General features: G+C 72.3%; 58 protein-coding genes and 1 pseudogene (2 of these 59 running past the window's edge). 11 read left to right on the top strand and 48 right to left on the bottom strand.

Annotated features, from left to right (window positions below):
* The 10 genes from rpsC to fusA all read right to left on the bottom strand — a co-directional run.
* Window positions 1–727, bottom strand: partial view of a 30S ribosomal protein S3 gene (gene rpsC / locus AC1UE5_RS08165; protein ID WP_482921981.1) — the 5' portion only. Its footprint begins 179 nt before the window's first position; 727 of the gene's 906 nt are visible here — the first part of the coding sequence; its start codon is at window positions 725–727; its stop codon lies off the left edge, out of view.
* Entirely contained in the window at window positions 727–1,065 is a 339-nt protein-coding gene (gene rplV, locus AC1UE5_RS08160) for a 50S ribosomal protein L22 (protein ID WP_482922437.1), read from the bottom strand. The genes rpsC and rplV overlap by 1 nt, the downstream gene beginning before the upstream one ends.
* A 429-nt stretch (window positions 1,066–1,494) precedes the next feature.
* The gene (gene rpsS / locus AC1UE5_RS08155) at window positions 1,495–1,767 is read right to left on the bottom strand and encodes a 30S ribosomal protein S19 (RefSeq protein ID WP_482921979.1); all 273 of its coding nucleotides are present in this window, start codon (window positions 1,765–1,767) and stop codon (window positions 1,495–1,497) included.
* A 3-nt stretch (window positions 1,768–1,770) separates the two neighbouring features.
* Window positions 1,771–2,613, bottom strand: coding sequence for a 50S ribosomal protein L2 (rplB, locus tag AC1UE5_RS08150; RefSeq protein WP_482921977.1), 843 nt, complete (start codon window positions 2,611–2,613; stop codon window positions 1,771–1,773).
* Between the two features lie 4 nt (window positions 2,614–2,617).
* Entirely contained in the window at window positions 2,618–2,920 is a 303-nt protein-coding gene (gene rplW, locus AC1UE5_RS08145; protein ID WP_482921975.1) for a 50S ribosomal protein L23, read from the bottom strand.
* Entirely contained in the window at window positions 2,920–3,537 is a 618-nt protein-coding gene (gene rplD, locus AC1UE5_RS08140) for a 50S ribosomal protein L4 (RefSeq protein ID WP_482921973.1), read from the bottom strand. The genes rplW and rplD overlap by 1 nt, the downstream gene beginning before the upstream one ends.
* Window positions 3,530–4,147, bottom strand: a complete 618-nt coding sequence (gene rplC, locus AC1UE5_RS08135) for a 50S ribosomal protein L3 (RefSeq protein WP_482921971.1) — start codon at window positions 4,145–4,147, stop codon at window positions 3,530–3,532. Before rplC ends, rplD begins: the two co-directional genes overlap by 8 nt.
* Before the next feature lie 4 nt (window positions 4,148–4,151).
* Window positions 4,152–4,466, bottom strand: coding sequence for a 30S ribosomal protein S10 (gene rpsJ / locus AC1UE5_RS08130; protein WP_482922435.1), 315 nt, complete (start codon window positions 4,464–4,466; stop codon window positions 4,152–4,154).
* A gap of 88 nt (window positions 4,467–4,554) precedes the next feature.
* Complete coding sequence (gene tuf, locus AC1UE5_RS08125; RefSeq protein WP_482921969.1) at window positions 4,555–5,742, bottom strand: elongation factor Tu; 1,188 nt, start codon at window positions 5,740–5,742, stop codon at window positions 4,555–4,557.
* A gap of 47 nt (window positions 5,743–5,789) precedes the next feature.
* The gene (gene fusA, locus AC1UE5_RS08120; RefSeq protein ID WP_482921967.1) at window positions 5,790–7,889 is read right to left on the bottom strand and encodes an elongation factor G; all 2,100 of its coding nucleotides are present in this window, start codon (window positions 7,887–7,889) and stop codon (window positions 5,790–5,792) included.
* A 264-nt stretch (window positions 7,890–8,153) separates the two neighbouring features.
* Here fusA and AC1UE5_RS08115 point away from each other — a divergent pair, with 264 nt between their 5' ends.
* On the top strand, window positions 8,154–8,597 hold the full coding sequence (locus tag AC1UE5_RS08115) for a hypothetical protein (RefSeq protein WP_482921965.1): 444 nt from the start codon (window positions 8,154–8,156) through the stop codon (window positions 8,595–8,597).
* On the opposite strand, the gene AC1UE5_RS08110 is transcribed toward AC1UE5_RS08115, so the two are convergent.
* The 10 genes from AC1UE5_RS08110 to AC1UE5_RS08065 all read right to left on the bottom strand — a co-directional run bounded on the left by AC1UE5_RS08110 (window position 8,530) and on the right by AC1UE5_RS08065 (window position 18,117).
* Window positions 8,530–9,147 (bottom strand): hypothetical protein, encoded by a 618-nt coding sequence (locus tag AC1UE5_RS08110; RefSeq protein ID WP_482921963.1) that lies wholly within the window; start codon window positions 9,145–9,147, stop codon window positions 8,530–8,532. The genes AC1UE5_RS08115 and AC1UE5_RS08110 overlap by 68 nt on opposite strands.
* Window positions 9,144–10,268, bottom strand: coding sequence for a hypothetical protein (locus AC1UE5_RS08105; RefSeq protein ID WP_482921961.1), 1,125 nt, complete (start codon window positions 10,266–10,268; stop codon window positions 9,144–9,146). The genes AC1UE5_RS08110 and AC1UE5_RS08105 overlap by 4 nt, the downstream gene beginning before the upstream one ends.
* On the bottom strand, window positions 10,265–11,212 hold the full coding sequence (locus tag AC1UE5_RS08100) for a LysM peptidoglycan-binding domain-containing protein (RefSeq protein ID WP_482921959.1): 948 nt from the start codon (window positions 11,210–11,212) through the stop codon (window positions 10,265–10,267). The genes AC1UE5_RS08105 and AC1UE5_RS08100 overlap by 4 nt, the downstream gene beginning before the upstream one ends.
* 348 nt (window positions 11,213–11,560) lie before the next feature.
* Window positions 11,561–12,031, bottom strand: coding sequence for a 30S ribosomal protein S7 (gene rpsG / locus AC1UE5_RS08095; protein ID WP_482921957.1), 471 nt, complete (start codon window positions 12,029–12,031; stop codon window positions 11,561–11,563).
* A 10-nt stretch (window positions 12,032–12,041) separates the two neighbouring features.
* Window positions 12,042–12,437 (bottom strand): 30S ribosomal protein S12, encoded by a 396-nt coding sequence (gene rpsL, locus AC1UE5_RS08090; RefSeq protein WP_482921955.1) that lies wholly within the window; start codon window positions 12,435–12,437, stop codon window positions 12,042–12,044.
* A gap of 60 nt (window positions 12,438–12,497) precedes the next feature.
* Window positions 12,498–13,010 (bottom strand): GNAT family N-acetyltransferase, encoded by a 513-nt coding sequence (locus AC1UE5_RS08085; protein ID WP_482921953.1) that lies wholly within the window; start codon window positions 13,008–13,010, stop codon window positions 12,498–12,500.
* Entirely contained in the window at window positions 13,011–14,138 is a 1,128-nt protein-coding gene (gene ald / locus AC1UE5_RS08080; RefSeq protein ID WP_482921951.1) for an alanine dehydrogenase, read from the bottom strand.
* Complete coding sequence (locus AC1UE5_RS08075; protein WP_482921949.1) at window positions 14,135–15,700, bottom strand: PucR family transcriptional regulator; 1,566 nt, start codon at window positions 15,698–15,700, stop codon at window positions 14,135–14,137. The genes ald and AC1UE5_RS08075 overlap by 4 nt, the downstream gene beginning before the upstream one ends.
* Window positions 15,701–15,727: 27 nt before the next feature.
* On the bottom strand, window positions 15,728–17,101 hold the full coding sequence (locus AC1UE5_RS08070) for an aspartate aminotransferase family protein (protein ID WP_482921947.1): 1,374 nt from the start codon (window positions 17,099–17,101) through the stop codon (window positions 15,728–15,730).
* A 113-nt stretch (window positions 17,102–17,214) separates the two neighbouring features.
* Window positions 17,215–18,117 carry a hypothetical protein gene (locus AC1UE5_RS08065; protein WP_482921945.1) on the bottom strand — a complete coding sequence of 301 codons (903 nt, stop codon included), beginning with the start codon at window positions 18,115–18,117 and terminating at the stop codon, window positions 17,215–17,217.
* 176 nt (window positions 18,118–18,293) lie between these two features.
* Between AC1UE5_RS08065 and AC1UE5_RS08060 the strand changes: the two genes are divergently transcribed.
* The 4 genes from AC1UE5_RS08060 to AC1UE5_RS08045 are packed head-to-tail and all read left to right on the top strand — an operon-like array spanning window position 18,294 to window position 21,306.
* The gene (locus AC1UE5_RS08060; RefSeq protein ID WP_482921943.1) at window positions 18,294–18,797 is read left to right on the top strand and encodes a hypothetical protein; all 504 of its coding nucleotides are present in this window, start codon (window positions 18,294–18,296) and stop codon (window positions 18,795–18,797) included.
* Between the two features lie 41 nt (window positions 18,798–18,838).
* Window positions 18,839–19,732, top strand: a complete 894-nt coding sequence (locus tag AC1UE5_RS08055; protein WP_482921941.1) for an RNA polymerase sigma-70 factor — start codon at window positions 18,839–18,841, stop codon at window positions 19,730–19,732.
* Between the two features lies 1 nt (window position 19,733).
* Complete coding sequence (locus AC1UE5_RS08050; protein ID WP_482921939.1) at window positions 19,734–20,231, top strand: cupin domain-containing protein; 498 nt, start codon at window positions 19,734–19,736, stop codon at window positions 20,229–20,231.
* A 31-nt stretch (window positions 20,232–20,262) separates the two neighbouring features.
* Window positions 20,263–21,306, top strand: a complete 1,044-nt coding sequence (locus tag AC1UE5_RS08045) for an LLM class flavin-dependent oxidoreductase (RefSeq protein ID WP_482921937.1) — start codon at window positions 20,263–20,265, stop codon at window positions 21,304–21,306.
* Here AC1UE5_RS08045 and AC1UE5_RS08040 read toward each other — a convergent pair.
* A complete protein-coding gene (locus AC1UE5_RS08040; protein ID WP_482921935.1) occupies window positions 21,296–22,939 on the bottom strand; it encodes a YncE family protein in 1,644 nt (547 codons plus the stop codon). The genes AC1UE5_RS08045 and AC1UE5_RS08040 overlap by 11 nt on opposite strands.
* Before the next feature lie 51 nt (window positions 22,940–22,990).
* Between AC1UE5_RS08040 and AC1UE5_RS08035 the strand changes: the two genes are divergently transcribed.
* A complete protein-coding gene (locus AC1UE5_RS08035; RefSeq protein ID WP_482921933.1) occupies window positions 22,991–23,311 on the top strand; it encodes a GNAT family N-acetyltransferase in 321 nt (106 codons plus the stop codon).
* Between the two features lie 20 nt (window positions 23,312–23,331).
* Window positions 23,332–23,778: a group III truncated hemoglobin gene (locus AC1UE5_RS08030; RefSeq protein ID WP_482921931.1), complete on the top strand. Its 447-nt coding sequence runs from the start codon at window positions 23,332–23,334 to the stop codon at window positions 23,776–23,778.
* A 12-nt stretch (window positions 23,779–23,790) separates the two neighbouring features.
* Here the strand turns inward: AC1UE5_RS08030 and AC1UE5_RS08025 are convergent, their stop codons facing one another.
* On the bottom strand, window positions 23,791–24,567 hold the full coding sequence (locus tag AC1UE5_RS08025) for a sporulation protein (protein WP_482921929.1): 777 nt from the start codon (window positions 24,565–24,567) through the stop codon (window positions 23,791–23,793).
* A 124-nt stretch (window positions 24,568–24,691) separates the two neighbouring features.
* On the opposite strand from AC1UE5_RS08025, the gene AC1UE5_RS08020 reads away from it, so the two are divergent.
* Window positions 24,692–25,810: an MFS transporter gene (locus tag AC1UE5_RS08020; protein ID WP_482921927.1), complete on the top strand. Its 1,119-nt coding sequence runs from the start codon at window positions 24,692–24,694 to the stop codon at window positions 25,808–25,810.
* Here the strand turns inward: AC1UE5_RS08020 and AC1UE5_RS08015 are convergent.
* The gene (locus AC1UE5_RS08015) at window positions 25,807–26,307 is read right to left on the bottom strand and encodes a MarR family winged helix-turn-helix transcriptional regulator (RefSeq protein WP_482921925.1); all 501 of its coding nucleotides are present in this window, start codon (window positions 26,305–26,307) and stop codon (window positions 25,807–25,809) included. The genes AC1UE5_RS08020 and AC1UE5_RS08015 overlap by 4 nt on opposite strands.
* A 271-nt stretch (window positions 26,308–26,578) precedes the next feature.
* Here AC1UE5_RS08015 and AC1UE5_RS08010 point away from each other — a divergent pair, with 271 nt between their 5' ends.
* Complete coding sequence (locus AC1UE5_RS08010) at window positions 26,579–27,502, top strand: hypothetical protein (protein WP_482921923.1); 924 nt, start codon at window positions 26,579–26,581, stop codon at window positions 27,500–27,502.
* Window positions 27,503–27,553: 51 nt separating this feature from the next.
* On the opposite strand, the gene AC1UE5_RS08005 is transcribed toward AC1UE5_RS08010, so the two are convergent.
* The 25 genes and pseudogenes from AC1UE5_RS08005 to AC1UE5_RS07885 form a co-directional block, all read right to left on the bottom strand.
* A complete protein-coding gene (locus AC1UE5_RS08005; RefSeq protein WP_482921921.1) occupies window positions 27,554–31,561 on the bottom strand; it encodes a DNA-directed RNA polymerase subunit beta' in 4,008 nt (1,335 codons plus the stop codon).
* 15 nt (window positions 31,562–31,576) lie between these two features.
* On the bottom strand, window positions 31,577–35,155 hold the full coding sequence (gene rpoB, locus AC1UE5_RS08000) for a DNA-directed RNA polymerase subunit beta (RefSeq protein ID WP_482921919.1): 3,579 nt from the start codon (window positions 35,153–35,155) through the stop codon (window positions 31,577–31,579).
* Window positions 35,156–35,524: 369 nt separating this feature from the next.
* A complete protein-coding gene (locus tag AC1UE5_RS07995) occupies window positions 35,525–35,917 on the bottom strand; it encodes a hypothetical protein (protein WP_482921917.1) in 393 nt (130 codons plus the stop codon).
* Entirely contained in the window at window positions 35,878–36,423 is a 546-nt protein-coding gene (locus AC1UE5_RS07990; RefSeq protein WP_482921915.1) for a hypothetical protein, read from the bottom strand. Before AC1UE5_RS07990 ends, AC1UE5_RS07995 begins: the two co-directional genes overlap by 40 nt.
* Window positions 36,420–37,430, bottom strand: a complete 1,011-nt coding sequence (locus tag AC1UE5_RS07985) for a hypothetical protein (protein ID WP_482921913.1) — start codon at window positions 37,428–37,430, stop codon at window positions 36,420–36,422. The genes AC1UE5_RS07990 and AC1UE5_RS07985 overlap by 4 nt, the downstream gene beginning before the upstream one ends.
* A complete protein-coding gene (locus AC1UE5_RS07980) occupies window positions 37,427–37,993 on the bottom strand; it encodes a signal peptidase I (protein WP_482921911.1) in 567 nt (188 codons plus the stop codon). Before AC1UE5_RS07980 ends, AC1UE5_RS07985 begins: the two co-directional genes overlap by 4 nt.
* On the bottom strand, window positions 37,993–38,577 hold the full coding sequence (locus AC1UE5_RS07975; RefSeq protein WP_482921909.1) for a hypothetical protein: 585 nt from the start codon (window positions 38,575–38,577) through the stop codon (window positions 37,993–37,995). Before AC1UE5_RS07975 ends, AC1UE5_RS07980 begins: the two co-directional genes overlap by 1 nt.
* Window positions 38,578–38,602: 25 nt before the next feature.
* On the bottom strand, window positions 38,603–39,457 hold the full coding sequence (locus AC1UE5_RS07970) for a hypothetical protein (protein WP_482921907.1): 855 nt from the start codon (window positions 39,455–39,457) through the stop codon (window positions 38,603–38,605).
* Between the two features lie 10 nt (window positions 39,458–39,467).
* Window positions 39,468–40,214, bottom strand: coding sequence for a hypothetical protein (locus AC1UE5_RS07965; RefSeq protein ID WP_482921905.1), 747 nt, complete (start codon window positions 40,212–40,214; stop codon window positions 39,468–39,470).
* A 410-nt stretch (window positions 40,215–40,624) separates the two neighbouring features.
* On the bottom strand, window positions 40,625–41,008 hold the full coding sequence (gene rplL, locus AC1UE5_RS07960) for a 50S ribosomal protein L7/L12 (protein WP_482921903.1): 384 nt from the start codon (window positions 41,006–41,008) through the stop codon (window positions 40,625–40,627).
* A gap of 26 nt (window positions 41,009–41,034) precedes the next feature.
* Window positions 41,035–41,736 (bottom strand): 50S ribosomal protein L10, encoded by a 702-nt coding sequence (gene rplJ, locus AC1UE5_RS07955; protein WP_482921901.1) that lies wholly within the window; start codon window positions 41,734–41,736, stop codon window positions 41,035–41,037.
* 86 nt (window positions 41,737–41,822) lie between these two features.
* Window positions 41,823–42,548, bottom strand: coding sequence for a 50S ribosomal protein L1 (gene rplA / locus AC1UE5_RS07950; protein WP_482921899.1), 726 nt, complete (start codon window positions 42,546–42,548; stop codon window positions 41,823–41,825).
* Complete coding sequence (rplK, locus tag AC1UE5_RS07945; protein ID WP_482921897.1) at window positions 42,548–42,973, bottom strand: 50S ribosomal protein L11; 426 nt, start codon at window positions 42,971–42,973, stop codon at window positions 42,548–42,550. Before rplK ends, rplA begins: the two co-directional genes overlap by 1 nt.
* Before the next feature lie 4 nt (window positions 42,974–42,977).
* Window positions 42,978–43,499, bottom strand: a complete 522-nt coding sequence (nusG, locus tag AC1UE5_RS07940) for a transcription termination/antitermination protein NusG (RefSeq protein ID WP_482921895.1) — start codon at window positions 43,497–43,499, stop codon at window positions 42,978–42,980.
* Between the two features lie 24 nt (window positions 43,500–43,523).
* Window positions 43,524–44,063 carry a preprotein translocase subunit SecE gene (gene secE, locus AC1UE5_RS07935; RefSeq protein ID WP_482921893.1) on the bottom strand — a complete coding sequence of 180 codons (540 nt, stop codon included), beginning with the start codon at window positions 44,061–44,063 and terminating at the stop codon, window positions 43,524–43,526.
* A 15-nt stretch (window positions 44,064–44,078) separates the two neighbouring features.
* Entirely contained in the window at window positions 44,079–44,243 is a 165-nt protein-coding gene (gene rpmG, locus AC1UE5_RS07930; RefSeq protein WP_482921891.1) for a 50S ribosomal protein L33, read from the bottom strand.
* A gap of 73 nt (window positions 44,244–44,316) precedes the next feature.
* Window positions 44,317–44,712 (bottom strand): FKBP-type peptidyl-prolyl cis-trans isomerase, encoded by a 396-nt coding sequence (locus AC1UE5_RS07925; protein ID WP_482922433.1) that lies wholly within the window; start codon window positions 44,710–44,712, stop codon window positions 44,317–44,319.
* A 249-nt stretch (window positions 44,713–44,961) separates the two neighbouring features.
* Window positions 44,962–45,519, bottom strand: coding sequence for a helix-turn-helix transcriptional regulator (locus AC1UE5_RS07920; protein ID WP_482921889.1), 558 nt, complete (start codon window positions 45,517–45,519; stop codon window positions 44,962–44,964).
* A gap of 1,777 nt (window positions 45,520–47,296) precedes the next feature.
* Window positions 47,297–47,701, bottom strand: a pseudogene (locus tag AC1UE5_RS07915) (ATP-binding protein); the annotation flags it as partial.
* 10 nt (window positions 47,702–47,711) lie between these two features.
* Complete coding sequence (locus AC1UE5_RS07910) at window positions 47,712–48,260, bottom strand: RES domain-containing protein (protein WP_482921887.1); 549 nt, start codon at window positions 48,258–48,260, stop codon at window positions 47,712–47,714.
* Window positions 48,257–49,054, bottom strand: a complete 798-nt coding sequence (locus AC1UE5_RS07905; RefSeq protein WP_482921885.1) for a hypothetical protein — start codon at window positions 49,052–49,054, stop codon at window positions 48,257–48,259. The genes AC1UE5_RS07910 and AC1UE5_RS07905 overlap by 4 nt, the downstream gene beginning before the upstream one ends.
* Before the next feature lie 49 nt (window positions 49,055–49,103).
* A complete protein-coding gene (locus tag AC1UE5_RS07900) occupies window positions 49,104–49,421 on the bottom strand; it encodes an Hpt domain-containing protein (protein ID WP_482921884.1) in 318 nt (105 codons plus the stop codon).
* Window positions 49,418–49,807: a response regulator gene (locus AC1UE5_RS07895; protein WP_482921883.1), complete on the bottom strand. Its 390-nt coding sequence runs from the start codon at window positions 49,805–49,807 to the stop codon at window positions 49,418–49,420. The genes AC1UE5_RS07900 and AC1UE5_RS07895 overlap by 4 nt, the downstream gene beginning before the upstream one ends.
* Window positions 49,804–52,425: a PAS domain S-box protein gene (locus tag AC1UE5_RS07890; protein WP_482921882.1), complete on the bottom strand. Its 2,622-nt coding sequence runs from the start codon at window positions 52,423–52,425 to the stop codon at window positions 49,804–49,806. Before AC1UE5_RS07890 ends, AC1UE5_RS07895 begins: the two co-directional genes overlap by 4 nt.
* Before the next feature lie 34 nt (window positions 52,426–52,459).
* The gene (locus AC1UE5_RS07885) at window positions 52,460–53,503 is read right to left on the bottom strand and encodes a helix-turn-helix transcriptional regulator (protein WP_482921880.1); all 1,044 of its coding nucleotides are present in this window, start codon (window positions 53,501–53,503) and stop codon (window positions 52,460–52,462) included.
* A gap of 126 nt (window positions 53,504–53,629) precedes the next feature.
* Here AC1UE5_RS07885 and AC1UE5_RS07880 point away from each other — a divergent pair, with 126 nt between their 5' ends.
* Entirely contained in the window at window positions 53,630–53,830 is a 201-nt protein-coding gene (locus tag AC1UE5_RS07880; RefSeq protein WP_482921878.1) for a hypothetical protein, read from the top strand.
* Between the two features lie 111 nt (window positions 53,831–53,941).
* Window positions 53,942–54,548, top strand: the 5' end (the start) of a protein-coding gene (locus AC1UE5_RS07875) for a calcium-binding protein (RefSeq protein WP_482921876.1). 833 nt of this gene lie beyond the right edge of the window; 607 of the gene's 1,440 nt are visible here — the first part of the coding sequence; its start codon is at window positions 53,942–53,944; the stop codon falls past the right edge of the window.

The raw sequence follows: 54,548 nt of genomic DNA, 5'->3' as shown, positions 1-54,548 counted from the left end.
CGCGCCCACGCCCGCGCCCGCGGCCACGGCCACGGTCGTCGCGGTCGTCGCGCTGCGGCGACGGGGAGTCGATCTCGGTGATGTCGACGCCGGTGAAGCCCTCGGGCATGATCTCGCCCTTGTTGATCCAGCACTTCACGCCGATGCGGCCGAACGTCGTGCGGGCCTCGTAGAAGCCGTAGTCGATGTCCGCGCGGAGCGTGTGGAGCGGGACGCGGCCGTCCGAGTACATCTCGGTGCGCGCCATCTCCGAGCCGCCGAGGCGACCGGAGACCTGGATCTTGCAGCCCTTGGCGCCGGAGCGCATCGCGCTGGTGAGCGCCCGCTTCATCGCGCGGCGGAAGGCCACGCGGTTGACGAGCTGCTCGGCGATCGACTGGGCCACGAGCTTCGAGTCGAGCTCGGGACGCTTGATCTCGAGGATGTTGACCTTGATGGCCTTGCCCGTGATCCGGTTGAGGTCGCGACGCAGCGCGTCGACCTCGGACCCGGACTTGCCGATCACGATGCCCGGGCGCGCGGTGTGGATGTTGATCTCCACCTCGTTCGCGTCCTTGCGGATCGTGATGTCGGACAGGCCGGCGTGGGCCAGCTTCCCGTTGATGTGGTCACGGATCGCGACGTCTTCGGCGAGGTAGTCGTCGAAGTTCCGCTCCGTGAACCAGTTGGACTTCCAATCGTGGATGTACCCGACGCGCATCGCCTCGGGGTGGACCTTCTGCCCCATCAGCTCTCCTTGGGCGTCAGCGTGATCGTCAGGTGGCTCGTGCGCTTGCGGATCCGCGTGGCGCGGCCCATCGCCCGGGGGCGGAAGCGCTTGAGCGTGGGACCCTCGTCCGCGGTCGCGTTGAGCACGCGGAGGTCGTCGCCCACGAGGTCGTGGTTGTGCTCCGCGTTCGCGACAGCCGAGTTGAGCAGCTTGCGCCAGTCCTCGGCGACGGAACGGGGGTGGAACGCCAGGACGGCCTGGGCCTCCTGGACGCTCTTGCCCTTGATGTGGTCGGTGACCAGGCGCGCCTTGCGGGCGGACGTGCGGACGTAGCGCGCGGTCGCGCTCACGGTCACGCGCTCGCCGGCCGGGCGGGCAGCGCGAGCCGGCGCGGCCTTGGGGGCCGCGGCCTTCTCCGCCTTCGCCTCGGGCTCCGCGTCGGCCTTGGCCTCCGGCTCCGCGTCTGCCTTGGCCTCGGTCTTCGCCGCGGCCTTGGCCTTCGGCGCAGCCTTCTTGGCCGGCTTCTTCGGGGCCTCGGCGCCCTCGGCACCGGCCTCGGCGGCGTCCTTGTCGACGTCCGTCTCGGCCGCTGCCGTGCCCTCCGCCTTCTTGGCGGCAGGCTTGCGCTTGGCCTTCGGCTTGGGCGCCTCGGCGGCCTCGGTGGCCTTCTCCTCGGCAGCGGCCTGCGCGGCCTCCTGCGTCTGGAGCTCCTCCTTGGCCGGGGTGCCCTTGCCCTCCTGGTCGGTGGGCTGGTCCTGCTTGGTGCCTGCGTCCTTCGCCATCGGCTAGCGGACCTTCCCCGAGCCGGCGTGGCCGCGGTACGTGCGGGTGGGGGCGAACTCGCCGAGCTTGTGCCCGACCATGCCCTCCGACACGAAGACCGGGATGTGCTTCCGGCCGTCGTGGACCGCGATCGTGTGCCCGACCATCTCCGGGAAGATGGTGGAGCTCCGCGACCAGGTCTTGATCATCGTCTTCGAGCCCGAGGTGTTCATCGCGTCGATGCGCTGCATCAGACGCTCCTCGACCCACGGCCCCTTCTTGCTGGAGCGGCTCATGGTCTAACGCTTGCCCTTCCCACGGCGGCGACCGCGCACGATGTAGCGGTCCGACGCCTTGTTCTTCTTACGCGTGCGGTACCCGAGCGTCGGGACGCCCCACGGCGTCACCGGGTGACGGCCCGGGGTCGTGGACCCCTCGCCGCCGCCGTGCGGGTGGTCGACCGGGTTCATCGCCGTGCCGCGCGTCTGCGGGCGGACGCCCAGGTGACGCTTGCGGCCGGCCTTGCCGATCTTGACGTTCTGGTGGTCGGCGTTGCCGACGACGCCGACGGTGGCACGGCAGCTGTCGCGCACCATCCGCATCTCGCCCGAGGGGAGACGCAGGGTCGCCATGCCGTTGTCCTTCGCCATCAGCTGGATGCCGATGCCCGCCGAACGGCCCATCTGGCCACCGCGGCCCGGCTGCAGCTCCACGTTGTGGACCACGGTGCCGGTCGGGATCTTGGCGAGCGGGAGCGCGTTGCCGACGTCGATCGGCGCGTCCTCGCCCGACTGCACGGTCATGCCGACCTTCAGCCGGTTCGGCGCGAGGATGTAGCGCTTCTCGCCGTCCAGGTAGTGGAGCAGCGCGATGTACGACGTCCGGTTGGGGTCGTACTCGATCGCCGCGACGCGGGCGGGGATGCCGTCCTTGCGCCGCTTGAAGTCGATCTTGCGGTAGAGCCGCTTCGCGCCGCCGCCACGGTGGCGGGCGGTCTTGCGGCCGCGGGCGTTGCGGCCGCCGCTCTTCGTCAGGCCCTCGACGAGCGTGCGCTCCGGCTCCGTCTTCGTGATCTCCTCGAACGAGGGGTACGAGACGAAGCGGAGGCCCGGGCTCGTGGGCTTCGGCTTGCGCACTGGCATGCGACTAGCCCTCCTCGAGGCCCTGGAGGCCCTGGAAGATCGGGATGGTGTCGCCCGGCTTGACCTGCACGATCGCCTTCTTCCACTGGCGCGTGCGGCCGCTCGTGTAGCCGCGGCGCTTCGGCTTGCTCTTCACGCTCAGGGTGCGCACCTCGACCACCGTGACGTCGAACAGCTGCTCGATCGCCTGGCGGATCTGGGTCTTGTGCGCGTCCGGGTGAACGCGGAACGTGTACTTGTCGGCGGTCGCCAGCACGTAGCTCTTCTCGCTGACGACGGGCCGGATGATGACCTGAGAGGCGTCCATCAGGAGTTGGCCCTCCGAGTGAGCTCCTCGAGCGCGTTCTGCGAGAGAACCAGCGTGGCCGAGCCGACGATGTCGGCCACGCCCACGGCGCCGGCCGGCAGCACCGACGTGCGGTCGAGGTTGCGGAACGAGTAGGCGACCTTCGCCTCGTCCTCGGTGAGGACGACGAGGGTCGGGGTCTTGGCGGCGTCCCAGCCCGCGAGGAGCTGGACGGCCTGCTTCGTCGACGGCGTCTCGAACTTCGACGCGTCGAACACCGCGACGGACCCGCGCTCGGCGTGCAGGGACAGCGCGCTGCGCAGGGCAGCCCGCTTCTCCTTGCGGTTCACCTTGAACGTGTACTTGCGGGGCGACGGCCCGAAGACCACGCCACCGCCGGTCCAGACCGGCGAGCGCGACGAGCCGGCACGGGCGCGGCCCGTGCCCTTCTGACGCCACGGCTTGGCGCCACCACCGCGGACATTGCCGCGGGTCTTGGTCGCATGGGTGCCCTGACGACGGGCGTTCAGCTCCGCGCGCACGTTCTCGTGCACGAGACCGCCGTTGAAGGCGGCGCCGAAGGCGTTGTCGTCGAGGCTGGCGGAGCCGGTGCCGCCGAGGATCGGCGCATCAGCCATCCGTACGCACCTCCACGATGCCGTTGCGCGGGCCGGGGACGGCGCCGCGGACGAGAAGCAGGTTCTTGTCGGCGTCGACCTGCACGACCTGGAGGCCGCGCTGGGTGACGCGCTTGTTGCCCATCTGGCCCGGCATGCGCTGGCCCGGGAGGACGCGCGAGGGCGTCGCCGAGGCGCCGATGGAGCCGGGGGCACGGACGTTGTGCGAGCCGTGGGTGACGGGGCCGCGGCCGAAGCCGTGGCGCTTGATGCCGCCCTGGAAGCCCTTGCCCTTCGAGCGGCCCGAGATCTTGACCTTCTGGCCGACCTCGAACGCGTCGACGGTGACGGTGTCGCCGACCTGCAGCTCACCGGCCTCGTTGCGGAACTCCACGACGTGCTTCATCGGGGAGGCGCCGGCCTTCTTCAGGTGGCCGAGCTCGGGCTTGGAGAGCTGCTTCTCACGGGTCGCGCCGAAGGCGAGCTGGACGGCCTCGTAGCCGTCCGCGTCCTGCGTGCGGATCGCGGTCACGGGGCACGGGCCCGCCTCCAGGACGGTGACGCGCTCGATGCGCCCGTCCTCCTGGAACAGCTGGGTCATGCCGAGCTTCTTGGCGAGGATCGCGGCCATGGCGTTACGCGAGACGGATCTCGATGTCGACACCGGCCGGAAGGTGGTCGAGCCGCTGCAGGCTGTCGACCGTCTTCGGCGTGGGCTGGTGGATGTCGATCAGCCGCTTGTGGGTGCGGATCTCGAAGTGCTCCTGCGAGTCCTTGTCCTTGAACGGCGACTTGATCACCGCGTAGACGTTCTTCTCGGTGGGGAGCGGGACGGGACCGCTGACGGTCGCGCCGGTGCGCGTGGCGGTCTCCACGATGTCCTTCGCTGCGGTCTCGATGGCCGAGTGGTCGTAGGCCTTGAGCCGGATGCGGATCTTGTTCTGTCCGATGCCTGCCATGTGATGTCTGCTTTGAGCGTCATAAGGGGCGGGTCGTGCGACCCGCCCCCAGAGGACACGTTTGGCTACTCCAGCTTCCCTACTGCAGGATCTCGGTCACGACGCCGGAGCCCACCGTGCGGCCACCCTCACGGATGGCGAAGCGGAGGCCGGCGTCCATGGCGATCGGCTGGATGAGCTCGATCTCCATCTGGACGTTGTCGCCCGGCATGACCATCTCGACGCCCTCGGGGAGGTGCGCGGAGCCGGTCACGTCGGTGGTGCGGAAGTAGAACTGCGGCCGGTAGCCCGTGAAGAACGGGGTGTGACGGCCACCCTCCTCCTTCTTGAGGACGTAGACCTCGGCCTTGAACTTCGTGTGCGGGGTGATCGAGCCCGGCTTGCAGAGGACCTGCCCGCGCTGGATCTCCTCGCGCTTCGTGCCGCGGAGGAGGCAGCCGACGTTGTCGCCGGCCTCGCCGCGGTCGAGGATCTTGCGGAACATCTCGACGCCGGTGACGACCGTCTTGGACGTCTCCTGCTCGATGCCGACGATCTCGACCTCCTCACCGGTGGTGATGACGCCCTGCTCGATGCGGCCGGTCGCGACGGTGCCGCGGCCGGTGATCGAGAAGACGTCCTCGACCGGCATCAGGAACGGGCGGTCGAGCGGACGCTCCGGCTCCGGGATGTAGGTGTCGAGCTGCTCGGCGAGATCGAGGATCTTCTGCGTGTACTCCGCGTCGCCCTCGAGCGCCTTGAGCGCCGAGCCGGTGACGAACGGGATGTCGTCGCCCGGGAAGTCGTACTCGGACAGCAGGTCGCGGACCTCGACCTCGACGAGCTCGAGGAGCTCCTCGTCGTCGACCATGTCGGCCTTGTTGAGGAAGACGACGATGTACGGCACGCCGACCTGACGGGCGAGCAGGATGTGCTCACGCGTCTGCGGCATCGGGCCGTCCGCCGCCGAGACCACGAGGATCGCGCCGTCCATCTGCGCGGCGCCCGTGATCATGTTCTTCACGTAGTCCGCGTGGCCGGGGCAGTCGACGTGCGCGTAGTGACGGTTCTCCGTCTCGTACTCGACGTGCGACGTGGCGATCGTGATCCCGCGCTCCTTCTCCTCAGGAGCGTTGTCGATCTCGTCGAAGGAGCGCGCCTGGCCGCCGTACGTGTCAGACAGCACCTTCGTGATGGCAGCCGTCAGCGTCGTCTTGCCGTGGTCGATGTGACCGATCGTGCCGACGTTGACGTGAGGCTTGTTGCGCTCGAACTTCTCCTTGGCCACTGTGGCTTTCTCCTCTGGGAACTGGAAACCGTTGGAAAGTACTAAGACTAGGCCGCGTCGGCGTTGCCGGCGCGCTCGCCGACGACCTTCTCGGCGATGTTCGGCGGGACCTCGTCGTACGAGTCGAACTGCATCGTGTAGGACGCGCGCCCCTGGGTGTTGGAGCGCAGGTCGTTCACGTAGCCGAACATCTCGGACAGCGGGACCTTGGCGGTGACCGCCAGCGCGTTGCCGCGGCGGTCCTGGCCCTCGACGCGACCGCGCCGACGGCTGAGGTCGCCGATGACGTCGCCGAGGAAGTCCTCCGGGGTCACGACCTCGACCGCGAAGATCGGCTCGAGCAGGATCGGCTTCGCACGCTTGGCCGCCTCCTGGAGCGCGAGCGAGCCCGCGATCTTGAAGGCGATCTCCGACGAGTCCGTCTCGTGGAACTTGCCGTCGACCAGGGTGGCGCGGACGTCGACCAGCGGGTAGCCCGCCTTGACGCCGTTGTCCAGCGCCTCCTCGATGCCCTTCTGCACCGACGGGATGAACTCCGTCGGGATGGCGCCGCCCTTGATCTTGTTGACGAAGTCGAAGCCCTCGCCGGGCGCCGGCTCGAGGTCGATGTAGACGATGCCGTACTGGCCCGAGCCGCCGGTCTGACGGACGAAGCGCCCCTCGACCTTCTGCGCGGTGCCCTTGACCGTCTCGCGGTAGGACACCTGCGGCCGGCCGACGTTCGCCTCGACCTTGAACTCGCGCTTCATGCGGTCGACGATGATGTCGAGGTGGAGCTCGCCCATGCCGGAGATCTCGGTCTGGCCGGTCTCCTCGTTGGTCGCGACCTGGAAGGTCGGATCCTCCTCGGCGAGGCGCTGGAGCGCGACGCCCATCTTCTCCTGGTCGACCTTCGTCTTCGGCTCGACGGCCACCTTGATGACCGGCTCCGGGAAGTCGATCGACTCGAGGCGGACCGGCTTGTCCGGGGCGCACAGCGTGTCACCGGTGACGGCCGACTTCAGGCCGACGGCGGCAGCGATGTCGCCCGCGTAGACCGTGTCGAGATCCTCACGCGTGTTGGCGTGCATCTCGAGCAGGCGGCCGACGCGCTCGGACTTGCCCGTGGTGGCGTTGAGCACCTGCGAGCCCTTGTCGAGCTTGCCGGAGTAGACGCGGAAGAACGCGAGCTTGCCGAAGAACGGGTCGGCCATGATCTTGAAGGCCAGCGCCGAGAACGGCTCGTCGTCGGACGCCTTGCGCTCGACCTCGCCGACCTCCTCGCCCTTGCGGACCTCCTGGCCGGTGACGGCCGGGACGTCGAGCGGGGACGGCAGGTAGTCGATGACCGCGTCGAGCAGGGGCTGCACGCCCTTGTTCTTGAACGCGGAGCCGCAGAAGACCGGCGTGATGGCGATGTCGAGGACGGCCTTGCGGATGGCGGCCTTCAGGCGCTCCTCCGGGACGTCGCCCTCCTCGAGGTACATCTCGGCCAGCTCGTCGTCGTAGTTCGAGACCTCGTCGATGAGCAGCTCGCGCGCCTCCTCGGCGGCGGCCTTGAGCTCCTCGGGGATCTCGATGATCTCCTGCTCCTTGCCGAGCTCATCCAGGTAGTGGATGGCCTTCATGCCGATCAGGTCGACGATGCCCTTGAAGTCGGCCTCGGCGCCCCACGGGAGCTGGACCGGGACGGCGGTCGCGCCGAGGCGCTCCTTCATCGTCCGGACGGACATCTCGAAGTCCGCGCCCATGCGGTCCATCTTGTTGATGAACGCGATGCGCGGCACGGAGTACTTGTCGGCCTGGCGCCAGACGGTCTCGGACTGCGGCTCGACGCCGGCGACGGAGTCGAACAGCGCGATCGCACCGTCGAGCACGCGCAGGGAGCGCTCCACCTCGACGGTGAAGTCGACGTGGCCCGGCGTATCGATGATGTTGATGCGGTGATCGCGCCAGGCAGCGGTCGTCGCGGCCGACGTGATCGTGATGCCGCGCTCCTGCTCCTGCTCCATCCAGTCCATCGTGGCCGCGCCCTCGTGGACCTCACCGATCTTGTGGGTGCGCCCCGTGTAGTAGAGGATGCGCTCGGTGGTGGTGGTCTTGCCGGCGTCGATATGCGCCATGATCCCGATATTCCGGGTCTTCTCGAGCGGGAACTTACGTGGCATGAAAAGTGGAGTGGGGGTCGGCGTGGTGGAAAGAGAAAACGGGCCCAGCGGGCCCGTTCACGTCACAGCGAAGTGCTGTCGGCCGAGCCTTATGTGGTCGTGGTCTCCATCGCCTGCTGAGACGCTCCAGGAGGCGCGCAGATGAGCGCATCCGCCTCGGACGCGACCAACGACTATAGCACGAGGGACCGGGCTTCCCGGGGGCGTCGCGAGGCCTTCACAAGGGCTCGCACGGCGCTCTCCGGAGTGGCCATCGTAGCGGGGTTGCTGCTCGTCGTTTCGACGTTCATGACGTTGATCGAGGTGACCACGGGCGAGGCTGTTCTTGATACCCAGAGCGGGCTCGACCATCACTCGGTCGCGATGCTCCTCCTGGGCCTCGCGGCGGTGCCGATGGCGCTCGGCGCGCTCCGCGGCGCACGGCCGTCGATGTTCGCGCTGGCGGGGCTCGGGGTCGTGGTGCTGGTGGTCGCCTTCACCGTGGACCTGCCGGCGGCGCTCGAGGAGGGGCTCTACGGCGACCGCTACGAGGGCGCCGAGGCGGCGCCGGGATCGGGCTTCTACGTCGAGACGCTCGCGGGGGCGCTGCTCGTGCTCTCCGGCGGGCTGCATCTGCTGCTCGGCGCGGGCGCGCCGGGCGCTAGCCGACGTCGCCCTCGGGAGTCCCGGGGAACGGGCAGTCGGCGGTCTCAGGCTCCGGAGGAGTGACGACGCAGACCGACAGGGCGTCGGGGAGCGTGTCGGTATAGGTCTCGCCGCCGGCCTCGTAGGTCACCTCGACGCCCCGCACGACGTGGCGCCCCTCGGCGGGCGCCTTCAGCGCGAACAGCAGCTCGACGCCGATGTCGGCGGGGTCGCCGGCCGCAGGCGGGACCGGCGTCCCGCGCAGCGGTCGCAGCTCCCCCAGCCCGTCCGCGTCGGACGGCGGGAAGACGCGGTCGACGCCGATGCCGCCGAGCTCGCGGTCGACGCCCGCCGTGCGGACGTCCACGACGTCGAGCGCCCCGGCCCCCGGACCGACCAGCCGCGCCTCGAGCAGCCGGAGCGGCTCGGAGGACGAGTTGCGGTAGATCGGCTGGCCGAACGTGAGCGTCGCGCCGGGCCGGACGGAGATCGCCACCTCGTTCGCGTCGGCAGCGTATAGCGGCCCGTCCCGCTGCTCGTCGCCACCGCTGCCGATCAGCAGCACGGCGGCGAGCGCGACCGCCGCGACGACGAGCGCCGCGGCGGTCAGCAGGACGGGCCGGCGGCGCGTCACGATGCCTTGACGCCGCTGAAGATGCGCCCGCCCGTGTGCGGGCTGCGCCCCTTGTTGCCGCACAGGTAATAGCGCTTGCCGCGCTTGTTCCCGAAGCGGTAGGAGACGCGGACCCACTTGGAGAACCCGCTCTTGACGTTGAGGCCGACGCCGAACACGTTCACGCCCGCGGCCCACTCGGTGGCGTCGGTCGCGGCCCGGCGGAAGCCGGCGCCGCCGACGTAGCTGACGGTCTGCTGGCGCTTCTCCTTCGGGCAGACGCGGAGCGTGCCGCGCTGCTTGCGGGCGTCGTCGACGCCGCCGATCCACTCCTCGGCGCGGATCGTCTCACCGCTCGGGATGCCGAGGCAGCGGCTCATCGAGAAGTAGCGGACGTACTTGAACTCCGACGTGATCTGCCGAGAGTACGGGCCGGTCCGGCCGTTGATGTCGACCTGGTTCTCGATCGCGTTGGTGACCTTGTTGTCGCCGCCGCCACCCCAGCCGCCGCCGTCCGGGCGGAACGCGACGTCGAAGGACGAGTCCGCCTTCTGCCCGTAGGCGAAGTTGGCTCGCGCGTCGCGGTAGACGTTGTTCAGCTCGCCGATCACCGTCGGGGCGACCTTGGACTCGAGCGGGATCAGGGTCGGCGACAGGCACGGCATCCGGACCTGGGCCGCGCGGGCGGTGGGCTCCGCGGTCGCGGTCGTGGCGGGCGGCGGGAACATGACCGGGAGGTCGGCCTTGGCCGCCGGCTCGTCGGCCGCGGCACGGGCCTTCGCGCCGCTGTCGCTGCCGAAGTCGGCCGTCTTGACCTGCTGGCCGGTGCCCGCGGCCGTCTGGTACTGGATGAGCACGTCGAGGACGCCCCCGCGCTCGGCGGCGAGCTGCTCGACCTGGGCGGGATCCGCCGCGCGGACGCGATAGCGGCCGTCGGCGCCGGCGTCGGCGCGCCCGAGCTCGGGGAGCTGCGTCTCCGTGGCGGTGTGGGGCCACCCGAAGACGGTGACGGTGCCGGCGACCGGCGCGCCGGCGGCGTCCCGCAGTGTCCCCGCGGCGACGGTGGTGGCGCTCGCGGCGGCGGGCAGCGCGAGCGCGGCGGCCGTGGCGAGCGCGGCGGTGGCGAGGATACGTCGGCTCACGTGCGCAGCTCCATGCCGACCGCGATCAGGTCCGGGCTGGTGAGCCCCAGCCGCTGGTGGTTGAGCTCCCACAGGCGCCGCACCTCCTGCGCGATCTCGGCGGTTGTCGCGTCCGACGGGAGGGCGCGCTGCGCGATGCGCCAGAGCGAGTCGCCGGCGCGGACGGTGATGGTCTCGCCGCGCTTGGCGCGGGTGGTGGTGGGAACGGCCGGGGCCGGGGCCGGCGCCGCGGTGGTCTCCGGCGGGGCTGGTGGGGCGGGGGCGGGCGCGGGCGCCGTCTCGGCGGGTGCGGCCGGCGCGGTGGTGGCGCGGTCCCGCGCGCGGGTCGCGGGCGCGGGCGTGGCGCGGTCCTGCTCACGGGCGGCGGGGCGCGCGGCGGGTGCGGGTGCGGGTTCCTCGTCCGCCGGCACGGCCTCCGCGGCCGGGGCAGGCGCGGGCGCCGGGGCGGGCGCCGCCGGGACCGCGGGGGCGGGCTCGGGCACCGGCGCCGGCGTCGCAGCCGAGGGGGCCGGGGGCGGCGTGGCGGCGTCGGCGTCGAGCACGGCGCTCGCGGCCGCGGCTGCGGGATCTGGCGCGGGCGCAGGCGGCGGGGCCGCCACGACCGGGGCGGGCGCGTCCTCGACGACCGGCGCGGTCTCCGGCTCCGGCGCGGGCGGCGCCGGGGCGGGCGCGGGCTGCGTGTCGCCGACCGCGTCCGTCGCCTCGACCGCCGGCGCGTCGCGGCTGTCGCCGTCCTCGGCGCCGCTGCTGTCCTCGTCCGCCGCGCCGGGCGCGGCGAGCGCGTCCGCGGCGCTCGTCGTGTCGTCGTCGCTCTTGGCGCGCGTCGCCGCCGCGGCTGCGGGCACGCCGACCGTCCCGCCTGCGAGCAGCGTCGCGAGCAGCACCGCCACCGGGCGGCGGAGGACGTCCACGGGGACCCCGCGGCCGACCACGTCTCTGGGCACGTCTTCGAGCCAGGGTCCCTGCACCCCGAACCTCCCTCTCACGGCGCTCCCCGCCGCCGGGTCGAGCCGCTCCCGACGGCCCGCGAAGCCCACCCTACCCGCTCACCGCACAAGATCACCCACACGAACAGGGCCTTCACATGGCACGCGCGTCCCAGGACGACGAAGGGCGCCCGGTGGGCGCCCTTCGGCAAATCGCATGCGGATGACGCGGACGCGTCTGGTCGTCGATCTGAGCGAGCTATCCCGGATGGCTCGGTGCGCCGGCGGAGATGAGACTGGACGACCGTCCGTCTCGTCTTCGTCGGTGCGGCGAGGCGCCGGGAGGGCCGCTCAGGCGGCGATCGGCTACCAGCGGTAGTGCGCGAAGGCCTTGTTGGCCTGCGCCATGCGGTAGATGTCGTCCTTGCGCTTGAACGCGCCGCCCTGCTGGTTGGTCGCGTCGAGCAGCTCGTTGGCGAGGCGCTGGGCCATCGTCTTCTCGCGGCGCTGACGCGCGAACTCGACGAGCCAGCGGACCGCGAGGGTGCGGGCGCGGCGCGCCGGGACCTCGACGGGGACCTGGTAGGTCGCGCCGCCGACGCGGCGGGAGCGGACCTCGAGCTGCGGGGTCAGGGCCTTGATGGAGGCCTCGAGGGCCTCGATGGGATCCTTGCCCGTGCGCTCGGCCAGGATGGCCAGCGCGTCGTAGACGATCCCCTCGGCCGTGCTCTTCTTGCCGTCGAGCATGACCTTGTTGACGACCTGGGTGACCAGCCGGGAGCGGTGGACGGGGTCCGGCTCGATGGTCCGGATGGAAGCTGCTGCGCGACGAGGCATGGAAAGTCCGTTACTTCTTCTTGACGCCGTACTGCGAGCGGGCCTTCTTGCGGTCGCTCACGCCGGCGGCGTCGAGCGTGCCGCGGACGACCTTGTAGCGGACGCCAGGGAGATCCTTGACGCGGCCGCCGCGGACGAGCACCACGGAGTGCTCCTGAAGGTTGTGCCCCTCGCCGGGGATGTAGGCCGTGACCTCGATGCCGCCGGAGATGCGGACACGAGCCACCTTGCGCAGGGCCGAGTTCGGCTTCTTCGGCGTGGTGGTGTAGACACGGGTGCAGACGCCGCGCCGCTGCGGCGCAGCGACCTTCTTCTTGCGGCCCTTGCCGGACTTGAGGCCCGGGGTGGCCAGCTTCTTGGTCTTCGGGGTGCGTCCCTTGCGGATCAGCTGCGAGGTCGTCGGCATGCGACAGCGGAGAGTAGCAGCAGGAGCGAGCGCTCCCGCGGCGACGACCGGCTGGTGACCTTACACCGCCGGGCGGCCGGCGAGCTTCGAGAGGTACGCCCAAGTCGGCCGGTAGCCGCGCCGCTCGTACAGCCGGATCGCCGCGTCGTTGCCGGGCAGCACGCCGAGCACGAGGTCTTCGACCCCGTCCTCGGCCAGCGCGGCCTCCAGGCCGTCGAGCAGCGCGCTCCCGATCCCGGCGCCGCGCCAGGCCGGCAGCACGCCGAGCGACTCGATCTCCCCCACGCGCGCGCCGGTCACCCACGTGTCCTCCAGCCACGACCCCGCGCGCGGCATCACGTGCGCGAGGCCGTAGCCGACGAGCTCGGCGCCGGAGCGCGCCAGCAGCAGCACCGTGTCGGGCTTGGCGAGCAGCTCGGCGTAGAGCGCCCGCCGCGCCGCCCAGGTCTCGTCGTCGCCGACGTACGGCGCCAGCTCCGGCATCGACTCGGCGTGCCGGTGGTGGACCGCGATCCACAGCGGCGCGAGCGACTCCAGGTCGCCCGCGCCGCCGCGGCGCAGCTCCACGTCCACCTACGCCGCCAGCGACTGCTGGAGCGCGACCGCCGGAGGCACGTACCGCAGCCCCTGGTCGCGCGCGACCGGCTCGTGGGTGACCTCACCGCCGCACACGTTCAGGCCCGCGAGGAAGCCCGGGTCCTGCTCCAGCGCGCGCACGCCGTCGTCGGCCAGGCGCAGCAGGTACGGCATCGTCGCGTTGGTCAGCGCGTAGGTCGACGTGATCGGCACCGCGCCGGGCATGTTCGCCACGCAGTAGTGGGTGATGCCGTCGACCTCGTACGTCGGGTTGGAGTGCGTGGTCGGGCGCGACGTCTCGAAGCAGCCGCCCTGGTCGATCGCGACGTCGACGAGCACGCTGCCGGGCCGCATCAGCGACAGCTGCTCGCGCGTGACGACGTGCGGCGCCTTGGCGCCGTGGACGAGCACCGCGCCGATCACGAGGTCGACCTGCGGCAGCAGCTGCTCGATCTCCAGCGTCGACGAGTACACGGTCGACGCGCGATCGTTCAACAGGATCTCGACGTCGCGCAGCCGGTCGATCGACTTGTCGAGCACGTAGACCTCGGCGCCCATCCCGATCGCGATGAGCGCGGCGTTCAGGCCGACGACCCCGCCGCCGATCACCATCACGCGCCCGGCCGCGACGCCCGGCACGCCGCCGAGCAGCATGCCGCGGCCGCCGAGTGGCTTCTCCAGCATGAACGCGCCGGCCTGCGTGGCGATCTTGCCCGCGACCTCGCTCATCGGCGCGAGCAGCGGCAGCCGGCCCGCGGCGTCCTCGACGGTCTCGTACGCGATGCACGTCGCACCGGTGTCGCACAGGCCGCGCGTCAGCTCGGGCGCGGGCGCGAGGTGCAGGTAGGTGAACAGCAGGTGCCGCGCCTCCAGCCGCCCGACCTCCTCGGGCTGCGGCTCCTTGACCTTCACGATCAGGTCGGCGGCCGCGAACACGGCGTCCGCGTCGGGCAGGATGTCCGCGCCCTGGGCCGCGTAGTCGGCGTCGGTGATCGCCGACCCCTCCCCCGCGCCCGCCTGCACGACGACCGCGTGGCCGCGGTCGACCAGCTCGCGCACGCCCGACGGCGTGAGCGCGACCCGGTACTCGTCCTGCTTGATCTCCGTGGGTACCCCGACCTTCATCGCGCGGCGATCTCCTTCCCTCGCAAAGCGAGCCAGAACTCGATCCGGTCGCGGGCGCTCGACAGGTCCCGCCCCGTCAGCTCCTCGATGCGCCGGATCCGGTAGCGCAGCGTGTGTCGATGGCAGTAGAGCTGCTGCGCCGCCCGCTCCCACTGCCCGTTGCACTCGATGAACGCCTCCAGCGACCGCATGAGCTCTCCGCCGTACTGCCCCTCGCCGGCCTCGATCGGACCGAGCAGCGAGTCGCAGTAGAGGCGCAGCGCCTCGTGGTCCTGCAGCGACAGCAGGAGCTGGAAGGAGCCGAGGTCGCGCCACGTGCCGAGCAGCGGCTTGGACGGGTCGGCGCCGTTGCTCAGCGTGCGGGCCTCCAGCGCGAACCGCGCCTCGTGCAGCGCCCGGCGCGCGTCGCCCGCCGGTACCGCGCGGCCCGCGCCCGCGTGGACGGTCTGCGCGGGGCCGACCTCGGCCGCCACGCGTGCGCGCACGCGCTCGCCCAGCTCGAGCAGCTCGTCGTCGGGGAGCGCGGGGAGCAGCGCGGTGGCGCGGCCGCCCTCCGACGCCACGAGCGCGGGCAGCGCCTCGGCGTCGATCGCCGCCGTCAGCGCCTGCTCGTCGGCGTGGTCGAGCGACAGCACGCAGACGCGGTCGCCCAGGCGGAACGGCTCCAGCCGCCGCGCGAGCTCGGGCCCGTGCAGCTCGCCGGTCGCCAGCGCCTGCAGCACGTCGCCGGCCAGCCGCCGCTCGGTGGTGTCGGCGACGCGGCGGCGCAGCAGCTCGAGCGCGACGACCGTGACGCCCTGGTGGAGCACGAGCCGGTCGACCTCCGCCAACCCGCCCGCGTCCTTGACGCACGCGACCCACGCCTGCGCGCTGCGGTCCGCGGGCGTGCCGCCGACGGGGAGCACGAGCGCGCGGCCGGCGAGGTCGGCGGCGTCGGGGGTGAACGGCTGCGGGTCACCGTCGCGGGCGCGCCGCCGGGCCTCCGCCGCGATGGCCGCGACCTGCGGCTCGTCCAGCGGCCGCCGGAACGAGCGCGAGGCGAGCACCGTCCCGCGCGCGTCGAGCACCAGCGCCGCGCCGCCGACGAGGCCGGCCAGCGCGCCGACGATGCCGTCGAGGCCGCGCTCGGCGAGCACGACGCGCTGGAGCCGCTCCTGCGCGGCGATCGACCGGCGCAGCAGCGCGTACTGCTCGTTGACGAGCTGCGTGAACGCGTGCTCGGTGACCGCGATGAACGGCAGCTCGTACGGGATCTCGAGCAGCGGGAAGTCGCGCTCGCGGGCCGCCTCGACGAGCGCGTCGGGCACCGTGTCGAAGCCGAACCCGACGCCGACGCCGAGCCCGGCCAGCCCGTGGGCGGCCAGGCGCTCGACGTACTCGCGCTGGCACGCCTCGGTCGTCAGCTGCAGGCCGGTGGTGAGCAGCAGCTCGCCGCCCGACAGCCACGGGGTCGGGTCGACGAGCTCGGTGATGTGGACCCAGCGGACGGGCGCGTCGAGCGCGTCCTCGCCCGCGAGCACCTCCACGTCGAGGTCGCCGAGGAGCTCGCGGATCGTCAGCATCGGGTCCTCCTGGTCTCTCCTGCGGGGCTAGCCGCGGAGCTTGGCCGCGGCCTCCTCCAGCACCGGCCGGAGGATGCCCTCGATCTCCTCGAAGTGCTCCGCCTGCGCGATGAGCGGCGGCGAGAGCTGGATGACCGGGTCGCCACGGTCGTCCGCGCGGCAGATCAGGCCGCGCTTGAACAGCTCGCCGGAGAGGAAGTCGCGCAGGAGCCAGTCGGACTCCTCGTCGCTGAAGCTCTCCTTCGTGCCCTGGTCCTTGACGAGCTCGATGGCGTGGAAGTACCCGGCGCCGCGCACGTCGCCCACGATCGGGATGTCGCGCAGCGAGTCGAGCATCCCGCGGAAGACGGGCTCGTTCTCGCGGACGTTCTCGAGCACGCCCTCGTGCTCCATCACGTCGATGTTGGCCAGCGCGACCGCCGAGGCGATCGGGTGGCCGGCGAACGTGAAGCCGTGCAGGAAGGACGCGTTGCCGTCGAGGAACGGCTCGCTCACCCTGTCCGACGCGATCACGGCGCCCATCGGCGCGTACGCGGACGTGATGCCCTTCGCCGTCGTGATCATGTCCGGCTGGTAGTCGTAGCGCTGCGCGCCGAACCACTCGCCCAGCCGGCCCCACGAGCAGATGACCTCGTCGGAGATCAGCAGGACGTCGTACTTGTCGCAGATCGCGCGGACCCGCTGCCAGTAGCCCTCCGGCGGCGTGAAGCAGCCGCCCGCGTTCTGGACCGGCTCCATGATCACCGCGGCCACGGTCTCGGGGCCCTCGAAGAGGATGCGCTCCTCGACCGCGTCGGCGAGCGTCTCCATCCCGTAGCCGGGCTTCATCCGGTACTGGTTGGTGTTCGGGACGTGGCAGCCGCCGGGCGTGAACGGCTCGAACGGCGCGCGCAGCGACGTGATGCCGGTCGCGGAGAGCGCGCCCAGCGTCGTGCCGTGGTACGCGATCTCGCGCGCGATGATCTTCGTCTTGTTCGGGTTGCCGGTGAGCTTGTGGTACTGCCGGCTGAGCTTGATGGCGGACTCGACCGCCTCGCCGCCGCCGCTGGTGAAGAACACGCGGTTGAGGTCGCCGGGCGCGAGGTCGGCGATGCGGGTCGCCAGCTCGATCGCGCGCGGGTGCGCGTAGTTCCAGTTGGTGTAGAACCCGAGCTCCTCGGCCTGCTTGGCGCCGGCCTGCGCGACGTCCGCGCGGCCGTGCCCGATGTTCACGCAGAACAGGGCGCTCAGGCCGTCGAAGTAGCGGTTGCCGTGCTCGTCCCAGACGTGGCACCCATCACCGCGGACGATGATCGGGATCTCCTGCCCGTCCGCGAAGTTCCCCATGCGGCTGAAGTGCAGCCACAGGTGGCGCTTGGCCTGCTCCTGCAGCGTTGAGAGCGACTGCTCCGTGGTGGCCATGCGAGGCAACACTACGCCCGCCGTGTCGGCGGGCTCTAGTGACGGGATGGCCGAGCCTGCGCCGCGCCGCTGGACGTTCCGTACAGCGACGCGGACAGGGTGTCAGACGTTCGTCAGGCGGCCGCGGGCGCCGGGGCGCCGGCGCGGCCCTGGCCCTCGGCCGCGCGGACCGGGGCCGGGGTGAGGGCCGAGGCGACGATCACGAGGAGGAACGCGACGGCCTGGCCGATGATGCCGAGCGTGGTGCCGGGCATCGGGTCGCCGAAGACGATGAGGCCGCCGGCGATGACGCTGATGTTCGCGGCCGTGCCGGTGATGGCGATGACCGAGACCGCCTCGCCGTCCTGCAGCGAGCGGGCCGAGGCGTAGAACGCGGCGACCGAGCCGGCGATCGCGACGAGCGTCCAGGGCGAGAGCAGGCCCATGAGGAGCCCCTCGTCGCCGATCATGCCCGTCAGCGCCTTGACGCCGACGTTGCAGACGCCGAAGAGGATGCCCGAGGCGGCGGCGAGCATGATGCCGTGGTGCTCGGCCGGGCCGCCGATGCGCGGGCCCATGATCAGCAGCGCGCCGACGCCGAAGAGGCCCGCCTCGAAGGCGATCATGGCCGGCAGCGAGAACGTCGCGTGCGAGTCGTGCGAGACCGGCAGCGTGAAGCCGAGCAGGATCAGGCCGAGCGCCGTGAGGCCGAGGCCCCACCACTGGCGCGGCGTGGTCTGCAGGCCGAAGATCTTCTCCGCCATCACGGCGAGGAGCGCGACGCCGCCCGACAGGACGGCCTGGACGACCGACAGCGGTGCGAGCGAGATGGCGGCGACGTGGAGGATCCACGCGCCGGCGCCGATGCCCATGCCGGCCGCGAACCACTTCGAGGACCACAGCGACTTGGCGGTCTTGAAGGGGTGGCGGATGTCGACCGCGCACGCCTCGCAGGCGCCGCGGTGCTTGTAGAAGAACGCGAGGTTCGAAGCGAACGCGCAGAGCAGCGCGAGCAGGATGCCCAGGTGAAGAGTCATTCAGTCAGAAGCTGTGAACGAGGTTGCCCGGCGGAGCTTGCGGTCCTTGCGGCACCATCGGCTTGCCCCCAAACCAATCGGCACGCATGACCCTCCGCTTGATAGGGCGGATCGTTCCCCGGCAGCGTAGCGGTAACCCGCTTCCGCCCTCCTAAAGCCTGCACATCGCTTCCCAAATGCCTGCAGATCCAGCGAAACCACTGCTCCTGATCGACGTCGACGGCGTGATCTCGCTGTGGGGGTTCCCCCAGCACAGCCGTCCACTTGGCACCTTCACGTCCGTGGAAGGCGTCGTCCATTTCCTTTCGGTCGAGGCCGCCGAGCACCTCCTCGCCCTCGTGTCGGACTACTTCCCGGTGTGGTGCACGGGATGGGAGGAACGGGCGAACGACCACCTTCCCTCCGCGCTCGGCCTGGGCCCGTGGCCGTTCCTCTCGTTCGACCGCGAGACCGAAGCTGGCGCGACGACGCCCGGCCACTGGAAGCTCGCGGCCATCGACCGCTACGCGGACGGGCGGCCGCTCGCGTGGATCGACGACGCGTTCAACGACGCGTGCCGGGCGTGGGCCGAGCAGCGTGGCGCCCCGACGCTCCTGGTCGAGACCACGCCGGCGGAGGGGCTCGTCGCGCGGCACGCCGACGAGCTGCGGGAGTGGGCGCGCACGCACGCGCGCGCGTGAGGCGATGTCACGGGACGGCCGGCTGATCCGTCAGGCTGGCGATGCCTGTGACCGATCTCGACGCGCTGCGCCGCCGCGGCTTCGCCATCGCCTACCGGATGCTCGGCTCCGTCGCCGACGCCGAGGACGTCGCCCAGGAGGCGCTGCTCCGCCTGACACGGACCGAGCCGGAGCCGGACGAGCCGGCCGCGTGGATCACGACCGTCGCGACGAGGCTGTCGATCGACCACCTGCGCCTCGCGCGCGTGCAGCGCGAGACGTACGTCGGGCCGTGGCTGCCGGAGCCGCTGCTGGAGGACCTTGCGCCGGGGCCCGGCGCGCACGCGGAGCTGGCCGACTCGCTCTCGCAGGCGTTCCTCGTCGTGCTGGAGCAGCTGTCGCCGGTCGAGCGGGCGGCGTTCCTGCTGCGCGAGGTGTTCGCCTACGACTACCCGCGCATCGCCGAGATCGTGGGCAAGAGCGAGGCGAACTGCCGCCAGCTCGTGGTGCGCGCCAAGCGGCGGCTGGAGGCGGAGCGGCCGCGGTTCGACCCCGATCCCGACGCCCGCCGCGCGCTGCTCGAGCGCTTCCTCGCGGCGGCCGAGGACGGCGACCTGGAAGGACTGGAGGAGATGCTCGCCGACGACGTCGTGCTCTACGGCGACGGTGGCGGCAAGGTCCAGGCGGCCAAGAAGCCGGTCGCGGGGAGCACGAAGGTCGCGAAGTTCGTCGCGAAGATCCACGAGTGGCGCCGGCTGCTCGGCGACTTCGAGGACGAGGTCGTGATGGTCAACGGCCAGCCCGGCCGCGTGGCGCGCCATCGCGACACCGGTGCGCTGTGGGACGTGCTCGCGATCGACGTCGTCGACGGCCGCATCCAGACCATCCGGATCGTCCGCAACCCCGACAAGCTCGCTCACCTGTCACAGCCGGGCGACGCCGCCCGTCAGGGATGACATGAGCGTCAAGAGCCGCACCTCCCCCGCCCCCTCGATCGTCCGCGCCGCCGATGCGGAGGTCCTCTCCGCCGATCCGCTGAGCGTCATCACGCTGCTGGCCGACACGCCCGACACCGGCGGCCACCTCACGAGCAACCGCTCGCTGCTCAAGGCCGGGTCGGCGGGCGCGCCGCCGCACTTCCACAGCCGCTCGGCCGAGCTCTTCTTCGTGCTGGACGGCGCGCTGGACGTGCTGCTGGGCGACGAGGTCGTCACGCTCGGCACGGGCGACCTGCTCGTCGTCCCGCCCGGCGTGACGCACGCGTTCGCGCCGGCGGAGGACCGCGACGCGGACGTGCTGTTCGTCTTCACACCCGGCGTCGCGCGGTTCGACTACTACCGCCTGCTCGACCGCGCCTACGCGGGCGAGGTCGGCTACGACGCGCTTGCGGCGACGTCCGAGCAGTTCGACAACCACTACGAGCGCAGCCGCGTCTGGGAGGCGCACGTGGGCTGAGCCCGCGCCGGCGCGTCGTACCGTCGGAAGCGTGAAGCGGATCGGGTTCCTCTCCTTCGGGCACTGGCAGGACGCGCCGGGCTCGCGCACGCGCACCGCGCAGGACGCGCTGGTGCAGACGATCGAGCTGGCGGTCGCCGCCGAGGAGCTCGGGGTCGACGGCGCCTACGTGCGGGTGCACCACTTCGCGCGGCAGCTCGCGTCGCCGTTCCCGCTGCTGGCGGCGATCGGCGCGCGGACGTCGCGCATCGAGATCGGCACCGGCGTGATCGACATGCGGTACGAGAACCCGCTCTACATGGCAGAGGAGGCCGCGGCCGCGGACCTCATCAGCGCCGGGCGGCTGCAGCTCGGCGTCTCGCGCGGTTCGCCCGAGCCGGCGCTGCGCGGGGCCGAGACGTTCGGCTACCTGCCGCCGGAGGGGATGAGCGACGCCGACCTGGCGCGGGCGAAGACCGAGGTGTTCCGCAAGGCGATCGCGGGCGCGCCGGTCGCGCGGGCGGACACGGGCCGGCCGGACGCGGACGCTGCGCCGCCGATGCTCGCGATCCAGCCGCAGTCGCCCGGCCTGGCCGACCGCATCTGGTGGGGCGCGGGCACGCGAGCGACGGCCGAGTGGGCGGGCGCGCAGGGCATGAACCTGATGAGCTCGACGCTGCTGACCGAGGACACGGGCGTGCCGTTCGACCAGCTCCAGGCCGAGCAGATCATGCGCTACCGCACCGCGTGGACCGACGCCGGGCACGAGCGCGAGCCGCGCATCTCGGTCAGCCGCAGCGTCTTCCCGCTCGTCACCGACGAGGACCGCGCGTACTTCGGCACCGGCGCGCGGGCCGAGGGCAAGGACCAGCTCGGCTACCTCGACGGCGGCATCGCGCGGTTCGGGCGCTCCTACATCGGCGAGCCCGACGTCGTGGCCGAGGAGCTGTCGCGCGACGCGGCGGTCCGTGCCGCCGACACGGTGCTCTTCACGATCCCCAACCAGCTCGGCGTCGAGTACAACGCGCGCCTCCTGCAGTCGATCGCCGAGCACGTCGCGCCGGCGATCGGGTGGAGCGCGCCGGCTACCGCCTGATCGCGACCCGGCGCGTCGTCGTCGCGGTGCGGCCGAGCGCGTCGGTCGCCTTCACCGTCAGCGCCGCGGGGACGGCGCGGCGGCGGGAGAGCGCGCGGCCGGCCTTCGTGAGCCGGGCGGTGACCGCCAGGCGCGGCGTGCCCTTGACGACCCGCTCGCCCGCGGCGACCAGCCGGCGTCCCGCGCGCACCTCGACCCGGCAGCGGACGAGGCGCAGCTCGGCGGCGGTGGCGCGGCATGCGACGCGCTCCTTGCCGCCGGCGAACCGCAGCGCGCGGCGGGTCGTCGCGCGGACGCGCAGCGCGCGGGCCTTGGCGCCGGTGCTGCGCCCCTGGCCGCTGGCGGGCCGGCCGGCGCGCGGCGCCTCCGGGTAGACCTTCACGCTCACGACGCCGTTGCGGACGCGCTGCGGGTGCCGGCCGACCGGGATCTTGTGGACGATCTCCTCCGTCACGTACGAGATGACCGCGACCGTGTCGTCGCCGGAGGAGCTGATGTAGCAGTACTTGCCGTCGGCGCTGTTGGTCGACCAGTAGGGCTTCGTGCCGGCGTCGAGGATGCGCGCGCTGAACGTGCGGCGGTCGACGATCGCGCCGTAGTCGGACATCGTGCCGGCGACGCAGAGCTTCTCACCCGCCGGGTCCATCGCCAGGCCGTGGTGGGCGGAGTCGAGCAGGTACTGCTCGGGCGCGAGCTTCGCGGCCTCCTCGCTCAGCGGCAGGCGGGCGATGCGGGTGACCTTGTCGGCCTGCAGGTCGTACTCGACGAAGCCGTGGAAGAACGAGAGCTGGAAGTACACGAACTTCTCGTCGGGCGAGAGCGCCATCGGGCGGACGGCGCCCGAGAAGTTCGGGTAGCCGGCCTCCTCCATCTTCTTCGCCATGTCGATCCTCTTGAGCACCTGGTTGGTACGCGCGTCGACGACCTGGAAGTACTCGCCGCCCTTCGTCGCCTCGTTGATGACGACGGGCCGGTCGGTCGGCAGGTACACGCGGCCGATCGACGCGTGGTAGATCCGCGTGCCGTCCTTGGAGTACGTGCTCTCGTGCGGCGAGTCGCCGGACGGGAACGCCCCGACGCGGGCGCCGGTCGCCGTGTCGAGGACGTGGACGACGTTGCCGGTGGACGCCGAGACGAGCAGCCGCGTGCCCTCGGCGTTGATCGCCATGTGGTCGGAGCGGTAGCCGTCGACCGGCGCGCGCCACTTGATCTTCTTCGTGGCGAGGTCGATCGCGACGACGTCGGCCAGGCTCGGGCGGCTGACGAAGATCGTGGTGCCGTCGTTGGACGAGAAGACGTCGTCGTTGAACTGGTCGTGCCCCTCGCCGATCAGCGTGCGGATCGCGTAGAAGAACGCGAGCCGGTCCGGGCGGAAGGCCATCTCCTGCATCCGCTGCTGGAGGTCGGGCACGACGTTGATGCGGTCCAGGCGCTGGAACGTCTCGGGGTCGATGACGTCGGTCGTGCCGTCCCAGTTGTTGCCGACGAGGATCGCGGGGCGCGTGACGCCGGGCTGCGCGTCCGGCCCGACCACGGCGGCGGGCGCCTGCGCGGCTGGGGCTCCCAGCACGGCGACGGTGGCGGCGGCGGTGGCGAGGACGGCGGAGCGGAGACGGCGTGCACGGACCCACATGGCACCGGACCGTAGAGCGATGGGGCTCGACGTGCGCCGTATGGTGGCGGCATGACCACGGATGCCGGCACCGCGGAGGTCCGCGACAACGCGGACGAGCAGCGCTACGAGATCGTCGTGGACGGCGCGGTCGCGGGCTTCACGCAGTACCGCGCCAAGCCGGGGCTGATCGCGTTCACCCACACCGAGATCGACGAGCGCCTCGAGGGCCGCGGCCTGGGGACCCAGCTCATCCGCGCCGCGCTCGACGACGCGCGGGCGAAGGGGATGGCGGTGCTGCCGTTCTGCCCCTTCGTCAACGGCTACATCCAGCGCCACCGCGACTACGTGGCCCTCGTGCCCGAGACGTACCGCACGGAGTTCGGCCTGTAGCCGCCATACAGTTGGAGGCGATGGCGGACATCGAGACCCGCGACGACGTCGAGCGCCTCGTGCGCGCCTTCTACGGCAAGGCGATGACCGACCCGATCATCGGGTTCATCTTCACCGACGTCGCCGAGCTCGACCTCGAGGAGCACCTGCCGAAGATCGCCTCGTTCTGGGAGACCGTCCTGCTCGGCGGCCGCTCGTACAGCGGCGGCGCGTTCGCGCCGCACGCGGTCCTGCACGGCAAGGTCGAGCTGAAGGGCGGCCACTTCGAGCGCTGGCTCCAGCTGTGGTTCGGCACGGTCGACGAGCTGTTCGCCGGCGACGTCGCCAACCAGGCCAAGATCCACGCGCTGCGCGTCGGCCAGGCGTTCCTGCGCCGTCTGCAGGGCTTCCCCGGCCCCGCGCCGACGCCGGTCGGCCCGTCGGGCCTCGCCATCACCCGCCACGGCGGGGACGGCGAAGCCGCGTAGGCCCGCCTCCCGCTAGCCGAACAGGCCGCGCGAGCGGCCGAGCTGCTGGAGCGCGCTCTCGATCGCGCCGTCGACGTGGCCCGACGGCGCCGCGCCCAGGTCGACGCGCCCGATCGCGTCGGTGCCGCTGCTGAGGAAGCCGCCGCGGCGGTCGACCTCGAGGATCGCCGTCGTTCCGTGGGCCGTCGAGAGGAACGTCAGCTCCAGCTCGTTGACGCCCGGGAAGCGGGACGAGCCGTGGAACTCGATCTCCTGGTAGAAGGGCAGCGTCGCGCCGGGCACGCGGCCCTTCTCGACGTCGGCGCCCTTGAAGCGGAAGCCGAGCCGCTCGATCGCCTGGAGCGCGGCCTCCTGGACGGGCAGCGGGTGGACGCGGAGCGGGTCGAGGTCGGTGCTGTCGACCGCGCGCGCGATCTCGACCTCGGTGCGGACGCCGACCTGGACCTTCGGGAGCTGGTGGCCGCCGACGACGTTGATCGGGGTCTCGAAGGGGATCGTCAGCTCGAACGTGAACCGGTGCTCGGCGCCCGGCGCCAGTTCGAACGCCTCGGTCACGCGGTGGCGGTGGAAGACCTGGTTGGCGTCGTACTCGGCGTCGTCCGTCTCGACCTCGACCCGCGTCTGCAGCGCGATCTCGACGTACTTGACGCTCTGCTCGAGCTCCCCGCCGGTGACGACGACCTCGCCGGCGACCGTCTCGCCCGGGCGGACGTCGGAGGAGCGGAGCGTCGTCTCGACGGACGCGCCGCCGCCGAGCCCCAGGCTTGCCTTCAGCTTCTTGAACACCATGGCCCCGCACCGTAGGGGAGCGGCGGCGCGGATCGGCGGCGCGAGACGAGATCGTCACCGGGCGTTATACGTTTCACCTCTGTCTCCGCTGACCGAGCTCCTGTCCCGCCGCCACGTCGCGCGCGTGCTCGCCACCGTGCTGGTCGGCCGTCTGCCCGAGGGCATGGTCCCGCTGGGGATCGTCCTGCTGGTGCGGGAGGAGGACGGGTCGTTCGGGCTGGCCGGCGTGCTCGCGGCGTGCCTGGCCGTCGGCGCGGCGGTGGGTGGGCCGCCGCTCGGGCGGCTGATCGACCACCGCGGCCAGCCCGGCGTCATCATCGGCTGCGCGCTCGTGCGCGGGGCGGCGCTGGCCGGCCTGACGTTGACCGCCGCCGACGCGCCGGCCGCCGCCGGCGCGTTCGCCCTCGTGTGCGGCTTGGCGACCCCGCCGTTGGAGCCGGCGATCCGCGCGCTGTGGCCGGACCTGACGCGCGACGCCGAGCAGGCCGAGACCGCCTACCGGCTGGAGGCGGGGCTGCAGGAGCTGGTCTTCGTGCTCGGGCCGCTCGTGCTGTCGGCGCTCGTGGCGGTGGCCGATCCCGCGTTCGCGCTCCAGGCCACCGCGGTCGGCGGCGCCGTCGCGGCGGTGGCGTTCGCGGTCTCCCCGCCCGCCCGGGCGTGGCGCGCCGCACCGCGGGCCGACCCGGCGTGGACGGCGGCCGTCCGCGCGCCGGGCGTCGCGCCGGTGCTGGCGATCGGGCTGCTGATCGGGATGGCGCTGGGCGCGCTGAACGTGGCGGCACCGGCCGTGGCCGAGGCGCGCGACGTCGCGGCGGGCTGGCCGCTGGCGGTGTTCGCCGCGGGCGCGCTCGCCGGCGGCCTGCTGGCCGCGTCGCGGACCCCGGTGCGGCCGCCGGAAGCGACGCTCGCGCTGCTCATCGGCGGGATGGGCCTGGCGTTCGCGCCGGCGCTGCTCGACCCGCCGTTCGCGGTGACGCTCGGCGCGCTGGCCGCGGCGGGCGGCCTGATGGCGCCGGCGCTCGCCGGCGCGTTCATCGTCCTCGGCCGCCGCGCGCTCGCGGGGGCCGTGACGGAGACGTTCGCGTGGCAGATCTCCGCGACGCTGGCGGGCATCGCGGCGGGCTCGGCGCTCGCCGGGCCGCTGGCCGACGCCGACGCGAGCGGCGCGGCGGGGTTCGCCGTCGCGGTGGCGGCGGGGCTGGCCGGCGCGGCTGTCTGGCGCGTGGCGAGCAGCCGGCGCTAGGCCGGCAGCCCGAGGCGGAGCTTGCGCAGGAGCGTCGCGAGCTGCTCCTGCTCGTCGGCGGTCAGCGCGGCGAGGAGGCGGCGCTCGTTGTCCAGGTGCGCGCCGGTGGTCGCGTCGACGACCTCCCGCCCCGCGTCGGTGAGCGTGATGAGCGTGCCGCGGCGGTCGTCGGGGTCGGGCGTTCGCGCGATGTAGCCGGCCTGCTCGAGGCGGTCGAGCCGCTTGGTGGTCCCGGACGACGTGAGCATCAGCGTGCTCGTCAGGTCCGACGGGCGCAGCCGGTACGGCGGGCCCGTGCGCCGGAGCGTGGCGAGCACGTCGTAGAACCCGCCCTCGAGCCCGTGCTGGCGGTAGACCGGCTCGAGCCGCGCCTCCAGCTCGCGCGCCAGCCGCGAGACGCGCCCGACGATCCCGATGGGTGAGGGGTCGAGATCCGGGCGCTCCGCGCGCCACTGCTCGACGATCACGTCCACGCCGTCGCGCTCTTCTTCGCTCACGCCGGCCACCCTACCGCGTGACTTGTGTCCCAGCGTGTTGCTTCCTAGGAAGATATGTCCTAGGATGTGATCCATGTTCAAGCCACGCGATCTCCTCCACCGTCCGACGCGCTCCGAGCGCCGCTCCGCCGAGCCCATCCGGCCCCGCCGCCAGCCCCAGCCGCGCATGCGCTGGTTCACCTGAATCCGCGCCATCGCCGCGAACCTGCCGCGCCGTTGACAGGCGCGCGCCGGCCCCGGGAGGGTTGGAGCTGCGCAGGGAGGCGTGGCGATGCGACGCAGGCAGCAGGGCCCGGAGACCGAAGACGAGCAGCCGCGCAGGCGCGGCCTCCACTCGCCGGGCGTCTGGCTGGCGACGCTCAGCACCGTCGTCGGCGTCGCGACCGGCATGTTCACGTTGCGCGACCAGGTCTTCCCCGGCGAGCGCGGCTCCGCCGTCGCGGTGTCGATCCCGGCCTACCAGCACGAGGTCGGCGCGGTCTGCGACGAGCTCAACGAGAACGACGAGGCGCGGGCCGAGGAGGACGAGCGCTTGGCGACGGCGCTCCAGGACGCGGACACGAACCCCGCGCAGCGCGACGCGCTGCTCGAGAGCGTCCGCCGCGTTTCGTCGCGGTCGAGCCACACGCTGACGGCGTTCGCGGCGCTGGAGACGCCGGACACGCTGAGCGCGGTCCAGCAGGACGCCGAGCGCGCCTGGCAGCGCAACCTCGACCGCCTCCGCGACTACGCCACCGCCCTCGACCAGGCCGAGACCCGCGCGGACGTGCTCGCCGCGGTCGACGACCTCAGCGACCAGCGCACCCCGCTCGCCCGCGACGGCGAGGTCCTGCGCACCGGCCTGACGAAGCTCGGCTCGGAGAGCTGCGACCTCGAGGCCCCGATCGTCACCGCGACGCTGACGCTCCCGCCGCTCCCCGAGGACGACGACGGCAGCGGCGTCACGGACGCGACGCGCTCGGCCAACAGCCCGAGCGACGGCGGGGGCACCGCGCCCCAGCCGACCGCGAAGGCCGACGGCGGCGGATCCGGCGGGTCCGGCGGCAGCAGCGAGCCCGAGGTCACCGGCGCGAGCGTCAACGTCCCCGGCCCCTCCATCGTCCCGAACGACGAGCCCTCCGTCGAGAGCTCGTCAGCACCCGAGCCGGCGCCCGCCGGGAGCCCCGAGAACGACGAAGGGGCGAGCGGCCCGTAGGCCACCCGCCCCTTCGGTCAGGTCATGCCGACGCGTGCGCCGGCACGACCGCTACTTGTCGTCCTGCGGGACGTCGAGGTCCGCGAGCTCCTCCGCGAAGCCCGTGTCCCCGCCGCCGGCGCCGATCTCGTCGAGGGCCGCGAGGTCCTCGTTGAACGCGGAGCCGAAGTCGCTCAGGCCGTCGCCGTCGCCGAGGCCGAGCTCGGCGGCGATGTCGTCCTGGTCGAGGAGACCCACCGCGTCCATCGCGCGGGGGAGCGGCTCGGCCGGCTCGATCTCGATGCGGCGGTAGCGCTTGAGGCCCGTCGCCGCCGGGATCAGCTTGCCGATGATCACGTTCTCCTTGAGACCGTTCAGGCGGTCGATCTTGCCCTCGAGGGCGGCGTCCGTCAGCACCTTCGTGGTCTCCTGGAAGGAGGCCGCCGAGAGGAAGGACTCCGTGTTGAGGGAGGCCTTCGTGATGCCGAGGATCGTCTCCTCGTACTGGGCCGGAGCGCCGCCCTGCGCGGTGACCTCCTCCATCGCCCGCATGAACTCGTTGCGGTCGACGTACTGGCCGGGCAGGTAGTCCGTGTCACCGCGCTGCTCGATCCGGATGCGCTTGAGCATCTGGCGGGCGATCAGCTCGATGTGCTTGTCGTTGATGTCGACGCCCTGGGACTTGTAGACCTCCTGCACCTCCTTGACGAGGTACTGCTCGGTCTCCGTGCGGCCACGGATCGCGAGGAGGTCGGCCGGGTACAGCGAGCCCTCGTTGAGCTGCGTGCCGGCCTCGATCCGCTCGCCGTCGGCGACGTACAGGCGCGTGCGGCGCGGGAACGAGTAGCGGTGCTCCTCGCCGGCGTCGTCGGTGACGACGACCGTGAGGGCCTTCTCCGTCTCCTCGATCGACGCAACGCCGTCGAACTCGCTGATCTGCGCGACGCCCTTCGGCTTGCGCGCCTCGAACAGCTCGACGATGCGCGGCAGACCGTGCGTGATGTCCGCGCCGGCGATGCCGCCGGTGTGGAAGGTCCGCATGGTCAGCTGCGTGCCCGGCTCGCCGATCGACTGCGCGGCGATGATGCCGACCGCGTCGCCGATCTGGACCATCTGGCCCGTCGCGGGCGAGACGCCGTAGCAGGCCTGGCACACGCCGGTGGCCGCCTGGCACTTGAGCACCGAGCGGACCGCCACCTTCTCGGTGCCCGCCTCGACCAGGTCCTGCAGCTCCTTGCGGCCGATCAGCTGGCCCTCGCCGTCGATGCGGCCGACCAGGTTGTCGTTCGGCTCGCCGGCGTTGTTGAGGACCTTCAGGTCGATCGTCTCGGTGGCGCCGCAGTCCGGCTCACGGACGATGACGTCCTGCGCCACGTCGACGAGGCGACGGGTCAGGTAGCCGGAGTCCGCGGTACGGAGGGCGGTGTCCGCGAGGCCCTTGCGGGCGCCGTGCGTCGAGATGAAGTACTCGAGGACGGTCAGGCCTTCCATGAAGTTGGCCTTGATCGGGCGCGGGATGATCTCGCCCTTCGGGTTGGACATGAGGCCGCGCATGCCCGCCAGCTGGCGGATCTGCTTCGCGCTGCCTCGGGCGCCCGAGCTGGCCATCATCCAGATCGGGTTCATGGAGTCGAAGTTCTTCTCCATGGCCTCGGCGACCGCGTCGGTGGCCTCGTTCCACGTGGCCACGACGGCCTCGTGCTTGTCCTGGGCCGACAGCAGGCCCATGTTGTAGTCGTCCTCGATCGACTCGACGCGCGCGTCGAAGCCGGCCAGGATCTCCGGCTTCTCGGGCGGGATGACCACGTCGTTCTTGGACACCGTGATGCCGGCGCGCGTGGCGAACCGGAAGCCGAGGTCCTTGAACGCGTCGAGCACCAGCGCGACCGTCGACGGGCCGTAGCGCTGCACCAGCGCGTCGATCAGGCGGACGTTGTCGCGCTTGCGGATCGCCTGGTTGACGAACTCGTACTCGGACGGGTCGAACTCGTCGCCGAGCGCGTCCTCCAGCGCCCGCTCGATGCGGTCGTTGTAGATGATGCGGCCGACCGTGGTGAGCCGGGTGGCCTGCCCCTTCGGGCGGTACTCGGCCAGGTCGTGCAGCTTCACGACGCCCAGCTCGTACGAGAGCTCCGCCTCCTGCGCCGTGCGGAACACGTGCGGGCGCGGCTCGTACGTCGACGGGTCGATGCTCTCCAGCTCGTCCGCGTCCGGCCCGTACGTCAGGTAGTACGTGCCCAGGACCATGTCCTGCGTCGGCGTCGCCAGCGGCGCGCCGTGAGCGGGCGAGAGGATGTTGTTCGAGGACAGCATCAGCAGCCGCGCCTCCGCCTGCGCCTCGGCGCTGAGCGGGAGGTGGACCGCCATCTGGTCGCCGTCGAAGTCCGCGTTGAACGCGTGGCAGACGAGCGGGTGGACCTGGATGGCCTTGCCCTCGACGAGCTTGGGCTCGAACGCCTGGATGCCGAGGCGGTGGAGCGTGGGCGCGCGGTTGAGCAGGACCGGGTGCTCGTGGATGACCTCCTCGAGGACGTCCCAGACCTCCGGGATCATCGAGTCGACCATCTTCTTGGCGGCCTTGATGTTCTGCGCCGCCTTGCGCTCGACGAGGCGAGCCATGATGAACGGCTTGAACAGCTCGAGCGCCATGAGCTTCGGCAGGCCGCACTGGTGGAGCTTCAGCGACGGACCCGACACGATGACCGAGCGGCCGGAGTAGTCCACGCGCTTGCCGAGCAGGTTCTGGCGGAACCGGCCCTGCTTGCCCTTGAGCATGTCCGAGAGCGACTTGAGCGGGCGGTTGCCCGGGCCCGTGACGGGCCGGCCGCGGCGGCCGTTGTCGAACAGCGCGTCGACGGCCTCCTGCAGCATCCGCTTCTCGTTGTTGACGATGATCTCCGGCGCGCCGAGGTCCAGGAGCCGCTTGAGGCGGTTGTTCCGGTTGATGACGCGGCGGTAGAGGTCGTTGAGGTCCGAGGTCGCGAAGCGGCCGCCGTCGAGCTGGACCATCGGGCGCAGCTCCGGCGGGATGACCGGCACGGCCTCGAGGATCATCTGCTCCGGGCGGTTGCCCGAGCGGCGGAACGCGTCGACGACCTTCAGGCGCTTGACCGAGCGGGCCTGCTTCTGGCCCTTGGCGGTCTTGACCTGGTCCTCCAGGTACTCGGCCTCGGCGTCCAGGTCGACCTGCTCGAGCAGGTCGCGGATCGCCTCGGCGCCCATGCCGCCGCGGAAGTACTCGCCGAAGCCGTACGGCGAGCCGAAGCGGTCCTTGAGCTCACGGAAGATCGTCTCGTCGTGCTCGATCTGCTTCGGGGTCATGTCCCGGAACAGGTCCCACACGGCGCGCATGCGCTCGATGGCGTCCTCGATGTACGCCTCGGTGTCGGCGATGTCGGCCTCGAAGGTCTTGCGCAGCTCCTTGAGGAGCTTCGCGCGCTCGTCCTCGTCGAGCTTCTCGACCTTCACGTCGAGGCCCTCGGCCCACAGGTAGTCCTCGTCGTCGAAGCCGTCCTGCTTGCCGCCCTCGAGGTACGTCTCGCGGCGCTGCAGCTGCTCGCGCAGCTCCAGGACGCGCTCCTCGCGCTCGGCGGTGTAGGAGTCGATGACCTCGTTGACGCGGCCCTCGAGCTCCGGCAGGTCGGCCTGGCGGGCCTCGTCGTCCACCCACGTCACGATCGACGCGGCGAAGTAGAGGACCTTCTCGAGCTCCTTGGGAGCCATGTCGAGCAGGTAGCCGATGCGGGAGGGGACGCCCTTGAAGAACCAGATGTGGCTGACCGGGGCGGCGAGGTCGATGTGGCCCATGCGCTCACGGCGCACCTTGGACCGCGTGACCTCCACGCCGCACCGCTCGCAGACGATGCCCTTGTAGCGGACGCGCTTGTACTTGCCGCAGTAGCACTCCCAGTCCTTGGTCGGACCGAAGATGCGCTCGCAGAACAGGCCGTCCTTCTCGGGCTTCAGCGTGCGGTAGTTGATCGTCTCCGGCTTCGTCACCTCACCGCTCGACCAGGAGCGGATCTGCTTCGAGGACGCGAGACCGATCTCGATGGCGTCGAAGTTGTTGATGTCGATCACAGGCGGATCCTCTGACTAGTTCTCGTCGTCGCCGACCGGGATGTCGGCGTCGAGGTCGATGTCGGCGACCGCGTCCGCGGTGGGGATCTCCGCGGCGGTCTCCTCGTCGTCCGCCACGTCGCCGTCGGCGGCGTCGGTGGCGTCGGTGGTCTCGGTGCCCTCGTCGGCGGCCTCGCCGCCCGCCCGGACGCCGGACAGGTCGATGCCCAGCTCCTCGGCGGCGCGCAGGAGGTCGTCGTCCTCGTCGCGCATCTCGGTGCGCGAGCCCTCCTCGGAGACGACGTTGACGTCGAGCGCCAGCGACTGCATCTCCTTGAGCAGGACCTTGAACGACTCGGGGATCGACGGCTCGGCGATGTTCTCGCCCTTGACGATCGCCTCGTACGCCTTCACGCGCCCGACGGTGTCGTCGGACTTGATCGTGAGCATCTCCTGCAGCGTGTAGGCCGCGCCGTACGCCTCCAGCGCCCACACCTCCATCTCGCCGAAGCGCTGGCCGCCGAACTGGGCCTTGCCGCCCAGGGGCTGCTGCGTCACGAGCGAGTACGGGCCGGTCGAGCGCGCGTGGATCTTGTCGTCGACCAGGTGGTGGAGCTTGATGATGTACATGTAGCCCACCATCACGGTGTTCTCGAACGGCTCGCCGGTGCGGCCGTTGAAGAGCTGGAACTTGCCCGAGGCGCGGTCACCGGGGGAGTTGCCCTCGGTGATCTGCATCTTGATCGGGCCCTTGTGGTGCTCCTGCCACTTCACGAGCGCCTCGTCGACGTCCGCGAGCTCCGCGCCCGTGAAGACCGGCGTGGCCACGTAGACCTTGCCGCCGTCCTCCTGGGCGAGCTTGAACGCCTCGCTGCCGTCGTCGTACCAGCCCTCGGCGGCGGCCCACCCGAGGTGGGTCTCCAGGATCTGGCCGACGTTCATGCGCGACGGGACGCCGAGCGGGTTCAGGATGACGTCGATCGGGCTGCCGTCCTCCATGAACGGCATGTCCTCCTCGTCGACGATGCGCGAGATGACGCCCTTGTTGCCGTGGCGGCCCGCGAGCTTGTCGCCCTCGGAGATCTTGCGCTTCTTCGCGACGAAGACGCGGACGAGCTCGTTGACGCCGGGCGGCAGGTCGTCGCCGTTGTCGCGCGAGAACGTCTTGACGTCGATGACGACGCCGCCCTCGCCGTGGGGGACCTTGAGCGAGGTGTCGCGGACCTCGCGCGCCTTCTCCTTGAAGATCGCGCGGATCAGCTTCTCCTCCGCGGTCAGCTCCGTCTCGCCCTTCGGCGTGACCTTGCCGACCAGCAGGTCGCCCGACGTGACCTCGGCGCCGATGCGGACGATGCCGCGGTCGTCGAGGTTGCGGAGCGACTCCTCCGAGCGGTTCGGGATGTCGCGGGTGATCTCCTCGTCGCCGAGCTTCGTCGTGCGGGCGTCGACCTCGTACTCCTCGATGTGGATCGAGGTGAGCTCGTCGTCCTTCACGAGGCGGCGGCTGAGGATGATCGCGTCCTCGAAGTTGTAGCCCTCCCAGGACATGAAGGCGACGCGCAGGTTCTTGCCCAGCGCCATCTCGCCCTGATCCGTGGAGGCGCCGTCGGCGAGGACCTCGCCCGCGACCACCTGCTGGCCGCTCTTGACGCGCGGCTTGTGGTGGATGAGCGTGCCCTGGTTCGAGCGCTCGAACTTGTTCAGCTCGTACTCGTCGTCGCCGATGACGATCCGGTTCGCGTCCACGTAGTCGACGGTGCCGGGGTTCTTGGCCAGCAGGACGTCGCCCGTGTCCATCGCCGCGCGGGCCTCCATGCCGGTGCCCACGACCGGGGCGTCCGTCTTGAGGAGCGGCACGGCCTGGCGCTGCATGTTCGCGCCCATGAGCGCGCGGTTCGCGTCGTCGTGCTCGAGGAACGGGATCATCGCCGTCGCGACCGACCAGATCTGGTCGGACGAGACGTCCATCAGGTCGACGTCGGTCGGCGGGACCGTGACGTACTGGCCGGCGAGCGTGCGGCAGAGGACCTCCTCCGCCTGCAGCGTGCCGTCCTCACCGAGCGGCGTGTTCGCCTGCGCGATGAGCTTGTCCTCCTCCTGGGTGGCGTCCAGGTGGACGATCTCGTCGGTGACCTTGCCGTTCTGGACGACGCGGTACGGGGTCGTGACGAACCCGTGCTCGGAGATCTCGGCGAAGGAGGAGAGCGAGCCCATCAGGCCGATGTTCGGACCCTCGGGGGTCTCGATCGGGCACATGCGGCCGTAGTGGGTCGGGTGGACGTCGCGGACCTCGATGGGCGCGCGCTCGCGCGTCAGGCCGCCCGCGCCGAGCGCCGAGAGGCGGCGGCGGTGGGTCAGGCCGGACAGCGAGTTCGTCTGGTCCATGAACTGCGACAGCTGCGAGGAGCCGAAGAACTCCTTCAGCGCCGCGACGACCGGGCGGATGTTGATGATCGTCTGCGGCGTGATCGTGTCCGAGTCCTCGGTGGTGAGGCGCTCACGGACGACACGCTCCATGCGGTAGAGGCCGATGCGGAAGGCCTCCTGGATCAGCTCGCCGACGGTGCGCAGGCGCCGGTTGCCGAAGTGCTCGTACTCGTCGAGCCGGTCGGCGATCGGGTCGCGCGGCATGAGGACGGCCTCGGCGGCGTAGTCCTTGATCTCGACCTCGGGATCCTCGGGGATGCCGAGGTCGCGCGGCAGCGACACCAGCTCGCGCACGAGCGCGATGATGTCGTCGTGGGTCAAGGTCCGCGTGTCGAGGTCGATGTCCAGACCGAGGCGGGCGTTGAGCTTGTAGCGGCCGACGCGGGTGAGGTCGTAGCGCTTGGGGTCGAAGAAGAGCTGGTTGAGCAGCGCCTTCGCGTTGTCGACGCTCGGCGGCTCGCCCGGACGCTGCTTCTTGAACAGCTCGATCAGCGCGCCCTCTTCGGTGCGCGTGGCCTCGGGGTCGGCCTCGACCGTGTTGCGGATGTAGGCCGAGTTGTCGAAGAGGTTGAGGATCTCCTCGTCGCCGGCGTAGCCCATGGCGCGCAGGAGGACCGTGACCGGCAGCTTGCGCTTGCGGTCGATGCGGACGTAGACGCGGCCCTTCTTGTCGATCTCGAGCTCGAGCCACGAGCCGCGAGCCGGCATCAGGTTGCCGACGAAGACCTGCTTCTCGCGGTCCTTCGGCTCCATGACGTAGGCGCCCGGGGAGCGGACCAGCTGCGTGACGACGACGCGCTCGGTGCCGTTGATGATGAACGTGCCGCGCTCGGTCATCCACGGGAAGTCGCCCATGAACACCGACTGCTCGCGGATCTCGCCCGTCTCCCGGTTGATGAACGCGACCGTGACGGTCAGCGGCCGGGCGTAGGTGAGGTCCTTCTCCTTGCACTCCGAGATCGACGCGACCGGGTCGTCGAAGACGAACTCGCCGAACTGGACGGCGAGGTTGCCGGTGTAGTCCTCGATCGGGGAGATGTCGTCGATGGTCTCGCGGAGACCACCGGTCTGGGGATCGGTGAGCCACTCGAAGGATCGACGCTGGATGTCGATCAGGTTCGGGACTTCGAGGACCTTGTCCAGGCGCGCGAAGGAACGGCGCACCCGCGGAGCATCAAGGGCAGGCACTAATGCGACTCCTCGGGGGGTCGGAGGGAGGCGGGGAAGATCGGGCGAGGCGGTCCTTGGGACACGCGGACGCTCCAAGATAGCACGCGCAGACGCGTGCAGGGCTGGGCGGCAGGCGCTCAGCCGGTCGACGCTCACGGACCCCGCCCGGACCCCTCCGTATGTGGCGGAGGAAGCCGTAGGTGGACGGCTGCGACTATCGGTCGACGGCCGGGAAGTGTAGCGGGAGGTGCGACACCCGTCCACCGGAGCGGATGGCGGCTCCGCCCGCCGCCATCCTCCTCCGATGCTGCGGACATCTTCCGCAGTCGCCCGTCCCGGGGCATGTGCGAGGGGGGCGCCCTCCGCGGGGCGCCCCTCTCCCGCCGCTCACCCGCCGGTGCGGGTGGACGTCTTGGCCGCCGTCCCCTTCGGCACGCAGGTGCGGTAGCGGCGCACGTCGGTCCGCGTCCGTCCCTTGGCGTCCGTGAGGACGATCCGCACGGTGAAGCGCCCCTTGGGCAGGCCGCGCAGGTCGACCCGCGAGCGGATCCGCTTGCCGCGCACGGTCTTGACGCGCTTGCCGTTGACCGTGACGGTCGCGGTCGTCGGGTTGAACCGGCGCGGGACGACCAGGCGGATGCCGAAGGCGCGGCGCGAGACGCAGGCCGACTTCGACGCGCTGCTCGCGCTCTGCACGACGGTGGTCGCCTGCGGCGGCGCGGGCGGCGCCGGGTCCTCGGTCAGCCGCCAGCGGAGCGCGAACGAGACGCGCGCGCCCATGAGCGCGTTGTCGCCGGCGAGCGCCGCGGCCGGCTCGCCGCCGTCGGGCATCGTGACCGTGAAGCGGAACGTCCGCGAGCCCAGCGCTCCCAGGCGGCCGACCCCCCGGCTGCCCAGCTCGCCAGACGGCCCGCGAAGACCGGCTCCGGCGCGCCGCTCGACACGTCCTCCACCGTCAGCGCCAGCGCGGCCGACAGCGGCGCGGCGCCGGGCCCGAGGTGATCCGTGAGGTCCTCGGTGACGAGCGCGAGGTCGCCGCCGCGCGCGCCGTCGTTGCCGAGCGTGACCTCGGCGGTGGCGACGTCGCCCGGGACGAGGCCGGCGAGCTTGAACAGCGAGCTCGTCGTGCCGGTCTGGGTGACCGTGAGGCGCCCGCCGCTCTGCACGCCGGTGATCGCAGCCCGCGCGGGGACGAGCCAGATCGCGGCCGCGACGAGCGCCGCGGCGCACGCCGCGAGCAGCAGCTGCGCGCGGCGGTCGCGGAGGAGGAAGGCCGCCGTGCTCACGTGAGGACCTCCCAGGTGACCGGGATCGAGAACGTCGTCGGGCCGACCGTCAGGGTCAGCGTCGCGGTGCCGGGCCCCTCCGGCGTGGCGTCGTCGACCGCGAGATCGAAGCGGACGCGGCCGTCGGCCGGGACCTTCGCCACCTGCTGCCCGTCGAGGGTCTTCGGCGTCACCGCGATCCGCGCGCTGCCCGACGCGACCTGCACGTCGGCGCCGACCGCGCCGGTGCCGCTCGCGGCCAGCGTGAAGGCGACGTCGAACTTGTCGTTCTCGGCGAGCTGCTTGTGCGCCCCGAGGTCGAGCCGCAGCGTGCCGTCGGCGTCCCGGGTCGCGACGCGCGTCAGCCCGTCGCCGCCCATGGTCTTGGCGTACTGGTTGGCGAGCGGGTGGTCGCCCTCGTCGGCGGCGATCCGCAGCTGGACGTCGAGCGGCGCGGGCGGCGGCGGGTCGGTGACGGCGAACGTGACCGGCACCGTGTACCGCATGCGCGTGCCGTCGCCGAACGCGAGCTTGATAGCGAGGTGGCGCGCGTAGGTGCCGGCCGCCAGCGCCGCGTGCGGGCGCAGGTCGACCTGCCCGACGGCGCCCTGCGCCAGCTGCGTGCGCGGCACGCCGCCCTCCGTCAGGCGGGCGTCGAAGTCCCCGCTCGGCTCGACCGCGACGGCGACCGGGCCGCCGGGTGCGTCGACCGGGCTGAGGCGGAACGCGCGCTCGCGCCACGCGGAGGCCGGCCACGCCCAGCTCGTGCCGAGGTCGACGGCGAGCGCCTCGTTCTCGCCTGTCGCGGCCGGGTCGGGGCCGTCGGCGTCGCCGGCGCGCCTGCGGGCGAACGCGGGCCGCGCGGCCTCCTCGTCGAAGGCCGCCGACCACAGGCGGACGTGGTCGGACGCCTTGGCGGCGGTGACCGTCTGCTGCTGGTCGGCGGCGTCGAAGAAGAACGCGAACGCCGGGACGACGGCGCCGGCGAGCGCGCCGATCAGGGCGGCGACGAGGAGGAGCCGCCTCATGCGTGCACCTCACGGGCTTCGCGGGCCGACGCCTTGGCTTCCTCGTCGCGCCGCGCGGCCTCGCCGGCCTCACGCCACAGGCCGGCCAGGACCGAGAACATGATGAAGAGGGCCGGCAGCGCGATGGCGACGATCCGCCCGCGCTGCGTCGTCAGCTGCGCGTAGACGTGGCCGATGTACGGGATGCCGACGACGACCTTCGGCAGCTCCTCCCCGCGCGGGGTGAAGCGCCAGCTGTCGACGACGCGGTTGGCGTCGCCCTTCGTGCGGATCGACAGCTCCCCGCGCGACCCGCGCGTGATGTCGTGGATCCGGTGCGTGACGCGGCCGGCGAGGCCGGCGCTGGCCGGCGGGACGTACGTGATGGTGTCGCCGACGCGCAGCTCGCCCACCGGCGTCGGCTTGTCGATGACGAGCGAGCCGGCGTCGTACGTGCCGGTCATCGAGCCGGTCGTGATGACGTAGCGCTCGTAGCCGAGCAGCGCCGGGACGATCATGATCGCGCCGACCGCGAAGGCGGCGGTCAGCAGCAGGCGCCCGAGCCAGCGGGTCGCGAGGGCCATCACTCGGCCTCCCCGGTGTCGGCGTGGGTGCGCAGCGTCCAGCGCAGCGCGAAGGTCTCGCTCGCGCCGTAGAGCAGCGAGGAGTCCGCGTCGGCGGGCCAGGTCAGCCGCGCGCGGTAGACGCGCACCTCGCCGGGCTCCATCTGCCCCAGCTCGAGCCGGCCCACGGCGGTCAGCGGCCCCTGCGCGACGACCGGGGTCGCGGCCGAGCAGTCGGCCGAGTCGGCCGGCGCGTCCTCCGCGACCGGCGCGCACCGGTCGAGCGCGAGCTGCAGCACGTCGAGTAGGCGCGGTGCGGCGGACGTCGCCTCCGGCAGCCGCGGCCGTGCGTACAGCACCGCGGGCACGCTGCCGCGGTTGACGATCTTCGTGTGGCCGGTGCGCGTCGCACCGGCCCGCAGGTCGCCGCCGTCGGCGACCAGCGGGGTGGTGGCGGCCGTGCCCTCGAGCTCCACGTCGCCGGCCCCCGCGCCGCCCTCGGTGCCGGAGGAGGACGCGATGAACGCGGTCGAGGTCGCCGTCAGCGCGGCGGCGGCGGTCAGGGCCGCCACCGCCGCGAGCGGGCGTCGGAGCTGGGGGAGCACGGTCGCCTCCGGTCCGAGGTCGGGCCTAGAGCTGCCCGAGGTCGTCGGTGCTCTCGACGACCGGGATCGTCGTGTCGCCCGATCCGCCGTCGTAGTCGCCCGCGGCCACCCGCGCGTCGTCGCCCGCGAGCGACGTGCCCAGGAAGTTCAGGCGCAGCTTGACGCCGGTGCTCATGAGCTCCTCCGTCACGTCTCCGTCGGTCTCCGTCAGGCGGAGCGACAGGCAGTACGGGCGGGTCTGGCCCTTCTCGAGCGGGACCCGGCCGCCGCGCAGGACGCGGACGTCGGCCGGGATCGGGCCCTTGGCCAGGATGCCCTGCAGCGACTGCTCGCTGAACGGCACGTGGGCCGCCAGGTCGAACAGGTTGCTGACCTGCGTGTTGAAGCCGACGATCTGGACCTTGAGGGCCTCGGCCAGCGCGGAGCTGCTCTCGCCCACCGTGTTGACGTCGAGGCGCAGGCCGAGCGGCACGGTGCCGTCGTTGCGGACCGCGAAGCAGCGGATGTACGACAGCGGCGCCGGCGTGAGCCAGTGGTCGAACTTGCGCTTGGTCGGGACCAGGTGCCTGAGCTCGATGGTCGCGCCGTTCGCGCCGGCCTCGGAGGTGTCCACGCCCAGCGCGGCGCACTCCTCCTGGTAGCCCGCCGGCTCGACGAACTTGTCGTTGGCGGTGCGGCAGTTGTTGCCGTCGACGACCGGGTCGGACGAGCCGAAGGTCGTCAGGGCGAGCGTGCCCGCCGAGACGGAGTTGGCCTCGGAGGCCGACTCGTCGGCGAAGTAGGCCCCGGTCCCAGCGGTGAGGGTCGCGGCGGCGGCGACCACGCCGAGCGCGGTGAGCGCCCGGCGCGGCGACCGCACCAGGTAGGAGACGCGGTTCATCGCGGCGGTCCTACGACTGCGTCGAGTTGATCGACTTCGCCAGGACGTTGACGTCGAACTTGATCGTCTGGCCCATCAGGCCGGACTGGTTGGCGCCCGACTCGGGGAGGCGGATGCGCAGCTCGTACGTGTACGTCTGGCCGGGCTCGAGCGCGATGCGCGGGGAGCTCGAGTTGGCCACGTTGCCCTGGCCGTCGGCCGGGACGTTGGCGATGTTGTTGATCGTCGGGAACGCGATGTTCGAGACGACGTTCTGGTACGTCGTGTTGCCGGCGGCGGCGTTCGGGAGGCGCGTGACGTCGACGCGGACCGCGTTCGCGAGGTCCGCGTTGCCGGCGTCGGAGGTGTTCTCGACCGTCAGGCGCAGAGCGGCCGGCACGTCGCCGTCGTTCTTGACCTGGAAGCGGCGCTTGATCTCGTGGCCGTCGCCGGTCGGGACGAGGTTGGAGACCGTGAAGGTCGCGCCGTTCGCGGTCGGCGAGATGCCGGTGTTGTCGCACTCGGCGAGCGCGTTGTAGCCGGTCGGCTCGACGAACGCGTCGGACGTCGAGCGGCAGTTGTTGCCGTCGACGACCGGGTCGGCGGACCCGTAGGTCGTGATCGCGACCGTCCCGGCCTCGATCGAGTTGCCCTCCGAGGCGGACTCGTCGGCGAAGTACGCGCCGGAGCCGGCGGTCAGTGAAGCGGCGACGGCGACCGTCGCCAGAGCGCCCAGCGAGCGCTTGGGGTTGCGGGCGATGTACCCGAGGCGAGACATGAGCAGCCTTGCTCCTTGTGTTGTGCCGGTTCGCTCTTGCCCAGCGAGCCGACGCTTGTCGATCCCTGTCGCGTCCTTCGCCTTGGCGGTCCCCCCTGGCGTTCTCCGGGCTGGGCAGGACTGGCGATGCGACGGCGCCCAACCTACGGGTGAACAGCGTTATCCGAAATCGAACGTGCGTCCATGGACGCATCGCGCGTTCAAGCCCTGGGGACTAGGGTGCGAGGTACGGGACGAACCTCGGTTCCCCCGAGACCTGTCGCCGGTACGTGCGCTTGCCCCGCCATCCGGCGCTTGTCGATCCTGCGAAGCGCGCCGCTCTCTCCGGGCCGGCGCGCTTCGTCCTTAACGCGAAAGGGCGCCCCGGAGGGCGCCCTTTGCGGGTACGTCTGAAGCCGTGAGGCCGCTGACTACTTGACCTCGACGGAGGCGCCGGCCTCCTCGAGCTCGGCCTTCAGCTTGTCGGCCTCCTCGCGCTCGACGCCCTCCTTGACGGGCTTCGGGGCCTCGTCGACGAGCGCCTTGGCCTCCTTGAGGCCGAGGCCGGTGGCCGCGCGGACGACCTTGATGACCTGGATCTTCTTGTCGCCGGCACCCGTGAGGATGACGTCGAACGCGGTCTGCTCCTCAGCGGCGCCACCGGCGTCGCCACCGCCACCGGCGGCCGGGGCGGCGGCCACGGCGGCCTGAGCCGACACGCCGAACTCCTCCTCGAGCGCCTTGATGCGCTCGGCGAGCTCGAGAACGGAGATCGACTTGAGCTCCTCGATCCAATCAGCGGTGCTAGTAGCCATGAGATGGTCCTCCTGGGGTTCTGAAGTTACGAAGCGTCGTCGGCGGTCTCTGCGGGCGTGTCATCGCCCTCCGCCTGGTCGGGCTGCGGCTCGTCCGGCGTGCTGGCCGGCTCCGCGTCCTGGTCGTCGCCCGCGTCGGGCGCGTCGGCAGCGGCCTCGGCGGCCGGAGCCTCCTCGGCGGCAGGCGCAGCGGCGGCGGGGGCGTTCTGCCCGACGAGGCCCTGCTCCTGGATCTGCCCCAGCGCGACGGCGAGGCCGCCGATGAGCTGGTTGAGGGTGCGCGCGAGCCCGGAGACCGGGTACGCGACGATGTTGACCAGCTGCGCGTACAGGACGTCACGCGACGGGAGCTTCGCGATCGCGCCGATGTCCTCCGGCGTGAGCGCGTTGCCCTCCATGATGCCGCCCTTGAACGGCACCAGGTCGGTCTCCTTCGCGTAGTCGCGAAGGGTCTTCGCCGCCGCGGCGGCGTCGCCCTTGACGAACGCCAGCGCGGTCGGGCCCTCGAGGAGGTCCTTCAGCGCCTCGGCGCCGGCCTTGTCGGCCGCACGCTCGGTGAGCGTGTTCTTGACGACCGCGAAGCGGGTGTCGGCCTCACGCAGCCGCGCGCGGAGCTCGCCCACCTGCGGGACGGAGATCCCGCGGTAGTCGACCGCGAAGACGGCCTGTGACTCTTGGATGCTGGCGGCGATCTCCTCGACCGCCGCGGCCTTCTGCTCTCGGTTCATAAGTCTCCTGCGCGGGACTTGCCGGGCGGCGGCGCCTCAACGGCGTGCCGCCCGTGCCTGCGGTCTTCGGAGGAGGAGGTAGGTGCCTACGCGGCGGCCGCGCTGGGCGCCTCCTGCTCCGAGCGGGTGCGGGACGGGTCGACCTTCACGCCCGGGCCCATGGTGGAGGCCAGCGTGATGGTCTTGATGTAGCGGCCCTTGGCGCCGGACGGCTTCGCGCGGATGATCTCGTCCACGATCGCCGTGTAGTTGTCCAGCAGCTGGTTCTCGTCGAACGACGTCTTGCCGATCGTGATGTGGACGTTCGCGGTGCGGTCCGTCCGGTACTCGATCTTGCCGGCCTTCGACTCCTCGACGGCCTTCTTGACGTCCATCGTCACGGTGCCGACGCGCGGGTTCGGCATCTTGCCCTGCGGGCCGAGGATGCGGCCCAGGCGGCCGACCACCGGCATCATGTCCGGGGTCGCGATGGCGACGCCGAAGTCGGTGAAGCCCTCCTGGACCTTCTCGGCCAGGTCGTCGGCGCCGACGATGTCCGCGCCGGCCTCCTCGGCCTCGCGGGCCTTCTCGCCCTTCGCGAAGACGGCGATCTTGACCTCCTTGCCGAGGCCGTGCGGGAGGGCGACCGTGCCGCGCAGCTGCTCGTCCGCATGGCGGACGTTCAGGCCGGTGCGGACGTGCACCTCGACCGACTCGTCGAACTTCGCGCTCTTGAGCTCCTTGACCAGGGCGATCGCCTCGGCAGGCGCGTACTCGCGCGTGCGGTCGACCTTCCCCAGAGCCTCCAGGTACTTCTTGCCGTGCTTGGCCATCAGGACACCACCTCGACACCCATGGAGCGGGCGGTGCCCGCGATGATCTTCGCGGCCTGATCGACGTCGTGGGCGTTCAGGTCCTGCAGCTTCTTGGTCGCGATCTCACGAAGCTGCGCCTCGGTGATCTTGCCGACCTTGTCCTTGTGCGGCTCCGACGACCCCTTCTCGATGCCGATGGCCTGGCGGATGAGCACCGCGGCCGGCGGGGTCTTCGTGACGAAGGTGAACGAGCGGTCCTCGAAGACCGTGATCTCGACCGGGATGGTCACGCCCATGTCGCTCGCCGTCTGGGCGTTGAACGCCTTGACGAACTCCATGATGTTGATGCCGTGCTGACCCAGCGCCGGGCCGACCGGCGGTGCCGGGGAGGCCTGGCCGCCAGGGGCCTGCAGCTTGATGGTGGTGAGGACCTTCTTCGCCATTTTCCTAAACCTTCTTGACCTGGTCGAAGCCGACTTCGACCGGGGTCTCGCGTCCAAAGATAGAGACAAGCACCTTCAGGCGGGCAGCGTCCTCGTTGATCTCGGCGATCTCGCCGGAGAAGTCGGACAGCGGGCCCGCGATCACCTTCACGGTCTCGCCGATCGTGTACGTCGCGCGCTTGCGCTCCTTGACCGCGACCTCCTTGTGGAGGAGACGGTCCACCTCGCCCTGGGTGAGCGGGACGGGCTCGTTGGAAGCGCCGACGAAACCGGTGACGCCGGGGGTGCCCTTCACGACCGTCCAGGAGTCCTCGTTGAGGTCCATCTGGACGAGCACGTAGCCCGGCATGGTCCGCTTCTCGACGGACACCTTCTGACCGTCCTTGAGCTCGGTGGTCGTCTCCGTGGGGACGACGACCTGGCGCACGGAGCGCTTCTGGCCCATGGTGGAGACACGATGCTCGAGGTTCTGCTTGACCTTGTTCTCGTGTCCGGAGTAGGTGTTGACGACGTACCAGCGGAACATCTGCGTGAAAGCCTTCTGAGGGTCCTAGATGATGAAGTCGACGAGCTTCTGAGCGACCCAGTCGGCGCCGCCCAGGAAGAGGCCGGCGACGACGACGAAGCCCAGGACGACCATGGTCGCCTGGCCCACCTGACGGCGGTCGGGCCACTGGACCCGCTGAAGCTCGGCCCAGGATGCCCGGAGGAAGTTGAGGAAACGGCTGCCGCCACGCCCGCTCGCCGCCTCGCCGGGCGTCGCCGCACCACGTGTGGCGGGCGCCGTGGAGACGACCTCGCGGTCGCCCGTCACCGGGTCGTCGTCGCCGAGGGGGTCGTCGCCCGGATCGCCGTCGCCGAGGGACGCGCGCTCGGCGGCGTCGGGGTCAGGATCGACCTGCCCCTCCGCGCCGGCGACGAGCGCCGCCTCGAACTCGTCGACGTCGCCGGTGTGCTCCACCGGCCCCGGGACGTTCTCCCGGTGCAGCGAGCGCTCCTCGGGCGCGATGCCGTCGCCCTCACCCCGCTTGGGCGGGGTGGGCTCACGGCGCGCCTTGCGCTGCTTCGCTCGTTGACGATCGCGGGCCACGGGCTCAGCGTGTGACTAGCGGGTCTCCCGGTGACCGGTGTGCGTCTTGCACCACTTGCAGTACTTGCGCAGCGAGATCCGGTCAGGGTTGTTCCGCTTGGACTTCTTGGTCATGTAGTTGCGGCGCTTGCACTCCTCGCAGGCGAGGGTCACGCCGATGCGCACATCTCCGCGGGCCATCAGGCCACTCCTTCACGGGCCGAACATGAAGACGACCCGCCGGGCGGCAGGTCGGAGAACCGATTGTAGCGCCTCAACTGCCGCTCTCGACCTTCTCGAGATCCACCACGAAGATCAGCGTCTCGTTCGGCCCGATCGCGGGCGGCTGACCGGCGGTGCCGTAGGCCTGGTCCGGCGGGATGACGAGCTTGCGGCGGCCGCCTTCCTTCATGCCCTTGACGCCCTCGTCCCACCCCGGGATCACCATGCCGGCGCCGAGGGTGAACGTGAACGCCTCCTTGTTGCGGTTCCACGACGCGTCGAACTTCTCGCCGGTCGACCACGCAACGCCCGTGTACTGGACGGAGACGTTGTCGCCCTCCTTCGCCGTCTTGCCGTCGCCCTTGACGATGTCCTCCGTCTCGAGCTCGGTCGGCGGGTCGCCGGACGGCTTGCCGATCTGCGGCTCCTCGTCGAGGTCCTTGGAGATCTCGGCGTCGGCGCTCGCGCCGCCGGTCTCGGCCTCCTCCTCGACCGGCGAGGTCTCCGTGGCGGTGGAGTCCTCCTGCGGCGTGGAGGCCACGGGCGGGTCGCTCGCGGGCTCCTGGTCGTTGTCGTCGCCGCAGGCGGCCGCGACGAGGGCGACGCCCGCGAGCAGCGCGGCGAGGAGAAGTCGGAATCGGGGCATGGCGACGGAGGGTAAAGGGCTGGGCCGAGCCGCGCGGGCCGGTCGCCCCGTTCAGGCCCCGGTGGTGTCTCCAAGCGCCCGCGCCAGCTGGGTCCGCGAGCGCACGCCGAGCTTGCGGTAGATGCCGCTGAGGTGGTGCTCGATCGTCTTCGGGCTGAGGTAGAGCTGGGCGCCGACCTCGCGGTTCGTCATCCCCTGGGCGACGAGCTCGGCGACGCGGCGCTCCTGCTCGGTGAGCGCGCCGGCCCCCTCCCCCGCCGCGCCGGCCGGGCCGCCGATCCGCGCGCCGGCCAGGCGGATCTCCTCCGCCGCCCGCGCCGCCCAGGCGTCCGCGCCGAGCTGCTCGAAGCTCGCCAGCGCGTCCTGCAGCGGGCGCCGAGCCGCGGCGTCCTGCCGGGCGCGGCGGCGGCGCGTCCCCAGCGCGAGCAGCGTCCGCGCCTCCTCGAACGGCAGCGGCAGCTCCGCGTGGAGGGCGAGCGCCTCGGCGAACGCCGCCTCGAACGCGCCGTCGTCCGCGGCGAGCCCCTCGAGCCGCGCCGCGTGCGCGACGAGCAGGCGCACCTGCTGGCGCCCGGCGTGACGGCGCAGCGCCTGCGCGACGGCCCGCACCTCCTCGGCGCGGCCGAGCCGGAAGAGTGCCTCGCCGAGGTCGGGCCTCGACGAGGGTGAACGCGAGGTTCCCCCACGCCGGATCGTCGCGTCGCTCGGCGACCGGCCGCAGCTCGTCGACCGCGCGCGCCGGATCGTCCTCGAGCAGCGCCTGCCGGCCGCGCACCCAGTGCCCGTGCGCGAGCAGCGTCACGCCGGAGTGGCGCGCGGCGACCTCGAACGCCGCGTCGGCCAGCCGCCGGCCCTGGGCCGTGTCGCCCGAGTCCATGGCGAGCAGCGCGCCGGTCGCGTGGACGTAGGTCGCGTAGATCGTGTCGTGCGCGACCGCGTCATGGAGCGCGGTCGACTCCTCCAGGTCGGCCCGCGCCGCGCGCCAGTCGCCCATCCGCCAGGCCAGGTGCCCCCGGATCGCGAGCGCGTAGAGCAGGTGGAGCACCGCGCCGTCGCGGCGGGCCCGGACCACGTGGCGCCCGATCAGCCGCGCCGCGTCGTCGAACCGCTCGTGGAGGTACAGGCCCTCCGCGCACGCCATCGACACCTCGGGCGCGCCGCCGCCCTCGAGGTCCGCGGCGCTGCGCTCCATCGCGTCCAGGTGGTCGTGGCCGGTGCCCATCGCCGAGTGGCCGAGCGGGATCAGGTTCGCCGCCCGCGCGCCCACCGGCGTGCGCGCGCCGCCGGCGAGCGCGGCCGCCCGGCGGGCGACCTCGAGCAGCGCGACCATGTCGCCGGAGTGCATGTACGCCGGGGCGGAGAGGAGCAGCGCCTCGGCGGCCGCCAGCGGGTCCTCGGCCTCCAGCCGCGCGGCCTCGCGCTCGAGGATGTGGATGCCCGTCGGCGCGTCGCCGCCGCGCATCGCGACGAGCGCGCGCAGCCGCTGGTGTCGCGGGCGGTCCTCCGGGCCGAGGTGCCCTTCGGCGGCGCCGAGCAGCGCGAGCGCCCGCTGGTCGTCGCCCGCCTCGTGGGCGGCCGCCGCCGCGTCGAGCCGCCGGCGCGCGGCGACCTGCGGGTCCGGCGTCAGCTCGGCCGCGCGCGCGAACGTCGTCGCGGCCGCCGCGGAGGCCCCGCGCTCCGCCGCGTCGCGCCCCGCGTCCGCGAGCGCGCCCGCGACGTCCTCATCGGGCGCCGTCGCCGCCTGCGCGCGGTGCCACGCGACGACGCGCGCGTCCTCGGTCGCCGCGGCGAGCGACGCGTGCGCGGCGTGCCGCTCGACGACGGTCTGGCCCTGGTAGGCGGCCGAGCGGACGAGCGGGTGGCGGAACTGCAGCCGCGTGCCGCGGATCGTCACGACGCCGGCCTGCTCGGCGGGGCCGAGGTCGTCGGGGCTCAGGCCGAGGCCCGGCAGCGCGCCGAACAGCGGATCGAGCGCGCCGTCCTCCACCGCCGCGGCGACGCCGAGCGCCCGGCGCGTGCGCTCGGGCAGCGCCGCGACGCGCTCGCTGAACAGCTGCTCCACCCGCTCGCCCGCCGGCAGCGGCGCGGCGATCGGGCGCAGGCCCCGGCGCTCGTCCTCGGTCAGCACCGCGGGCAGCTCGAGCAGCGCGAGCGGGTTGCCGCCCGTGGCGACGGCCAGCGCGTCGGCGACCGACGCCGCGACGTCCCGGCCGATCAACGCCCGGGCGCCGGCGGCGTCGAGGCCCCGCAGCGCGAGCACCTCCAACCCGGCCAGGTCGGGCTGGTCGGCGGCGTCCGAGACGCGCACCGTCAGCAGGACGCCCGCGCGCTCGTCGCGCAGCCGCCGCGCGGCGAACAGCAGCGCCTCGCGCGTGGCCGCGTCGAGCCACTGCGCGTCGTCGATCGCCAGCAGGAGCGGCTCGGTGCGCGCGGCGAGGCCGAGCAGGGCGAGGACGGCCACGGGGACCGCGAACCGGTCGTGCGGGGTCGGCGGTCCGAGCGCGAGCGCCGACCGCAGCGCGGCCTGCTGCTGCTCGGGCAGCGCGCCGGCGAGGTCGAGCAGCGGCCGCACGACGCCGAGCAGCCCCGCGTACGGGATCTCCGCCTCGCTCTCGTAGCCGCGGGCGGCCAGCACCCGGAACCCGGACGCCTCGTCGACGGCCTCCTGGAGGAGCGCGGTCTTGCCGATCCCCGCCTCGCCCGCGATCACCAGCGCGAAGCTGCGTCCCTCGCGGGCGCCCTCGAGGCGGGCGCGGAGGTCGTCCAGCTCGCGCTCGCGTCCGTGCAGCACCGGCGCGATGCTACCCGAGGCCCGAGTCGTCGAGATACCACTCCGCGAACGCTCGCCGGCGCGCGATCGCGACGCGGTCACGCACCACCCGATCGAACACGGCGAGCTCGTGATCGTCGACCGTCGCCCCGCCGGCAGCCGAGCGGCACGCGATCGCCTCCAGCGTCTGCTCCGCGTACGCGCCGACCCCGATGTCCTGGCAGACCGCGTGCGCGACCACGCCGCCCGCCGCGTCGCGGGGGTACGTGACCGGGAGTCCGTTCTCGGCGAGCCCGTCCGCCGTGATCGCGTCGAGGGCGTTCACGGAATCGACGTCGACCTCGACCAGGTCGTGCTGCTCGAGCGGGTCGAGGTCCTCGATACCGAACGGCTGGCCCGCGAGCTTGTGCTCGACCTGGAGGCGTGCCATGCGGCCCGAGGCGTTGAGGTAGAGCAGGCCGAAGGCCCCGGGCGGGTTCCAGCGGCCGCCCGCGTCCCTCGCGTACGACGTCTCCAGCGGGTCGTGCCAATCCGGTTCTGCCAGGCGGTTGTGCCTGCCACCTCGCGCGACGCTCCTCACGCGGCCCGCGCCCAGTCGAACGAGGCGCGCACGCTGTCCAGCAGCTCGTGATGCCGGCCCGCGGCGATCATCTCCAGCATCGTCCGGCCGCCGTAGTCGGGGGCGGGCCGGCGGGCGATGCCGGGCACGCGGTCGCGCTTGAGCTTGCGCTCCAGCAGCTCGACGAGCGCGACGATCGTCGCGATGGCGTCACGCCGGTCCGCCGGCACGCCGTGCGCGAGCCAGCCGTCGACGGCCTGCCGCCGGACGCCGAAGAGCCCGGCGAGCTCGGTCTTGGAGAGGCCGAGGACCCGCATGATCCGTTCGAGGTCCTCCTCGCCCTCCGGCGTGTTGAGGAGGTGGCGGACGCGGCGGAGGAACCGGTCGACCTGCTCGTCATCGAGCTGGCGCCGGCGCTCGCCATGCGGGGGCGTCAGCGCGGGCACCCCGGCGAGCAGCCGCAGGCGGTTCGTCAGCTCCAGCCCAACCGCGTCCCCCAGCGGATACAGCACTGCCCAGGGCGTGAACGGCGCTTCCGCGGACGCGTTCTCGAGCACCGCGCCCAGCGCGCGGGACCGGTAGTCGGGGAACACCGCGACGTCCAGCGCCTCACCCTCCGCACCGAGCGCGTCGAGCATCGAGCGCGTCAGCGCGCGATAGGTCGTCACGTACAGCCGGACACCCTGGACCGACCCGCCCAGCGCGGCGTCAGCCGCACCGCCGAGATCCGCGAGCAGCGGACCTGAGGTGCTGCGAAGCGCTTCGCGTACCTCGTCGGCGCTCTCGGAGAACAGGTAGTCGGCCAAGGCAGCCATGGTGCTGACCGTACCGCAAGCAGAACGCAAGCGCAAGCAGAACGCAGGCTCACTCCAGCCGCGGGTCGAGGATCCCGTGCAGCCGCGTGACGAGGTCGCCGACCGCGGCGACGTCCGGCACCGGCGTGCGGTCGCTGCGCAGCTGGTCCTCGATCGCGCGCGCGACGTCGGAGCCGTCGGGCATCCCGAACGACCCGAGCGAGCCCGCGAGCTGGTGCGCGGCCCGCGCGCCCGCGTCGCGCGCGCCGTCGTCCAGCGCGCCGTCGCGCAGCCCGGCCGCGGCCGCGTCGATGTGCCCGAGCCGCTCGCGCATGATCGGCCGCGAGCGCTCCCAGATCGCCGCGATGGCGGCGTCCAGGTCGCTCACGGGGCCGTCTCGCCCGCCGCGTCCAGCACCCGGTTGATCTCGTCCGGCAGCCGCATCGGATCGAACGGCTTGCCGATCGTGCCCGTCGCGCCGAGCGCGTCGAGCTGGCGCCGGTCGGCGGCCTGCACCTTCGCCGTGAGGAAGATCACGGGCACGTCCTCCACCGCCCCCGCCTCGCGCAGCCGCGCGAGCGTCCCGGGGCCGTCCAGCTCGGGCATCATCACGTCGAGGAGGACGAGGTCGAACCGCTCCGCCGTCGCGCGCTCGACAGCCTCGGCGCCGGAGCCCACGGTGACCACGTCCCACCCGCCGACGTGCTCCAGGCTCAGGCGGGCGATCTCGCGGATGTCGGGCTCGTCGTCGACGAGGAGCACGCGTTTGCTCACGGCAGGGCCTCCAGGAGCCGTAGGACATGCTGCTCCACGTCGGCCGGCGACGAGAAGCCCTTCGTCATGAAGCGGGTCCGCCCGGTCTGGAGCCGCTGGCGCTCGGCCGAGCCCAGCTCCATCGCGGTGTAGACGACGAGCGGCATCCGCGCGTGCTCGTCGCCGCGCGAGCGCAGGTGGTCGACGACCGCGAAGCCGTCGCCCTGCGGCAGGACGAGGTCGAGGACGAGCAGGTCCGGCGGCGCGGCGTCCAGCTCCTCGATCGCCTGCTGGCCGGTGCGCACGAGCGCGACGCGCGCGCCGTGCCGCTCGATCATCCGGACGAGCACCTGGCCGAGGTCCGCGTCGTCCTCGACGACCAGCACGCGCCGCGGCGCGAACGCCGGCACCGCGCACTCCAGCGCGGCCAGCAGCTCGTCCTCGTCCTGGCGGCCGACGAACACGATCGGGGCGTCCGCCGCTTCGGGGCGCTCGGCCAGCTTGGCGAGGTCGTCGGCCGCCTCCGCCGGGTCGCCCGCGACGACGATCGCCGCGTACGGGCCCGGGTCGTCCAGCCCGACCACGACGTAGCCCGCGCGGACGAGGACCGGCTGCACGCTGGAGCGCGCGCGGTCGTCGCCGCCGGTGAGCAGCACCGCGCGCCGGTGGTCGTCGGGCGCGCGCAGCCGCTGCAGCGCCATCACGAACGTCGCTCCCCCGCCCGGCGTCGCCTCCGCCCACAGCCTTCCGCTGTGCTGGTCGGCGATCGAGCGGGCGATCGGGAGGCCCAGCCCGGTGCCGCCCTTGTCGCGCGCGTCGGACGCGTCGACCTGCTCGAACCGCTCGAAGATCCGCTCCAGCCGGTCGGGCGGGATGCCGCGCCCGTGGTCGGCGACCCGGAACCGGACCTCGTCGCCCTCCAGCGCGGCCGCGAGCAGCACCTCGCTGTCGCGCGGGGAGAACTTGATCGCGTTGCCGACGAGGTTGGTCAGCGCCTGGACGAGCCGGTCGCGGTCCCCGAGCACCAGCTCGTCGCCCGCCTCGATGCGCAGCTTCACGCCGGCCGCGTCGGCGTTGGCGGCGACGACCTGCGCCGTCGCGTCGAGCAGCTCGCGCGCGGACTGCGGCGCGAGATCCAGCTCGACCCGGCCCGACTCGATCCGCTCGAGGTCGAGGATGTCGTTGATCAGCCGCACCAGCCGGTCGGTGTTCGCGACCGCGATGTCGAGCATCCGCTGCGCGTCCGGGGCCATCTCCCCCATCACGCCGCCGGCGAGCAGGCCGAGCGAGCCGCGGATCGAGGTCAGCGGCGTCCGCAGCTCGTGCCCGACCACCGACACGAACTCGTGCTTCATGCGGTCGACCTCGTAGCGCTGCGTGATGTCGCGCATGACGAGGACGCCCGCGGCGAGGTCCTCGTCGTCGTCGTGGCGCGGCGTGGCGGCGACGACGATCTCGGCGGGGAACGCGGTGCCGTCCGCGCGGACGACCTGGCGCTCGAAGCGGCGCGAGCGGCCGTCCTTGAGCGTCTGCGCGAGCGGGCTGGACTCGTAGTCGGGGAACGTCCCGGCGCGCTGGATCGCCTCGTCGATCCGCTTGCCGACGAGCTCCCCCGCCGGCCGCCCGACCATCGCGGCGCAGGACGGGTTGACGAAGAGGATGGTGCCCGCGTCGTCGAGCCCGATGATCGCCTCGGTGGCCGACTCGAGCAGCAGCTGGTTGCGCCGGCGCGCGCGGCTGAGCTGGCGCTCGGCGTCGCGCCGCGCGGTGACGTCGCGCCCGACCGCGATGTACAGGACGTGCCCGCCGGCCTCGGCGCGGCCGGTCGCCAGCTCGAGCGGGAAGCGGCTGCCGTCGGAGCGCCGTCCGGTGCTGTCCATCCGGCGGCCGACGATCGTGCTGCCGTCACCGCCCTGCAGGAGCGCGGACAGCAGCGGCCAGCTGACGTCGTGGAGCAGGTCGGTCACGTAGCTGCCGACCAGCTCGGCCTCGGTGTAGCCGAACATCTCCTCCGCGGCGGGGTTGACCGAGTCGATCAGGCCGTCCTCGCCGTAGACCACGACGCCGTCGGCGACGCCGTCCATCACCGCCCGCAGCCGCTGCTCGCTGTGGCTGCGCTCGCGCAGCGCCTCGGCCATCTCGGTGTCGGCCAGCTCCTTCTCGGCCATCGCGCCGAGGTCGGCGAGCGTGGCGCGGTCCTCCGCCGAGAACGTGCGCGGCTCGTAGCTCGACACGCACAGCGTCCCGATCCGGTGGCCGCTTACCGAGCGCAGGACGTGGCCGGCGTAGAAGCGCAGTCCCTCCGGCCCGTCGATCAGCGGGTTGCCGGAGAAGAGCGGATCCTGGCTGAGGTCCTCGACGACGAGCTGGTCGTCGCCGAGCAGCGCGCGGGCGCAGACCGAGTGGCCGCGCGGGATCTCGCGGTCCTCCAGGCCGATGCACGACTTGGCCCACTGGCGGTTGGCGTCGATCAGCGAGACGAGCGCGATCGGGACGTCGAACACGCGCGCGGCGGTGCGCGTGATGCGGTCGAACCGCTCCTCGTACGCGGTGTCGAGGATGCCGAGGTCGAGCAGCGCGCGGAGCCGCTCTGCCTCGTCCGGCGGCACGGGGAAGTCGTCGTCGGTCGTGATCCCCACCCGACGGCGGATAGTACCCCTGAGGGGCGCCCCGCTAGCCGTGTTCCATGCCGGTGAGGCGGGCGACCAGGTCGCGGCGCGAGCGGACGCCGGCCTTGTCGAAGATCGCCTTCAGCCGGTCCTGCACGGTGTGCGGGGAGATCACCAGGTCGCTCGCGATCTCCTTCGTCGAACGCCCGCTGAGGACGCGCTCGGTGACGCGCTGCTCGCCCGGCGTGAGGCCGAGCCCGGCGAGGCGGAGCGGGAGCAGGTCGTGCGCCGTCGCGGGCTGGCCGAGCACGACGATCGCGTTCTGCTCGGTCCGCTGCGCGTGCAGGACGTACCAGCGCCCGTCGTCGCCGCGCACGCGGGCGCGCGCGCCGTCGCCGTCGGGCGCGAGATCGGCCTTGATGGCGAGCGTGAGGAGGACGTCGGGGACCGGCGCGTGCTCGTGCTCGGGCTCGCGCAGCGCCTCGATCCACGCGCGCGCGTTGGGGGTGCCGTCGAGCGGGCGCCCGACGGTGTCGAGCAGGAGGAACGACGGCATCTCCGCGGCCGGCACGATGTGCGCGGACGGGCCGAGCATGGCGTCGCGCAGCAGCGGGCCGAGCGTGCGGCCGATGCGCTCGACGAGGTCGGCCTCGTCGGCGGTGAACGGGCGCTTGCCGGCGCGGCGGAAGAGGTGGACGAAGCCCCAGGTCGCCGAGCCGGCCTTCACGGCGCCGCGCAGCTCGTCGATGACGCCCATCGGCGCGAGGACGGTGCGGAACCGCTCGCTGCGCAGCACGTCGCCGCCGGTCGCGACCGACATGACGGTGACCGGGGTGCGCTGGCGCGCGAGCTGCTCGTGGCGGCCGTACTCCTCACCCCGGTACTCGGCGCGGTAGATCCCCGGGCTGAACGCGCGGTCGATGTCGCGCGTCGCGTGGGTCGTCGTGACGAGGGTCTCGGGGTCGGCCGTGGGGAAGCACCAGCCGTCGACCGGCACCGCCCGCTCGATCCGCTCCATCGCGGCGAGGCGGAGGGCGTACGGGTCGAGCTCGCGCCCCGCGAGGGATCGCAGGTCGCGCTCGAGGCGCTCCGGGGTGACGACGGCCATGGTCCGCGCACCCTCGCACGCGGGCGCGGGCGGGTGCAAGCGCACACCCAGGAATGTGGGGAGTCGGCGCGGATGCCCACGTTCGTGGGGTGGTCGGAAGGCCGGATCGCGCGGAGCCTGGGCGCCATGCTCTCCACCCTCGCCCTCCGCCGCCGTCCCGAGGACCGCATGTGGTTCCTCGACGGCCTGCACACGGTCCACCTCCGCGGCGCCGAGCCGGCGGCCGACGACCGCGTCGCGCGGCTCGTCGCCGAGGGCGCCTCGGCGCTGCGCGCGCGGGGCGACGTGCCCGCCGCCGCGCCGGTGTTCGCCGGCTGGCGCCGCTGACCCCGGTCGGGGGTCTCCCTGGTGATCCGGGGTCCGGAACGGCCGTTCCGGATCTGGCGCGCGGGGTGTCCCCCGATGTGACCGGCGCTTGACGGCCAGAGGCTTGCGGGCATGCCTCATCACCGCTTCCGCCGGACCATCCCGGCCCTCGTCCTCGCGACCGTGGCGCCCGCCGCGACCGCGCACGCCACCGTCGTCGAGCGCGTCGACACCGCCGACGGCCCGGTGCTCGCCTTCCGGGCCGATCCGGGCGTCGCCGACCGGCTCGACGTCTACCACCAGGGCACGCAGGTCACGTTCAGCGCGATCGCCGGCGGCTCCGCCTACCAGAGCTCGACCTGCTCGGTGCCGCCCAGCCGCCAGTGGGAGATCACCTGCGACGCGAGCGGCGTGGTCGCGATCCAGATCGAGACGCTGGACGGCAGCGACGCGGTCAACGCGTCGACGACCAGCCCGGCCCAGGTGCCGGTGATCGTCGACGGCGGTGCGGGCGACGACCAGCTGACCGGCGGCGCGGGGCCGTTCGACCTGCTCGGCGGCGGGGACGGCAACGACACGCTGAACGACTCGGCGGGCGTCGATCTGCTCGACGGCGGGGCGGGCAACGACCGGTTCTGGAGCGGCCTGGCCTCCGAGGGCGACCAGCTGTCGGGCGGCGACGGCACCGACACCGCGGTGCTCGCCCGTGACGCGGCGTTCTCGGTGACGCTCGACGCGC

Source organism: Parviterribacter multiflagellatus (assembly GCF_056863265.1).
Note: the sequence above shows the minus strand (reverse complement) of the source record. Positions and strands in the feature narration are given on the sequence as shown.

Coding starts and splice junctions, on each gene's coding strand:
- rpsS (WP_482921979.1), bottom strand. CDS start 1,767: ATGAGCCGCTCCAGCAAGAAGGGGCCGTGGGTCGAGGAGCGTCTGATG.
- rplB (WP_482921977.1), bottom strand. CDS start 2,613: ATGCCAGTGCGCAAGCCGAAGCCCACGAGCCCGGGCCTCCGCTTCGTC.
- rplW (WP_482921975.1), bottom strand. CDS start 2,920: ATGGACGCCTCTCAGGTCATCATCCGGCCCGTCGTCAGCGAGAAGAGC.
- rplD (WP_482921973.1), bottom strand. CDS start 3,537: ATGGCTGATGCGCCGATCCTCGGCGGCACCGGCTCCGCCAGCCTCGAC.
- rplC (WP_482921971.1), bottom strand. CDS start 4,147: ATGGCCGCGATCCTCGCCAAGAAGCTCGGCATGACCCAGCTGTTCCAG.
- fusA (WP_482921967.1), bottom strand. CDS start 7,889: ATGCCACGTAAGTTCCCGCTCGAGAAGACCCGGAATATCGGGATCATG.
- rpsG (WP_482921957.1), bottom strand. CDS start 12,031: ATGCCTCGTCGCGCAGCAGCTTCCATCCGGACCATCGAGCCGGACCCC.
- rpsL (WP_482921955.1), bottom strand. CDS start 12,437: ATGCCGACGACCTCGCAGCTGATCCGCAAGGGACGCACCCCGAAGACC.
- ald (WP_482921951.1), bottom strand. CDS start 14,138: ATGAAGGTCGGGGTACCCACGGAGATCAAGCAGGACGAGTACCGGGTC.
- AC1UE5_RS08075 (WP_482921949.1), bottom strand. CDS start 15,700: ATGCTGACGATCCGCGAGCTCCTCGGCGACCTCGACGTGGAGGTGCTC.
- AC1UE5_RS08070 (WP_482921947.1), bottom strand. CDS start 17,101: ATGGCCACCACGGAGCAGTCGCTCTCAACGCTGCAGGAGCAGGCCAAG.
- AC1UE5_RS08065 (WP_482921945.1), bottom strand. CDS start 18,117: ATGACTCTTCACCTGGGCATCCTGCTCGCGCTGCTCTGCGCGTTCGCT.
- AC1UE5_RS08060 (WP_482921943.1), top strand. CDS start 18,294: ATGCCTGCAGATCCAGCGAAACCACTGCTCCTGATCGACGTCGACGGC.
- AC1UE5_RS08055 (WP_482921941.1), top strand. CDS start 18,839: ATGCCTGTGACCGATCTCGACGCGCTGCGCCGCCGCGGCTTCGCCATC.
- AC1UE5_RS08050 (WP_482921939.1), top strand. CDS start 19,734: ATGAGCGTCAAGAGCCGCACCTCCCCCGCCCCCTCGATCGTCCGCGCC.
- AC1UE5_RS08040 (WP_482921935.1), bottom strand. CDS start 22,939: ATGTGGGTCCGTGCACGCCGTCTCCGCTCCGCCGTCCTCGCCACCGCC.
- AC1UE5_RS08035 (WP_482921933.1), top strand. CDS start 22,991: ATGACCACGGATGCCGGCACCGCGGAGGTCCGCGACAACGCGGACGAG.
- AC1UE5_RS08030 (WP_482921931.1), top strand. CDS start 23,332: ATGGCGGACATCGAGACCCGCGACGACGTCGAGCGCCTCGTGCGCGCC.
- AC1UE5_RS08025 (WP_482921929.1), bottom strand. CDS start 24,567: ATGGTGTTCAAGAAGCTGAAGGCAAGCCTGGGGCTCGGCGGCGGCGCG.
- AC1UE5_RS08010 (WP_482921923.1), top strand. CDS start 26,579: ATGCGACGCAGGCAGCAGGGCCCGGAGACCGAAGACGAGCAGCCGCGC.
- AC1UE5_RS07995 (WP_482921917.1), bottom strand. CDS start 35,917: ATGGGCGCGCGCGTCTCGTTCGCGCTCCGCTGGCGGCTGACCGAGGAC.
- AC1UE5_RS07985 (WP_482921913.1), bottom strand. CDS start 37,430: ATGAGGCGGCTCCTCCTCGTCGCCGCCCTGATCGGCGCGCTCGCCGGC.
- AC1UE5_RS07980 (WP_482921911.1), bottom strand. CDS start 37,993: ATGGCCCTCGCGACCCGCTGGCTCGGGCGCCTGCTGCTGACCGCCGCC.
- AC1UE5_RS07970 (WP_482921907.1), bottom strand. CDS start 39,457: ATGAACCGCGTCTCCTACCTGGTGCGGTCGCCGCGCCGGGCGCTCACC.
- AC1UE5_RS07965 (WP_482921905.1), bottom strand. CDS start 40,214: ATGTCTCGCCTCGGGTACATCGCCCGCAACCCCAAGCGCTCGCTGGGC.
- rplL (WP_482921903.1), bottom strand. CDS start 41,008: ATGGCTACTAGCACCGCTGATTGGATCGAGGAGCTCAAGTCGATCTCC.
- rplJ (WP_482921901.1), bottom strand. CDS start 41,736: ATGAACCGAGAGCAGAAGGCCGCGGCGGTCGAGGAGATCGCCGCCAGC.
- rplA (WP_482921899.1), bottom strand. CDS start 42,548: ATGGCCAAGCACGGCAAGAAGTACCTGGAGGCTCTGGGGAAGGTCGAC.
- rplK (WP_482921897.1), bottom strand. CDS start 42,973: ATGGCGAAGAAGGTCCTCACCACCATCAAGCTGCAGGCCCCTGGCGGC.
- nusG (WP_482921895.1), bottom strand. CDS start 43,499: ATGTTCCGCTGGTACGTCGTCAACACCTACTCCGGACACGAGAACAAG.
- rpmG (WP_482921891.1), bottom strand. CDS start 44,243: ATGGCCCGCGGAGATGTGCGCATCGGCGTGACCCTCGCCTGCGAGGAG.
- AC1UE5_RS07905 (WP_482921885.1), bottom strand. CDS start 49,054: ATGGCTGCCTTGGCCGACTACCTGTTCTCCGAGAGCGCCGACGAGGTA.
- AC1UE5_RS07885 (WP_482921880.1), bottom strand. CDS start 53,503: ATGGCCGTCGTCACCCCGGAGCGCCTCGAGCGCGACCTGCGATCCCTC.
- AC1UE5_RS07880 (WP_482921878.1), top strand. CDS start 53,630: ATGCTCTCCACCCTCGCCCTCCGCCGCCGTCCCGAGGACCGCATGTGG.